Consider the following 57671-nt stretch of genomic DNA (forward strand, 5'->3'; position numbering starts at 1 on the left):
GGCGTTGTTAATCCTGTATCTGGTCGCCGTTTTACAATAGCCTGGGAATACGATGCCATTTATCCGGTGGCAGTGAAGGTGTATCGGGAACTGGAAGCCTTGCTGGGAATACCTGTATTTAAAGAAAGAGATATTTACAACGTACTTCCTTCGGAGCAGCTGAAGCAGGCTTTTATGGAACGAACTGCCGGATTGTCCTATATGGAGGACCCCTCAGAGGAACGGATAGCACGTTATGGACAATGGCTGGACCAGCCATATGGTGCAGCTGTGGTGAAAGGAGGAACGGTGCTACTGAACGGTTTGCTGCCAGCCTGGCGTAATTATCTGAAAGAAAAAAGTAGCCTGCTGGACGAAAGGATAGACCTCTCCAGGATTGTAACTAATACTGACGGCGTCACTTATGGGGATATCTCCGCCCGTTACCTGGTCTTTTGTGAAGGGGCAGCTACTGTTCATAATCCCTGGTTTAACTACATCCCCTTTCTGCTGAACAAGGGAGAGGTGCTGCAGGTGCAAATCCCTGGTTTTTCCACACCTGATATTATAAAAAGAAGTGTCGCCCTGGTACCGCAGGGAGATGATACCTATTGGGTAGGGTCAACCTTTGCGTGGGATTTCCCGGATGAGGCGCCTACTGCAGATAAGCGTGAGTTCCTCGAGAAAGGATTGCAGCAATTAGTTAAGGTGTCGTACACCGTGCTGGACCAGCTGGCAGCAGTGCGTCCTTCGGGTACAGACCGTCGTCCGATCATAGGATTGCACCCGGAATCGCCGGTTTTAGGTATATTTAACGGCCTTGGTACCAAAGGATCGTCTCTGGCACCAGCTATGGCAGCGGAATTTGCAGCACATTTACTGCAAAAGGAGCCGCTACGGCCGGATACAGACATTAAACGGTTTTTTAACAGGTATAAGGGCTAGAAATGCTGATGGCAAACAGTATCTTTGCCGACCGTTTGGGCCTCTCGACCCCCGGAAAACAAAAAGTTGAACTTTATAATATAATTATATGTACAGAACGCACACTTGCGGCGAGCTACGACTGGAGCATCAGGGCACACAGGTATCAATGTCTGGCTGGGTTCAGACTATCAGGAAATTCGGAAGTATCACATTTGTGGACCTGCGCGACCGCTATGGCGTCACGCAGCTGTTGCTGGGAGAATCTTTCAATGCCCAGCTGGACGCGCAGCCTCTTGGCCGTGAGTTCGTTTTACAGGCAAAAGGTACCGTGACGGAGCGTTCTAATAAAAATCCAAATATGCCTACCGGTGATATTGAGATCACCGTAAGTGAGCTGAATATATTAAATGCGGCTAAGACGCCTCCTTTCACCATCCAGGATGATACTGATGGTGGAGACGAGTTGCGTATGAAATACCGTTACCTTGACTTGCGCCGTAACATCGTAAAGCAGAACCTTGAGCTGCGCTACCGTGTGAACAGGGCTGCACGTAACTATCTGGATAGCAGAGGGTTCATGGATATTGAAACTCCTTTCCTGATCAAATCTACGCCGGAAGGTGCACGCGATTTCGTCGTGCCTAGCCGTATGAATGCCAACGAGTTCTACGCATTACCACAATCTCCGCAAACCTTTAAGCAGCTGCTGATGGTGAGTGGTTATGACAGATACTACCAGATCGTAAAGTGTTTCCGCGATGAGGACTTACGTGCTGATCGTCAGCCGGAGTTCACCCAGATCGACTGTGAAATGAGCTTTGTTGATCAGGAAGACATCCTGACCAATTTTGAGGATATGCTGAAACATATCTTCATGGAGATCAAGGGTATCAGCTTCGAAGGACAGTTCCCACGTATGACCTGGGATGACGCTATGGAGTTCTATGGTAATGATAAGCCAGACATCCGCTTTGATATGAAACTGGTGAACTTCAATAGTATCGCTAAAGGCAACAACTTCAAAGTGTTTGACGACGCAGAGCTGGTTGTAGCGATCTGTGCAAAAGGTTGTGCGGAGTACACCCGTAAGCAGCTGGATGAACTGACAGAATGGGTTAAACGCCCTCAGATCGGTATGAGTGGTCTGATTTATGCGAGATATAATGCTGATGGAACAATAAAAAGCTCTGTAGATAAGTTCTTTGACGAAGAGAAGCTGAAGGGCTGGGCGGAAAAATGCCAGGCAGAACCAGGTGACCTGATCCTGGTATTAGCAGGCAAGGAAGAACGTACCCGTAAGGCAATGAGTGAGTTACGTCTGGAAATGGGCGAACGTCTGGGGCTGAGAGACAAAAATGTATTTAAGCCACTGTGGGTGATTGACTTCCCGCTGTTTGAATACGCAGAAGAGGAAAACCGCTGGGTAGCCCGCCACCATCCATTTACATCTCCTAAACCGGAACATATTGAATGGATGAATGATCTGTCAAAATATGCAGACATCAAGGCGAATGCTTACGATATCGTACTGAACGGTACAGAAGTGGGCGGTGGCTCCATCCGTATCTTCCAGCGTGATCTGCAGGAGAAAATGTTTGCAGCATTGGGCATGAGCGCTGAAGAAGCAGACCATAAATTTGGCTTCCTCCTGGGTGCCTTTGAATACGGCGCACCACCGCATGGAGGTATTGCCTTCGGTTTTGACCGCCTGTGTTCGTTGCTGGGTGGAAGTGAAACAATACGAGATTTCATAGCATTCCCTAAGAATAATTCCGGTCGTGATGTCATGCTGGATGCGCCTAGCGCTATTGATCAGGCTCAGTTGAATGAGCTTAAGATCGGCCTGGTTAAATAGGCTGGCACGGAATTTGACTATGTGGGTGGCACAAAGAACTGAATCCCCCTTGATGCTGATAAAACGGTGTTAAGGGGGATTGGTGCTAACTAAAAGAGTACCATAATCGACAGGGGTTTAATTTAGAATAGATTATTAAATTTTAACAAGTTATAGTCATATTGTACAAATATTTCAACTATATTGCCAAAACTAAACACAATTCTACCATGACATCTAAGAAAATGTTCAGCGGGGGATGGTTTTGTGCAATGCTGGGTATACTTTTGCTGATAGGCAACACTGCCTACTCGCAACGTTCCGTAACGAATTATATGACAAAGTATAAGCCGACGGCTATACGTATCATGAATGAGACGGGTATACCAGCAAGTGTGATATTGGGAGTGGCTATGCTGGAATCCGGAATGGGGACAAGTAAGAATGCAAAATACTTACATAATCATTTCGGGATAGTAGGACGAAACACCCTGCACAAAAAGAAAGGAGTGACTTACCGCTCCAGGTATAAAGAGTTCGCCAGCTCGGAAGCATCGTTCGATTACTTTGCCAACATGGTGAAAAAGAAAAAATGGTTCCCGATGTTGAAAGGGAATACCGAATATAAGCTCTGGCTCAAACACATGAATCATGGTGGATATTCTTCTGCCGGTCATGAGTGGGTGAAAAGAGTAACAAGTATGATCAGTCGCTATAAATTGTACAAACTGGATGAGCATATGGCATATACGGGGAGTTAATTTATAGTCTGTAGTTTTATACGACTAAAAACAGATTCAGCAGCTATGTCTGGCAATAACAAATCTGCCTATCCTTTTTACATTACCGCGGGGACTTTAGTGTGTTTAGTGGCTTTGTCACTTATTAAGAACAGCTTCTCTATCAATGATTTTACAACCCGTCCGCTGGACTTGTTGGCCGACATTAGAAAAGATGCCCCTATACCCCCTTCAGTACAAACCGATACCGCTGCCTATGCTGGTGTAACTGCTCCGGAGAATGTGGACACAACCACCGGAACAGTAGATTCGACTGCGCTTGCCGCTGCGGCTATCCCTGATCCTGACCACCTGCATAACTTTACTACCTATACAGGTATCCTCAATTATCATCCACCAGTGGGTACTGATAGTACCGTCACTGCCGGACTGGAACACTTCCTGACCGCATTGGATGAGTTGAAAGCAAAGAAGAGAAAGAAAGTACGTATTGCCTATTTCGGTGATTCCATGATCGAGGGTGACCTCATCACGGAAGACCTGAGAGACAGTTTGCAAAGACTCTTCGGCGGGCAAGGCGTAGGGTTTGTTCCTGTGACCTCTGTTGTAGCCGGCTTCAGGACCACCATCACACATACATTCTCCAAAGACTGGAAAGACTATAGTTATAAACAACTGCCGCCAGCCAGTTTACCACTGGGTATTTCGGGCCATACCTTTATGCCTGGCGAGTCCAGCTGGATCAAATATCAGTCTGTGAAGAAACGCGGACTGAGCAAGTTTGAGCAGGTGAGCCTGTTGTATGGACCGGTCAACTCCGGTAGTATTTCTGTGAACAATAAATCATACACATTATCTGGTCATCAGGCCGTGAATAAGCTGTCGCTACAGATGGATTCTGTTAACTCCAAACAGGTGACCATTAAATGGGCTGGCGGAAGTGCCGCACCTTTGTATGGTGTTTCCTTTGAAGGCGATACGGGTGTATATGTGGACAACTTCTCTTTCCGCGGTATCAGTGGTATAGAGCTGGGTAAACTGTCCGGAAAACTGCTGCAACAGATGCAGGAGGAGCATCCGTATGACCTCATCGTATTACATTATGGCGCCAATGTGTTGTGGAAACCAGAGCTGACCGATTACGACTGGTATGGCGGACCTATGAGAAAAGTGATCGATTCATTACGTAACGATATCCCTAACGCTTCTTTCCTCGTAATAAGTACAGCTGATAAATCATACAAGAAAAGTGGAAATTATGTAACCGCACCGGGCGTAACCGCGTTGCTGAAGGTCCAGCATGATCTGGCCAAGTCGCACGGTACCGCCTACTGGAACCTGTATGCCGCCATGGGCGGTCATAACTCCATGATCCGTTGGGTAGAAGGTGATCCGGTGTTGGCCAATAAGGATTACACGCATTTTAACCGACAGGGGGCGGCCAAGGTAGGGGCGCTGCTGTATAAAGCGATGATGGATGAATATAAGCAGCTGGAGCACCAGTAAAAAAGGAATGATCAGTTTGTTTGCAGGCATGTTGACCACCATCAGCTCTGTGGCTGTTGGACAGGTGAACACAATTTCCCAGGATACGGCGTTATACCGTTTTTTCAGGGCTCTGCATCATGCTGATAGTAATGTAGTTTCTGTGCTGCACCTGGGAGACTCCCATATACAGGCAGGCTTCTTTCCGTTTACGACTGCTTTTTTCCTGCAGCAGGATTTTGGAAGCGCAGGCAGGGGATGGGTATTCCCATATAACCTGGCTAATACAAACGGTCCTTCGGACTACCGCTGGAATAGTACCGGCCGGTGGGATGTGGATAAGATCATTGACAGAAATAAGTCTACTGACCTGTTGGGACCAGGTGCAATGGTGATCACGTCTCGCAATGAGGCACCCGCACTGGCTTACAGTGGCCGGGAGAATGATGAGAAAATGGATAATAACATCCGCCAGGCGGAGTTATTCTATGATGCCGGGTCCGACAATTCACCTGTGAGTATTCCCGGAGCTGGCGTGGATATATCTGCTACACCATTCGAAGGAGGCCCACAGACACTCAGAAAGGCATCTGTTACCTTCCCGGAAGCAGTTCAGTCCTTCCAGGTGAGATGGGATCGTCAGACTACACAGCCCTTCCGCTTTTATGGCGCCTTACTCCAAAACGGGAATAACGGTGTGTTGTATAGTGCTGTAGGGGTGAATGGAGCTACCTTCCAGCAGTACAATGATAATAATACGACCCTCATCGCCGAGATGCAAGTGATGCAGCCGCAACTGGTGATCATTTCCCTGGGTACAAATGAGGCATATGGTAGTCTGAACGCAGCGACGTTCAGATCGCAGCTGGATGATGCCGTCAGCACGATCAGGAAATATCAGCCTAAAGCCTGTATTGTACTGACAACTCCGCCTGAATGTAAGCGGGTGAGCAAAAAGGCTTATCGCAGAAAGGTGGGCAAGAAATATAAGACCTATTATAAAATAGCATATTATCCGAATCCCTATATAGCGGTAGTCACACAACAGATCATGAGCTATTGCCGGGAGAATGGACTGGCCTGCTGGAACTTCAACGCGGTGAATAAAGCAATGGCTGCCGGTTTTTCCGGTGGATGGCAGGGAGACCATATTCACTTTAACAGTCGGGGATATCAGTTACAGGGAAAGCTGCTATACGAGGCATTGCGTAACAGCTATGACAAATATTTAAAAGTAGAAAAGACTCATAAAAATATCGCTGAATGATCGATGTAGATATTCATAAGCTGCTGAATCTCCTCGTGTATAATCCGGAGAAACCTATACTGTTAAACAGCGCTTTTTTTCTTTATTTCTTCACAGCTTTTCTCCTGTTATATCTGGCAGTAGGGAGAAGCAAGGAAGGGAGAGTGGCCGTGTTCACCATATTTTCCCTGTACTTCTTTTACATGGCCTGCGGACTGTATGTAGGTCTCGTGATCATCTCGGCAATCGTTGACTTTAACCTGTCGCGCTGGATCTATTATTCTGAAAATCAGCGCAAACGGAAATTGTTGCTGATACTCAGTATCGTGCTGAACCTCGGCCTGTTATTCTATTTCAAATACACGGACTTCTTCATCGGTATCGTCAATGATGTGACAAATGGAGATATCCCATTCCTGAAACTGCTGTTACCGATCGGTATTTCCTTCTATACATTTGAAAACCTGAGTTACACAGTGGATGTATACAGGAGAGAATTTAAACCGGTAGACAATTTTATGGACTACCTGTTCTTCCTGTCGTTCTTTCCAAAACTGATGATGGGACCGATTGTAAGGGCGCATGACTTCATTCCGCAGATCTCCAAACCCTATGAGCTGAACTCGGAAGATATCGGAAAGGGTATCTATCTGATCATGGCGGGCTTATTCAAGAAGATGGTGATCTCGGATTACATCAATGAGAACTTTGTACAATACATATTTGATGATCCTTCCAAGCATACGGGGCTGGAATGTCTGTTAGGGGTATATGGGTATGCGCTTATCATCTATTGCGACTTTTCCGGATATTCTGATATTGCTATAGGTATCGCCCGCTGGACCGGGTTTAAGATCCCGCCTAACTTCGATTCTCCTTACCAGAGTTCCAATATCACAGAGTTCTGGCGTCGCTGGCATATTTCATTGTCTTCCTGGCTGAGAGACTACCTGTACATTCCATTGGGTGGTAACAGGAAGGGAAAGGTGCGTCAGTACATTAATCTGTCACTCACAATGCTGATCGGCGGTTTCTGGCATGGTGCGAGCTGGAACTTTATTTTCTGGGGAGCGATGCATGGCGCTGCGCTGGCTGTGGATAAAGTGAGACTGGACTGGCTGAAGGCACGTGGAGGCGGTTCAACCGGATGGGTAGGCACCATTATGAAAGTAGGCGGTGTCATTATCACCTTCCATTTTGTATGTTTCTGTTGGGTATTCTTTAAAGCCAGCACCTTCCATGATGCCTGGTCGCTTCTGCATCAGGTAGCTTTTGACTTCCAGCCTGAAGTATGGTTAGAGTTGTATAACGGGTATACCACGGTATTCTGGGTAATGTTACTGGGCTTCATATTGCATTTCCTGCCTAAGCGTGTGGAAACATTTACAGAACTGGCACTGGCAAGGGTACCACTGGTGGGCAATGTGGCTATCATGGTGGTATTTTTCTATGTGCTTAATCAGATCATGTCTCTGGAGACCATGATGCCGATCTATTTGCAGTTTTAAATGATGGCCTTCGGGCTGGAAGATATACAGGGGCTGTTCGTCATATGACGGACAGCCCCTGTAGCTTTTTGTTGTCATTGGCAACTATGTGCCGAATTGCCGCGTTAAGTTTTTGTTATCAACATCTTTTTCCGTTGCTTTGCGCAAAATTTCCTGAATGCGACTAAAACATATGGCAATCATTTGCTTGCCTTTGTTATACTCCGGCATTGCCCGGGGGCAGTTTCTGATGGACATGATCGATACTACGACCAGCGTGGGTAAAGGCATGTTCTCACTGTATCAGAAGTATGATGCCGTGCGTTTTAGCGGCTACATCCAGCCACAGTTTCAATATGCCACAGACAAGGGTATTAACAGCTATGCCGGTGGTAACTTCCCGAATGAGGTAGATAATAGGTTCACACTGCGCCGTGGACGTTTCCGTCTGGACTACACCAGGTATAACGACAAGCAAATGCCCATGGTACAGTTTGCTTTTCAGTTTGACGGTACGGAAAGAGGAGTGTTCATCCGAGACTTCTATGGTCGTATTTTCGAGAATAAATGGAATAATTTCTCATTGACAGCGGGAATGTTCGCCCGTCCGATCAGTTATGAGGTGAACCTTTCTTCCGGCGACCGTGAGACGCCGGAGCGTGGTCGCATGTCACAGATCCTGATGCGGACTGAACGTGATATCGGCGCGATGGTGACATATGAGCCCCGCCGTGCTGATCATCCCCTGAAGTTCCTGAAGATAGATGCTGGTTTCTTCAATGGGCAGGGTTTGACAGCTACCAGTGACTTTGACAGCCATAAAGACTTTATTACCCGCTGGGCGGTGAAACCTATAAAACTAAATAGCAGGAACTGGCGTTTATCAGGCGCTGTTTCCATGTTGTATGGGGGAATGGAACAGTTTACCCGGTATATTTATAAAACGGGTGTGCAGTCCGGAAAACCGGCTTATTATGTCGATTCAACCGCGACTAATATGGGTAAGATCGCTCCGAGACATTACTATGGGGCTGACCTGCAATTGCGGATTCCAAATGGTAAGAATAAAGGGGCCACTGAGTTCAGGCTGGAGTATCTGTGTGGTACGCAAACAGCCACCGCTTCTACCACTGAAACACCGGGTACCATCCCTGTCAGTGGAGGAGTGAATGCTCCGCTATACGTGCGTAGGTTCAATGGCGCTTATCTGTATTTTATGCAGAACCTGGGTAATCCAAGAGACCTTCTGGTGATCAAATACGACTGGTATGACCCCAACAAGAAGGCGGCAGGGCTGGAGATCGGCGCACCCGGCAGCGGAATGAGTGCTGCGGATATCCGTTACAATACCCTGGGTCTGGGATATGTGCATTATTTCAATCCCAATATGAAGGTGATGTTATACTATGATATTGTGAAGAATGAGTCGACTGCCCTGGAGGGGTATACGGAAGACCTGCATGATAATGTGTTCACCTGCAGGTTGCAATACCGCTTTTAATAGCTTATTCTCCCGATTCCAGTGTAAAGCCGAAAGTAGAACCTATTTCTGGTTTACTACGGATGTTGATCGTCTGTCCGTGGGCTTCGATGATATGTTTTACGATCGCAAGTCCGAGACCGGTACCACCTATATCACGGCTGCGCGCTCTGTCTGTGCGGTAGAATCGTTCAAATACACGGGGGAGGTGCTCTTCAGCGATACCGATACCATCATCCGATATTTCGATCAGTACACGTCTATCATCCATCACATAGATGCTGGCGACGGTATGGCCGTCAGTACGGCCGTATTTGATAGAGTTGTCTACGAGGTTGATCAGTACCTGCCTTACCTTTTCCTTGTCTGCCAGTACGTGAATAGGCGCTTCGCAGCCTTTTTTCACATTGAACTTAATACCTTTGGTATTGGCTTTGAGAGAGAGTGTATCAAAGACGTCCTTCAGCAGGTCCTGGATCACAAAGTTCTCACTGTTGATGGTCATTTCACCACTTTCCAGTTTCGATATCTCGTCCAGGTCGTCAATGAGGCGGCAAAGCCGGTCAATATTCTTGGTAGCGTTTTTCAGGAACACTTTATTAACAGCCGGATCTTCCAGTGCCCCATCCAATAGCGTATGGATGTAACCCTGTACAGCGAAGATGGGCGTTTTCAGTTCATGGCTGAGGTTCAGCAGGAACTCTTTACGGAACTCTTCATTGCGGCGGAGATTATCGAGTTCCTCCTTCTTCTGGCTGGCCCATTTTTCCACATCTTCACTGACTTCCTCAATCGTTTTAAGCGGAAGTATATTCTTGTTGAAGAACTCTTCACGTTTAGAAGCTTTGGTCTGGTAGATGAATTTGTAAATGAGTTTTATCTTCCTGTAAATAAAGTTCTGTAACGTATACAGGTACAGGTAATAAGAGACCAGGAAGGTCAGGACAAATGCGATCAGGACCACTTTCCAGGGAGCATTGATAAACAATGTGCCCAGCGTAATGATAGCTGAAAGGATAAGGGCAGTAAAACCTGCCAGTTTTTGCGGAGAAAGATTCTTGGCTTTAAACATACTCCATAATGAGTAATTGCTATAATAGCGGGAAATTAAACCAATTTTTTCACTTGACATAACACACAGGGCTGGATACGCAATACCCGTTTACGTATCCTGGATACGAATAATGGTGGTTAAATGGTAAGTATGTGAGATTGCTTACATTTCGAATTTGTAACCTACGCCCTTCACGGTAGTGATCAGGTCAATACCTATTTTCTGACGTATTTTACGGATATGTACATCGATCGTACGATCGCCTACGATCACTTCTGTACCCCATACCTGATTGAGTATCTCGTTGCGGAGGAATACACGGCCCGGTTTTGAAGCCAGTAACTGCAGCAGCTCAAATTCCTTTTTCGCGAGAATGATTTCCTGACCTTTATAAGTGACAGTGAACTTTTCACGGTCTATGATCAGATCACCCAGCTGTACCTGCTGGTCCTCCGGTTTGTGTAAACGGCGGAACAGGGCATTGATACGGCTTACCAGCAATTTGGGTTTAATTGGCTTTGCGATGTAGTCATCTGCGCCCATATTCAGACCGTCGATCTCTGATTTCTCATCATTCAGTGCGGTAAGGAACAGCACCATCGTATCTTTAAATTCAGGCAGTTTTCTGATCTCGCGGCAGGTATCGATACCATTTTTGTTGGGCATCATGATATCAAGCATGATAAGGTCAGGACGGAATACTTTCGCTTTCTGCACGGCTTCGCTACCATCTTTTGCGGTGATGGTGTCGTATCCGGCAGATTTCAGGTTATAGCTGATAATTTCCAGGATATCTATTTCATCGTCCACTACTAATATTTTGCCTGCAACCGCTTGGTCTATCATATACTTTGACTTTTAAAGACGGCACAAAATTATAGCGCCGGCCTTGCTATTAATGAAAAATTAACATTATCTAATTGTTAATTCGATCACAACGCAGAACAGTACAGGGATATAAGTAATGCAAAAATACGGGATTTTCCCATCCTTAATCCTGTGCTACAATAGTATTATTAAACAGGTTTTTCATTTGTATGTTTATGGTTATTATTATTTCCCGCGATCTTTTTTAATGCCAGGTTCACCTCATTAAGCATTTCCAGCTGCGTTTGCTGGATCTCCATCATGTCCTGCTGCTGATGGAGGATGAGATGGTCTATTTTTTCATGCAGGATCCTTACTTCCAGCTCAGATTTGAGGTTGATCATATAGTCATTTTTTGCTCTTTGCCTGTCTTTCTCCTCCTGCCTGTTCTGGCTCATCATGATCACCGGCGCCTGTAAGGCCGCCAGGCAGGAGAGTATGAGATTCAGCAGGATAAAAGGATAGGGGTCAAAGGCTTTGTTAGCCAGCCAGTAGATGTTCACGGCCATCCATAACAGGATGAATACCAGGAAAGAAATAATGAATGTCCAGCTACCGCCAAAGGTGGCTATTTTGTCAGCCACACGCTGCCCTACGGTAAAAGCACTGGTACTGTCACTGTCCTCCAGTTTGTCGGTCAGGGTCTGATGCTCTTTGAGCTTTTCCAGTACCATCTTTTCCATTTCTGTGAGCTCGCCTATTTCCCTTGCGAACAGGTGTTCCAGGTACTTCTGCCGGTATTCGTTGATTTCGGAAACGGCCAGATGGGATTTGCTGGTAATATGGGGATGATCTTTCTGTAAAAGTTCCATTACATTTTTGCTGATGCTGCGGCAATGGACTTTCTCAGACGATGGGTATGTTTTCCCGCTCAGATCACTGGTAAAGGTCTGCATGTGATACTCACTGTTTTTGGAGGTTCAAAAATAAGGCGAAAAGGCCGGAAATGCGGTGCTGTAGTATTTTGGTCGTAAATTTGCTATACTAGCCTTATAAAGTTAGAGTAAAGCCTATTTACATTAATGAAAAAAATTATAACTGGTATCTTGTTGCTGGCCTTTCTCCAGACCAGCCTGGTGCATGCGCAGAGTCAAAAAATTGATATACCTATCGGAAGAATTGGTTTCCATGATAATATCGATAGAGAACAGGCAGCCGCACTGAAATTTGACGGAAAGGCAGACGACCTCGTTCACATATCTGATGATGAGACGCTGAATCTGCAGGTGACAAACGCCCTGATCAAGCAGGTTGATGACATGCAGATGCAGATCGAGATGGATTCGGCCCTCGACCACCGGCTGAAAATCAAATATTTGTCGGGTCTGTATGTAATGATCCGCGATTACAACAACAAACGTACTTACCGTAAAATAGCACCTGAGGAAGCCTCGTCCATGGTGAACGCTTTTCGTGAGATGATGAAAGCTGATATCAAAGGAGAAAGTATTCTCCCTTATGTCCATCAGCTTTCTTTTGACGCTGGCGAGAGAATGATCGAGCCTTTCAGGGAGAATCCAGGTTATAAGGATGCCCGTGGTGTACTGTTTGCAAAATATGCTTTTAGTAACCTGGAAACAGTCATGTCCCAGATCGGTAATTACCTGGAATACCCGGCAACGGATTCAGTGATAGCCGCTGTGGCCAGAAAATATCCTAATCAGGTGCTGACATATGCCACTTCTTATACGCCGGTAGCTACTGCCATCAAAAAGAATCCTGATCCGATCGTGCAACTGATCGTACAGATAGGTAATTCCGGTAATTCACAGCTGATCCTGCCTTTCATTGATGAACTGATGGCCGGCACTACCACCGTCGATAAGATCTCTGCGGTAGCTGAGAATGAAGATAAATACTTCAGACAGCTGGTGAAGAGCGCCATTACCCTGCAACACAGAAAGAACAATGGCGAAAAAATCATTGGCCTGAAAGCAATGCTGGAGAATATGCAGGCCCGTTCCCTGCGTTACATCCGGGAGATGAACGACCTGCATGAAGAACCTGCTAATGTACGTTTCAGAATAGTAAAGGACTTTACACCGGAGGAACTGTACTACCTCATCATCAATGGTCAGGAGGAACTGTATACTTCCAGTTACACGAACCATGCAAACGCTGGTTTGTATGACCAGATGATGGCGCGTATGAAACCAGCACGTGGAGATAGTTTGCTGATGCTGGTGGAGTTCGACAGGTTTAAGAAGTTCATCGCCATGGCGGCTGGCTTCAATACGCTCGATAACTTCCTGAAATCCATGGCGCCGGAGAACGCGAACTATCTGATGAAGAAGTATGTGAGCAGTCTGGAAAAAACAGAAGACCTGGAAGATGCGGTGGATGTGGCTAACTCATTTGGTAGCATTAGGGACACGAAATTGCTGGCATTCCTGCGTGAGGAAGTACGGAAGAACTATACTTTCGTATCCCGTAAGAAAGACAGAAGAGGTACAGTGATCTATGAATTACTGGGAAGCCTGTTTGATACGGAAAACAATAGTGGCAGTGATTCTTCGAAAGCAAGCCAGATGTCGGCCAAATTACAGTTACCACCGATCAACTTTGTAACATATAACGCATTGCTGAGCGACAGCGGACGTGTATACCAGCAGGTGTTTTTCTATGGAGATAAAGACGGACATGATTCATATATCAGCTTCATGGGTAACTTCCCATCCAGCGAATGGAGAGTCAGCAAAAATAAATACTGGACAACGATACAGTCTATCAAGGGTAAGCCGATCACTATTTATGCAAACCTGCCACTGGAAGAGCCGGAAGACAAAACTGCTATCGAAAAGCTGAGTGAATACCTGGATGAGAACGATATTCATCCCACCGTATTCATCCATCGTGGGCACAGCTATCACGTGAATACGACACTTGATAACCTGCAGAGTTCCGCAAAGATAGTCGTACTCGGCTCCTGTGGTGGTTATCATAATATGGCAATCGTATTGCAGAAATCGCCTGAGGCGCATATCATCTCCTCCAAACAGGTGGGTACGCGTTTCGTGAATGAGCCGATCATACGTACCCTGGACGAAACGATCCGTGCCGGTAAAAATGTAGACTGGGTACAGATGTGGGCCGCTCTGGGTAAACGTTTTGCAGGCGATGCACGTAACAAAGAGCTGTTCAGTGACTATGTGCCTCCGCACAAGAACCTGGGTGCTATTTTTATCAAGGCATACAAGCAGATCATGAAAGAAGACAAGTAAAGTAATTATGAAATAGCAGAAAAAGCCCTCCGGCAACATTGCCGGAGGGCTTTTTCTTTATACTTTTGTACGGTGGAAAATACAGCGGTCAAGAAGGTTTTTGATATTAGCTTATTAAGGAGGATATTCACTTTTGCAGTTCCATACAGGCGCTCGTTCTATCTTTCAATGTTCCTGACGGTGTTACTTGCCGTTATATCGCCCATGCGGCCATACCTGATACAGCTAACGGTTGATAAATATATTGCAGGTCAGCTTATGCAGATGCTGATCACTATTACCATTGTGCAGGTGATACTCCTGCTGCTGGAAACCGTCATGCGTTTCTACTTCTCCTATCTCACTAACTGGCTGGGACAGTCTGTTGTAAAGGACCTCCGGGTAACCGTCTACAGGAAGATCGTCCGGCTTAACCTGGGATTCTTTGACAAGACCCCCATTGGTACACTGACCACCCGTACTATCAATGATATTGAGGCAATCAATGATGTATTCTCGGAAGGGTTGATCTCCATTATTGCCGACATGCTGATGATCATTGCCATACTCGTCGTGATGTTCATAGAAGACTGGCGGCTAACACTGATAAGTCTCTCTCCGTTCCCGGTGCTGATCATTGCCACCTACATTTTCAAGGAGAGTGTGAATAAGTCCTTTTACAGGGTAAGAAATGCCGTATCAGCGTTGAACGCCTTTGTACAGGAACACCTGACAGGGGTAGCGATTGTACAGGCATTTACTGGCGAGAAACGTGAATATGCCCGCTTCCGTCAGATCAACAAGGAGCATCGTACCGCGAATATAGACGCCATTTTTGCGTATTCTGTGTTCTTTCCGGTAGTGGAGATCATATTAGCTATTTCCCTGGGACTGATGGTCTGGTGGGGGGCCAATAAGGTACTGAACTATGAAGTGACGCAGGGGGTAATGATCGCTTTTATCATGTACCTGAACATGTTATTCCGTCCATTACGAATGCTGGCCGACAAGTTCAATACCCTGCAGATGGGCATGGTCGCCAGTGAGCGGGTGTTCCGCATACTGGATAGTGATGACTATATTGATGACAGTGGCACGAAAGACGCGGCGGGTATGAAAGGTGCTATTACTTTTGACCATGTGTACTTTGCCTATAAAGATGCGGAATATGTGCTGAAGGATGTTGATTTCAGTGCCCGTCCTGGAGAGACGATCGCTATTGTAGGGCATACCGGTTCCGGTAAAACGACCATCATCAGTATCCTGAACCGCCTGTATGAAATTCAGAAAGGCCGCATCCTGATAGATGGTACTGATATCAAGGAATTTACCTTGTCTGCGCTGCGTAGTAAGATAGGCGTGGTATTACAGGATGTATTCCTGTTTGCCGGTTCAGTGTATGAGAATGTGACATTACGCAATCCTGCTATCAGCCGAGAGGAAGTAGAGCAGGCTGCGAAACTCATAGGATTACATGACTTTATTCTGCAATTACCAGGTGGTTATGACTACCAGGTAATGGAACGGGGTAGCACCCTGTCCCTGGGGCAGCGTCAGCTGATCTCTTTCGTAAGGGCATTATTGTACGATCCATCCATTCTGATCCTGGACGAGGCTACTTCTTCCGTAGATACGGAGTCTGAAATGCTGATCCAGCGTGCCATAGACAAGCTGATCTCAGACAGGACCTCTATCATTATTGCGCATAGATTGTCTACGATCAGCAAGGCCAATAAGATCATTGTACTGGACAAAGGGGAGATCAGGGAAATGGGTACCCATGAGGAATTACTGAAGCTGGAAGGATTTTATTACAAATTACATAGTATGCAGTTCAAGCAGACGGGTGTTATTTAAGTTAGTTTCATTACTTTAGAGTAGTAAAAAAAATATAATCCCTACTACCTATTGTTTTATGAGCTGCTCTAAAAAGTTTATGCTTGTCAGCATTTTGTTATCGCTATTCTCGTTTGTTGCCTTTGCGGGGGACTATGAAAAAGCCTGGGACGCACTTAACAAGAATGACAAAACTCGCGCGGTCGAGTATTTCAGGAAGGCGCTGAAAAGCGATCCTGCTAAAAAGAATAATGCCATGGCGGCATTGATATTACTGGAATCCTATGAGGGTAACGGTGATACTTTTCTGGAAAGATACCCCAATCCACTTGATGTATTTACAGATGTAAACCCTTATGCTTACGCACTTTGGTTCAATGATGCTGTACTTGGCGGTTATGGAACCAAGAAGGGGAAGCAAATGTTTAACATTAACCGGATCATTTCCGAGCAACGTTTTAATGGTTCTATGAAAGCGGCGGCAACTTACTTCAAGGCGCAGCACTTTCTGTTCGGACAGCGACGTGATAGTGCCGAAGTATATTACCGGCGAATCGGCGCGTTAGGCGACTGGCAGTTTGCCGGTGTATTTGATAATATCAGCGGAAGTGGTTTTAACAAAGATTATGCACCAATAAAAGAGCCGCGTTCCGGTAAAGGATTCACTTCCTACAACAATACCACTGTAGACTGGTTCTCTCCCTTATTCCTGGACGATGAAGGCTGGAAATTCGTAGGGACGTTGTTCCCATCAAAAACAGGTATTGGTTACGCACAAACATTTGTAAATGCGGATACGGAGAAAGACGTTATTCTCTGCCTGGGCGGCAAAGGGTCGCTGAAAGTGTGGGTGAACGATAAGCTGCTGATAGCGGAAGAGGAGGAATTGACGACAGAAATGGACAGGTATAATGTAAGATGTCACCTGAACAAAGGCTACAATCGCATCCTGGTACAGATCGGTTTTACCAATGAAGATATACCGAACTTTATTGTAAGGCTGACGGATGATAAATATGCACCGTTACAGGGTATTACGCTTACCAAAGATGTACAGGATTATCAGATAGATAAGAGTACAGATGCGCCGAAAGTGCTGCCTCATTTTGCGGAAGCGTATTTTAAGGAACAGATGGCGAAGTATCCGCAGGATCCTGTGTTTCCGATATTGCTGGCAAAAGTATATGACCGCTGTAAGGATGCTGACAAAGCGAAGGCGGTGATGGCCGGCCTGTACAGGAAGTTTCCTGATAACCCGGTGATCCTGTACAACTATATTGATGGAATGTCGTATGAATATGACAGAACAGCTATTGCTGAGTTATCAGAAAAGATAAAGCTGATGGATCCTGACAACTATGAAGTAAGGCAGACGGAAGAAGATCAGCTGGAGAAAGAGAAGAAATATACAGAGGCGCTTGAGTTAGTGAAAAAGATGGAAGCAAAGAATGGAGAGAAGCTGTACACCATCATGAAGAAGATGTATCTGAATGCTTATCTGCAGCAGGTTGATAGTATGATCTCATTACTGAAATATGCATATGAGAAGTATCCGGATAATGCTACTATCGTGTCTACGATGTACCAGTATTATACACAAATGATGAAAGATAAAGTGGAAGCGTTGAAGGTACTGGAACAATATAATGCTACCCATTTTAACACTGAGCTGGCCTATGAAATGGCAGATGTATATTTTCAGCAGAATGAAGTGGATAAAGGTGTAGCAGTGCTGAGACACGTTACACATGTGGTACCGTATGATCTTAGTGTGTATAATCCGCTGGTGAAACATTTCTTTGCACGCCAGGAATATGACTCGGCCATACATTATCTGCAGATCCAGCATCAGATGAGCCCATACAGACATACGCCGTTAGGTGACGTAGCCAGCTCCTACCTGCAGAAAGGAGATAAACAGAAAGCGCTTGAGTATTACAAGCGTGCCCTTGGTCTGTATTCCGGTGGTTACGCCTATCGTGAAAAGATACGTGAACTGGAAAGTAAACCAGATGTATTCAGCTATTTCCCACAGATGGATTATTATGCTGAGATCAGTAAAAATCTAAAGGCAAAGAAAGATACTTCAAAGAGCTTCTACTATTTCTTTAATGACAAGAAAGTAGTGCTGTATGGAGAAGGAGCAAGCGAGCAGCTGGTGAACATGGCTATTTACATCAACAATAAAGATGGTCTTGAGCGCTGGAAAGAGATCAGTATTCCATACAACAGTGTATATGAAAACCTGACCATTATCAAATCGGAAGTGGTAAAGGCCAGTGGAGCAAAGATACCGGCAGAAAGTTATGATAATGAGCTGGTGTTTACCAAGCTGGAGCCGGGTGACGTCGTGTATCTGAGTTATAAGGTCAGCAGTTATGGCATTGGCCGTCTCGGACGTGAGTATTGGGATAAGTTCTACTTCTCTTCATTCAACCCTACGTTGCTGGCCAGGTATAGCGTATTGGCTGCTGATGGTGTGCCGGTACATTATGAGATGAGTAATAATAGCAGCGGGTTGAAGCCGGTGGAAAGTAAGCATGAAAATTTCCGTTTGTATACATGGGAAATGCGTAATGCACCTGTGCTGAAAGATGAGAATTATAGTCCGACGGCAAGCGACATTGGTAGTGTGCTGCATATTTCTACAGTCAAATCCTGGGACGTGATCGCCGAGTGGTATAGTGATATCACACGTATCCAGTCAAGAGAAGACTTTGACATAAACGAAGCGTTTAAAGAGATCTTCCCGAAAGGAGTGGCTGGTATAAGTGATCAGGAGAAGGCACACCGTATTTACGATTACATTGAGAAGAATATCAGTTATAGTTCTGTGTCGTTCAGACAGGGGGCTTATATACCACAGCGTGCTTCCAAGACCCTGAATACACGTCTCGGTGACTGTAAGGATCTCTCAGCATTGTTCGTATCGTTTGCGCGTAAGGCAGGAATGGATGCCAATCTTGTGCTGGTAAGTACGCGCGGGAATGGCGAGCAGAGTATGAAACTGCCTTCTATGGAATTCAACCATTGCGTGGTGAGGTATAAGGACGGCGCGGCATATCAAACCCTGGAACTGACAGACAACCGCCTGCCATTCAATGCGATGCCTCAGAGTCTGGTACGCGCACAGATATTGAATATCCCATTTGAGTATAAGAGCGGGGAGAGCATCCAGTTATATCAGCCAAAGGGTCACTTCGCTGTGTCGAAGAATCGTCATAGCCGGATAGTGGTAGAAAATACCGATCTGCATATTACAAGTGTACTGGCAGCCAACGGAGAGGTCGCCTCTGCTATCCGCAGTAACTATGGAGACAAGGCACAGGATGAGCTGAAGCAGGATCTGCAGGAGTCGGTGGCAGGTCAGCATCGTAATCCGGTGACACTGGAGAAGTTCGCCTTCACTAATCTGGACAACCTAGCGGATACAGTAACGGTCGAAGAGGTATATGTTGTTAAGAACGATGTGATCAGTGTAGGTGACATGAATATGCTGAAACCGCCATTCCTTGATATAGTAGCGACCGCTGATATTTTTAACGATGAGCCCCGCCAGTATCCTTTTGAGTACTGGAAGTATGAAAACGTAGACAGTTATAATACGGAAGTGGAGATCGAATTACCGGCAGGAAAGGTCTTTGATCAGATACCTTCGAATGTACAGGCCAGCTTTGGAGATATGAAATACGAACTGACCTATGTGAAGCAGGCGCCTAACAAGTTGTTAGTCAGGAGGGTGTTCAATACAAACATCCGTGACAACATCAAACCGGAAGCGTTCCCGAAGATGAAAGACTTCTTCGGTATCATCGTAGCGGCTGAACAGAAATATGTTTCATTTAAGTAAATAATTCAATATGTTACGTAGAAGAGGGGCCGCCAAAAGCGGTCCCTCTTTAGTTGTATATATTTTTTGGAATCGCTTACCTTTTTGATAATAAAACTGCTATCTTTGCGCAAAATTTCAGAAAGCGGTGATTTCCTACACTCTGTCCAAATATAGACTGGTAGCCCTTATTCTTGCATTTTGCATAAGTGGTTTTAATACGTTTGCGAATACTTCGGAAGCTCATGAAGAGCCTAAGAAGGGTTTTGATGCCAAAGAGGTGCTTCTTGGCCACGTAAAGGATGCCCATGACTGGCACCTTTTCAGCCTGGGAGAGTCACACGTGACTATTCCTCTGCCGGTGATCATGTACAGCAAAGAAAAAGGTATTAGCACCTTTTCCTCTTCAGCATTTCATCATGGTCATGAATCTCACGAAGGTTACCGTTTGGTAAACAAGCACTACCGTGAGGAGCATGGTCTGGAAGAGGCAAAATATCCTGACGAGAAGATCATCGCAGTAGATGCGAATGATAATCCGACAGGTGCTGAGATCTACGATCTGTCTATGACGAAGAATATCACGTCTATGATCCTGGCAGCCATCCTGCTGATCTGGTTGATGACTTCCGTAGCAAAAGCCTATACAACAAGAGGTTCCAAGAAAGCTCCTAAGGGCTTACAGAGCCTGGTAGAGCCGGTTATTATCTTCATCCGTGATGAGGTAGTTAAGCCGAACATCCCAGGTGGTAATGCGGAGCGTTATACTCCATTCATTCTGACTTTCTTCTTCTTTATATTAATTAATAACCTGCTGGGTCTGTTACCAGGTTCCGCTAACGTAACCGGTAACATCGCTGTGACTTTTGCGCTGGCACTGATCAGCTTCATAGCGACTATGGTAAGTGCTAACAAGCATTTCTGGTCTCACCTGCTGAACCCACCAGTTCCAGGATGGGTTAAACCGATCCTGGTGCCTGTAGAGATCATCGGTATCTTCACCAAGCCGGTATCTCTGATGATCCGACTGTTCGCCAACATCCTGGCTGGTCACATCATCATCCTGAGCATCATCTCCCTGGTATTCATCTTTGGATCTATCAACAAAGCTGCTGGTTACGGCTTCTTACCGATCACCATCCTGTTCAACATCGTAATGATGATGCTGGAGCTGCTGGTTGCATTTATCCAGGCGTTCATCTTCGCTAACCTGACAGCTGTATTCATCGGTCAGGGTATGGAAGTGGCACACCACGATGATCATCACGAAGGAGACGCAAAACACCATTAATATTCTTAGGACAAATTAGTAATCAATTATAAATACACATTCATTATGGCAATTTTAACTGTTTTATTGCAGGCTGCTCCTGAAGCTGCTGCAGCTGCTGCGGCTTCCGCAGGTCTGGCTAAGGCTGGTGGTGCTATTGGTGCTGGTATCGCGGCTATCGCTGCTGGTATCGGTGTAGGTAACATCGGTAAGAGCGCGCTGGAATCCATCGCTCGTCAGCCAGAAGCTGCGAACGACATCCGTGCAAACATGATCCTGGCTGCGGCGCTGGTAGAGGGTGTTGCCCTGTTCGGCGTTATCGCAGGTCTGCTGGCAGTAGTGCTGTAAGGCTAACTTATTACTGCATCCCGCGCACAGGGCAAAGGATGCAGTAATCTTTTACTTTAAGGATGTGTATCCGGATTGCTTATCAAACAACTTGCGAACAAATTAAATATTCATAATCATGGATCTGTTACAGCCCGCGTTAGGCTTGTTTTTCATTTCATTAATCATATTCATTATTGTATTCCTTATCCTGAAGAAATTCGCGTGGAAACCAATCCTCTCTACGCTGAAAGAAAGGGAAACATCTATTGCTGATGCTATCGCATCTGCAGAGAGAGTGAAGGACGAAATGGCTCAGATGAAAGCTGAACATGAGCATGTACTGGCAGAGGCGAAAGCTGAGAGAAGCAAGATTCTGAAGGAAGCAAAAGATGCTAAAGATCAGATCCTCAGCGAAGCTAAAGCTCAGGCTCAGGCAGAAGCTAAAAAGATTATCAGCGAAGCATACACTGCTATCGACAACCAGAAAATGGCTGCTCTGACAGACGTTAAAAATCAGGTTGGTAAACTGGTAATTGAAGTTGCTGAGAAGGTGTTACGCAAAGAACTGGCTGACAAGACAGCTCAGGAAAGCTACATCAAAGAACTGGCAGGAGAAATAAAATTAAACTAAAGAGATAGGCTGATCCAGCCGGAAGCTACAGGAGAGAATGACTTGTTGTCCTTTTTCCTGTAGCTTTCAACTTGAAAGGCCAAAAGATATAACAATATGCAGAATCCCCGTTTAGCATCCCGCTATGCAAAATCTCTGGTAGATCTGTCCTCCGAAAAAGGACAGCTGGAAGCTGTGAACGCTGATATGCAATTCCTGCAGCAGCTTTCCAAAACCAATCCGGATGTGGTAGCCCTGCTGAAAAGTCCGATCATTAAGCCTGACAAGAAGCAACAGATCCTGTCTGCGATCTTTGAAGGTAAAGTGAACGCTGTTACGGCTGCTTTCGTTAAGCTGCTGGTAGTGAAAGGAAGAGAAGGCAACCTGCCTGAAATCGCACAGGAGTTCAGCAAACAGTATGATGTACTGAAAAACATCAGTAAAGTAAAGATCACCACTGCTGTTCCGCTGGATCCAGCCGTACTGAACGTTATCAAAACCAAAGTACAGGCAGGTACAGATAAGACAGTAGCTATGGAAACAGCGGTAAACCCTGAGCTGATCGGTGGTTTCGTACTGGAATCTAACAATAACCTGTTCGATGCTTCCATACTGCGTGATCTGAACGATATCAAAAAGCAATTTGCTGAGAACATATACGTTCATAATATTAGATAAAACAATTAACAGCAGCCGCTGCGTACACGCAAAGCTGTTGTCGTTATATTCATTCTTTTAACGACTTTTTAATAAAAGCATACATTATGGTGGAGATAAAACCTGATGAAATTTCGGCGATATTACGCCAGCAACTAAGCAACTTCAATGCTGCTGCTGACCTGGAAGAGGTTGGTACAGTACTGCAGGTTGGAGATGGTATCGCTCGCATTTATGGATTAAACAACGTTGGTTACGGAGAACTGGTTGAGTTTGAGAATGGCGTAAAAGCTATTGCACTGAACCTGGAAGAAGACAACGTAGGTGTGGTTTTGATGGGTGACTCCGGAGAGATTAAAGAAGGTTTTAAAGTACGCCGTACTGGCCAGATCGCATCTATCAAAGTAGGTGAAGGTATGGTCGGTCGTGTTGTAAATACCCTGGGTGTTGCTATCGATGGTAAAGGCCCAATCACTGGCGAACTGTACGAAATGCCACTGGAACGTAAAGCTCCGGGTGTTCTGTTCCGTGAACCAGTAAAAGAACCACTGCAGACAGGTATCAAGGCGATCGACGCCATGATCCCGGTTGGTCGTGGTCAGCGTGAGCTGGTGATCGGCGACCGTCAGACCGGTAAAACCGCGATCTGTATCGACACCATCATCAACCAGAAAGAGTTCTTTGACGCTGGTAAACCAGTATATTGTATCTACGTAGCAGTAGGTCAGAAAGCATCCACTATCGCAGGTGTTATGAAAACCCTGCAGGAAGCTGGTGCAATGGCTTACACTACTATCGTTGCTGCATCTGCTGCTGATCCAGCTCCACTGCAGTTCTACGCTCCATTCGCTGGTGCTGCCATCGGTGAGTTCTTCCGTGATACCGGTCGTCCTGCGCTGATCGTTTATGATGATCTGTCTAAACAGGCCGTAGCTTACCGTGAGGTGTCCCTGCTGCTGCGTCGTCCTCCTGGTCGTGAAGCTTACCCAGGTGACGTATTCTACCTTCACTCCCGTCTGCTCGAACGTGCTGCGAAAGTGATCGGTAAGGATGACATCGCAAAACAGATGAACGACCTGCCGGAATCTATCAAACACCTGGTGAAAGGTGGTGGTTCCCTGACAGCATTGCCTATCATCGAAACACAGGCTGGTGACGTATCTGCTTACATCCCAACAAACGTAATCTCCATCACTGACGGTCAGATCTTCCTGGAATCCAACCTGTTCAACGCAGGTATCCGCCCGGCAATCAACGTAGGTATCTCCGTAAGCCGTGTAGGTGGTAACGCTCAGATCAAATCCATGAAGAAAGTATCTGGTACCCTGAAACTGGACCAGGCACAATATCGTGAGATGGAAGCGTTCTCTAAATTCGGTGGTGACCTCGATGCTGCAACTAAAGCCGTACTGGACAAAGGTGCTCGTAACGTGGAAATCCTGAAACAGGCTCAGTTCACTCCATACGCTGTGGAAAAACAGGTAGCAATGATCTACCTGGGTACTCAGGGTCTGCTGCGTGATGTTCCTGTTAAGAACGTAAAAGCATTCGAAGAAGCATTCCTGAACGAACTGGAAGTACGTCTGCCTGAAGTGCTGACCGAATTCAAGAAGGGTAACCTGCCTGATGACGGTATCAAACGCATGGTAACACTGGCAAACGAACTGAAACCAAGATTCGCTTAATCAGCATACCTCTTTTTATCAAGCTCACCGGTTTTACCGGTGAGCTTTTTTTATTCCCTATCTTTATGCGCTATTCCTACCGACAAATCCCCTGTTTTCACCGAGATTAATCCCTGTCTTTGCCTTTTATGGATTGAAAAGGGACTGTAGCGCAAGTAGTTTTGTTAAAAATTCACCTCCCCCATGAAACACTTTAACCTGATTCTGTTAACATTGCTTTTACCGGTCTGCATGATGGGACAGCAGCGAATTTCCGGTAAGATCACTGATAGCAAAAAGCGCCCGTTGCAAGGGGTCAATATTGCCATAAAAGACACCTATGATGGTGCCACCAGCGGCGCCGACGGATCGTACTCATTTACCACTGACAGCAAAGGATCTCAATATATCACCGCTACCTTACTCGGTTATACCAGTCAGGAACAAAAAATATTCATTACCGGGCCTCAGGAGGTAAATATTATCATGAGAAATAATATCAATGACCTGAAAGTAGTGACGATCAGCGCAGGTAGTTTTGAAGCCAGTGACGAAGGTAAAACGACTGTCCTGAAACCGCTGGATATCGTGACAACTGCCGGTGCCGGTGCTGATATTGTCAACGCACTGAAGACATTACCTGGTACACAGCAAACCAATGACCGGGAAGGGTTGTTCGTACGTGGCGGTACCGGTTACGAAACACAGACCTTCATTGATGGTATGATGGTACGTAACCCCTTCTTTTCAGGACTGCCTGATCAGCCGGGACGTGGCCGTTTTTCACCTTTCCTGTTTAAAGGAACTACCTTTAGCAGTGGTGGATATTCCGCTCAGTATGGCCAGGGACTTTCTTCTGCACTGATACTGGAATCTACCGACCTGCCACAGCGTTCTTCCTATACCCTCGGCGCTTCCGTGATCGGCATAAACGGCGGACTGGAAGAGCTGATGAAGGATAAAAAAGGATCATTTGGCGTAGAAGCAGACTATACCAACCTCGGACCTTACCTGGGTGTGGTAAAGCCAAAATATGCCTTTAGTAAAGATCCGGAGATCATTGGTACATCTGCCAACTTCCGTAGAAAAACGTCTTCTACCGGCATGATCAAATTCTACGGATATTACAACCGTACCAATATGGGAACCATCCGCCCGAGTCTTGAATATCCTGGCTTTGATGAGCTGTTTGAACTTAAAAATCAGAATGTATATACCAACCTGACATATAAAGAAAGCCTGGGACATGACTGGAAACTGAACGCAGGTTTTTCCTTTAGTGCCAATACAGATGATATTAATCTGGATACACTACAGAAGTCTTCACCTTTACAGGGTAAAAATCAGTCACAGCTTACACAGGCACGCGTCGTACTGACAAAAGGCTTTGGCCAGTACTCTGTATTGCGGTTCGGCGGTGAATATCAGTATGGTGTTGAAAAGTCAAATTTTGGTGGCTGGAGAGCCAACTATGTAGATAATTACACAGCCGGGTTCATTGAAAGCGATATATACATCACGCCAAGACTTGTAGGCCGTGTAGGTGGAAGGGCAGAGTACACCTCTATCATTTCCAAAGCTAATATCGCACCACGTGCATCGCTGGCATACAGATTAACGGCTAATAGTCAGGTATCATTCGCCTATGGTGAATTCTATCAGAAGCCGGAACAACAGTATCTCCGTTTTAAACATGATCTCGGATTCACCAGGGCAACACACTACATCGCCAGTTATCAACTTGTGTCAAAAAACTATACATTCCGTGTGGAGGGCTTTTATAAAAAGTATCATGACCTGGTTAAAACCGGTATTGATACCAGTACATCAGGTACTGGTTACGCAAAAGGTATAGAAGTGTTCTGGCGCGATAAAAAGACGCTTAAGAATACCGACTACTGGATCTCCTATTCTTACCTGGATACCAAACGTAACTACCTGAACTATCCGTTCGAAGTACAGCCTGACTTTGCTGCAAAACATACGCTGAGTGTTGTATACAAATATTATATACCGGCGATCACGACGAACCTGGGCGTTACATACAGCTTCTCAACCGGCAGACCGTATTACAATCCGAACCTGCCAGAGAACAAATTCATGTCAGAGAAAACAATGACGTATAATTCAGTCGGTGTAAGTGCAAGTTACCTGACCTCTATCCGTAAGGCGTTCACCATCTTTGTACTGTCAGTATCCAATGCTCCTAACATCAAACAGGTATACGGCTACCGCTACTCAACCGATAAACTGCGCAGGCAGGAGATCGTTCCGAATATGCCACGATTCATTTATCTCGGTATGTTCATGAACTTCGGTGTTGACAGAAGACAAGATGTGATCAACAACCTATAGTCCATTCTAAAACCATTATATAAACACTTAACACTTTTAAACCACTTACAATGAAGCGCATTTTATTTTCCATTTGTCTGTTAGTTGGCCTTGCCTCTTTTTCGATGGCGCAGAGCGCACAATATGAAGGCGCCATGACTAAACAGGTTGCTTTGCTGGATGATTCAACCAATTTTAACCCGGATAAATTGCTTGAAATTGCTAATACATTTGAACGTATCGGTGCAGCGGAAAAAACGCAGTGGCTGCCTTTCTACTACGCCAGCTACTGCTATGTAATGAGCTCCCTGATGCAGAAGAACAATGATAAGGTAGATGACCTGTCTGACAAGGCAGCCGTGAATATTGAACAGGCGGAAGCTATCAGTCCTAAGAATGATGAGATCAGCTGTGTGAAATCACTGATCGCAACTTCCCGTATACGTGTAGACCCGATGAGCAGAGGCATGAAATACGGTATGGAATCAGCGAGTCTGCTGGTACAGGCGAATCAGATCAACCAGGAAAATCCAAGAGTATACATGCTGCAGGGACAGTCACTGTTCTTCACACCGGAGCAGTTTGGTGGTAGCAAAACAGAAGCAAAGAAGAAGTTCGAAGTAGCTTTACAGAAGTTCAGCACATTTAAACCAGCAAGTAGCATTGCTCCACATTGGGGAGAGGCGTATACCAAAGGTTTGCTGGCTCAGATCAAATAATGAGTACATAAGTATTTTTGCCTTTTATGGTCCGGACGGTGCCCACTGTCCGGGCCTTTTTTATTGTTCCTGCAAGGCTACATCAGTCCCAGGCATTAACTTTAAATAGCACGTTAACAAATTAACCCTGTCAACTGTTAACCTTGAAAATGTAAATTCCATGAAAACTGGTGTGAACAAGCTGAGTGTGGCTTCCACTTCAGCATTGGTATTGACCTATGTCAAAAGTTTGTATGAAGAGGGGTGGGGAAGATCTTACTTGTCCCACATCGATTTTAGCCAGGTGAAGAGTTTGGCTGATGAATTAACCAGGATCACCCCTTTATTCCGTGAGGCATTATTACTTAGGAAAAGAATGGTCAGACAGCTCATTCGTGAACTGATGGCGAATCAGTCAAGGACGCAGGTATGTATACTGGCCGCAGGACTTGATCCGCTGGCATTACAGATCACTGATTATTTCCCCGATCGTGACCTGACGATCTATGAGGTGGATAGTGCTAATATGCGGGAGAAACAGGATATATATGCGGCTATCCATTTCAATGACGAGAGACTGCACACATTACAGGCTGATATTAATAATACACATCAGTTGATGAATACCTTGCTTGATGCCGGATATGATCCGCAGCAGCCGGCGCTGATCATATTCGAGGGTATTATGCACTACATCTCAGAAGAACAGTTTCTGAGCATTATGCGGAATTTCACTGGCAGAACGAAGCAGAATGCCGTGATCATGGACTACATGGTATATGCCGAAGGATTGCCGGTAGGTTCTGTGTCTAAGGCCACAGAAATGCTGGACACTATGGAAAGCTATATAGGCAGCCGTTTACAGCAATTCAGCCGTAAGAAGATATTAAACCTGTTATCATTACTGGAGGCCGACCGGATAGAAGTATATGATATGCAATCAGCCGAAATGGCGCTGAACGGGCATAACCGGGTTTATAAGGGAGAGCGTAAAGGAATGCTGGAACTTATATCATTTCATATATAAATATTATAATAAATAGAAAGGGAGTACAGTGTGATGCACCGTACTCCCCTTCTATTTATATGTATGGTTCACTATTCGGAAGCCAGCTCTATTTTCTTCAGTGGATTACGGGTATTCTCAGCGTAAGTCTCTCTCTTTTCCAGGATGTCCAGACAGGTAAATATCGCCTGACGGAAAGAGTTAGGATCAGCCAGGTTTTTACCAGCGATGTCAAATGCTGTTCCATGATCAGGAGAGGTGCGTACAATAGGCAGACCAGCAGTGTAGTTGATGCCATCTCCCGCAGCCAGTGATTTGAAAGGGATCAGCCCCTGATCGTGGTACATGGCCAGCACCCCGTCAAACTGCTCGTGCATATTGCGGGCGAAGAACGCATCAGCGCTATATGGACCGAAGCAAAGTAACCCATTGCTCTTTGCCTGATTGATGGCGGGGATGATCTCCTTGATTTCCTCCTGGCCGATCAGTCCATCATCACCTGCATGAGGATTCAGACCCAATACAGCAATGCGTGGACTGTCTATACCGAAATCTTTTATCAGGCTCTCTTCCATCATCTGCAGCTTTGCCAGGATATTGTCTTTTTTGACATATCTGGAGATCTCTGCTACAGGAACGTGTTCCGTCAGCAACCCGACTCTCATGTTCTCGGCGGTCATGAACATCAGAACGTCTTTGGCCTCAAATGCGTCACGCAGATAAGGCGTATGGCCAGTGTAGTTAAACTGCTGGCTCTGAATATTCTTTTTATGGATAGGTGCTGTGATCAGTCCTTCGATGTGTCCCTCCTTCAGGCATTCAATTGCTACGGCCAGTGAGCGGGCTGCATATTTGCCACCCACTTCATTCAGTATGCCAGGAGTGATCTGTACTTCTTCATCCCAGCAGTTGAATACGTTTACCTGTTTGTGGTTCAGACGGGCAAATTCCTTGATGCTCTGGTAATTGAAGTTGTTTTCATTCATCAGCTTCCTGTAGAAGTTGATGGTTTTATTGGAAGCAAATATTACCGGTGTGCAGAATTCCAGCATTCTCACGTCAGCAAAGGTTTTGATGATAAGCTCTGTCCCGATGCTGTTGATGTCGCCAACTGTAATACCGATGACCGGTTTATTTGTATGCGTGTTGCTACTCATGTTTATTGGAGAATAATGGGCAAATATAAGGATAATAGCCGGGACGCGGTATAGGCAAACCAGTGGTATCGTGCAGCTTTCCTGCTAAGTTTTCCTTAATTTTGCTGGCTAATCATGTATACACTCAAAAAATCTCTGGGGCAGCATTTCCTGAAGGATGAAAATATCTGCAGGAAGATAGTAGAATCATTACCTGTAGTGCCTGGGCAGCAAATAGTGGAAGTGGGGCCCGGAGCGGGTGCCATCACCAAATACCTGTTACAGATACCAGATGTTCACTTCAAGGCTGTGGAGCTGGATACTGAAAAAGTTCAGTATCTCGAGAAAACTTACCCTGAAATACGGGGCAAGATTGTCAATGAAAGCATTCTTGACACCCCTGTACCTTACCAGGGCGAGTTCAATGTGATCGGTAATTTCCCTTATAACATTTCTTCACAGATCATGTTCCGGATACTGGAATGGCGCCAGCAGGTGCCTACAGTGGTAGGTATGTTCCAGAAGGAAGTGGCATTGCGTATTGCTGCCACCAAAGGGAAAGAATATGGCATTCTGAGTGTACTGATCCAGGCATTTTACCGGGTGGAGTACCTGTTTGAGGTGCATGAGAACTGTTTTAATCCACCGCCGAAGGTGAAATCTGCTGTTATCAGGTTACACAGGCTGGAGCAGGAGTATGACATTGCCAGTGAACGTAAGTTTTTTGTGTTGGTAAAGACGGCCTTCGGACAGCGACGTAAGCAGTTACGCAATCCGTTAAAAGGACTATTTGATAAAGAAACACTGCAGGACAGCATTTTCAATAAGAGAGCTGAAGAGCTGAGTATTGCTGATTTTGCAGCATTATCGCATAAGATGATATGAGCAGGAAAGTATTGATCACCGCCAAGGTGCATAATTATCTGATCCACAAGCTGGAGGAGAAAGGTTTTGAAGTTAGTTATCAGCCATCCATCACACATGATGAAGTGGTGGCTGCCATTCCGGCGTTCACTGGTATGATCGTAACTACCAGGATCAAAGTAGATAAAGGCATGCTGGACCGCGCGGGACAGTTAGCGTGGATAGGCCGTTTGGGTAGTGGTATGGAACTGATAGATGTGGCCTATGCGGAGAGTAAAGGTATTAAGTGTGTAAGCAGTCCGGAAGGAAACAGGGATACAGTAGGAGAGCAGGCCGTTGGTATGTTGCTGGTGCTGATGAACAATATCCTGAAAAGTAACCTGGAGTTACGGCAGGGTATCTGGGAGCGTGATGGTAACAGGGCTGATGAACTGGGCGGCAGGACAGTGGGTATTATCGGATATGGTAATACCGGTGGGGCTTTTGCCCGCAAGCTGAGAGGATTTGATGTAGAGATACTGGCCTATGATAAGTACAAAACCGGCTTCAGTGATGCATACGTAAGGGAAGCCACGATGGAAGAGCTCTATGAAAAGGCAGATGTGATCAGTGTGCACCTGCCGCTGACAGAAGAGACGCATCATCTGGCAAACGAGGCTTTCTTCAGATCCTTCAAAAAGCCCATCCGTTTTATTAACGCGGCAAGGGGTAAAATTGTGAATACTCCTGATATCATTGCAGCACTGGAAGAAGGTATTATTGCCGGCGCGTGCCTGGATGTACTGGAAAATGAGAAGCTCTCTACCTATAGTGCAGTGGAGAAAGAGCAGTTTGAAAAGCTGTTGAAAATGTCCAATGTAGTGATGACCCCGCATATCGGAGGATATTCCCATGAGGCCAGTATCAAGATGGCCAGAATAGTGCTGGAAAAACTGCATATCATCTAGGACCGCCAGGTTCAGCTGTTTTATTACAAATAATGTAGATGTGACAATATTTGTAGATGAAAGCGGCGGGGTGATGTAAAAAATATTATATTTGCGATATACCAATCTTGCAACGCTTCTGTTCAAACGGAGGCGTTGATTTTTTTTCTTTATTTCTAAAACATAACGTTATGTCTGGTATAAACTACGTTACCAAAGAAACCCTGGACCAGATGCGTGAGGAACTCAGCTTCCTGAAGACCAAGGGTCGCGCAGAAATAGCCAGGGCGATTGCGGAAGCGCGGGAAAAGGGTGACCTTAAGGAAAATGCGGAGTATGATGCTGCCAAAGAAGCTCAGGGTATGCATGAAGCCAAGGTGGCAGTACTGGAGAACGCTATTGCGACAGCAAGAGTGGTCGAAGCTGATTCCATTGATACCTCTAAAGTATCCATATTGTGTAAGGTAACTATTACAAATATGGCTAATAAGAAGACATTTACCTATCAACTGGTATCAGAGAAGGAAGCTGATCTGAAACAGAACAAGATCTCTGTGACATCTCCTATCGGAAAGGGTTTGTTGGGGAAAGCAGTAGGAGAGGTCGCTGATGTGCAGGCGCCTAACGGTAGTATGAAGTTCAAAATAGAGAACATCACTATTTAATAGTACACAAAACTAATTTGCATAAAAGCCCGCCCTTGTTTCCAGCAAGGGCGGGCTTTTTTTTATAACTTTATGCGTATTAAAATGAAACCCACATGTCAGTGTTCACAAAGATCATCAAAGGAGAGATACCAAGTTATAAGATAGCGGAGAACGATCACTTCTATGCGTTTCTGGACATATTCCCGTTAATGAAAGGGCATACGCTGATAGTACCCAAAGTAGAGATAGATAAGTTTTTTGACGTAACAGATGACCTGCTGGGTGAGTGGTTACTGTTTGCAAAGCCTATTGCTCAGTCTATAGAGCGTAGTTTTCCCTGCAATCGTGTAGGTATGAGTGTTATCGGTCTTGAGGTGCCTCATGCGCATATGCATTTGATACCCATCAATACTGCTGATGATATGAATTTTGCTCGTCCTAAGCTGAAATTAACGGAAGAAGAATTTAAGGCTGTACAGCAACAGATTATAGCTGGCCTGGAACGTTAAACCGAAATCCTACTCCATGTAGGGTTTCCAGTTTAATAGTGGGATCTGACTTAAAATGTTTTCTCAGTTTTGTAATAAATACATCCATGCTACGGCCCAGGAAATAGTCATCCTTGCCCCATACATGGAATAATATTTCTTCCCTTTTGAGTGTCTTGTTGGCGTTATCGCAAAGATACTTCAACAGGTCAGCTTCTTTTTGTGTAAGTGTACTTGATACCTCTCCGTTCTTTTCACGGAGGATCAGATCGTTGTAGTCAAAGGTAAGTTTACCAATATTGTATTGGGTGCGTTTTTCTGATGCGATGTGAGCGGCTTTACTCCTCTTCAGGAATACTTCGATGCGCAGCAGCAGTTCCTGCATGCTGAATGGTTTGGTTATGTAATCATCTGCGCCGGTTTTAAAGCCTTTGATCTTATCCTCATCCAGCGCTTTCGAAGTCAGAAAGAGTATGGGAATGAAGTCATTTTTTCTCCGGATCTGTTCTGCCAGTGTAAAGCCGTCTTTTTTAGGCATAACAACATCCAGTAAACATATGTCAAAGGTTCTCGACTGGAATTGTTCCCAGGCCATCTGTCCGTCTGTGCTATGTACTACGTCGTAGCCTGCTTCTTCCAGTCGTTTCTTAGTCACCGCACCAACATTCTGATCATCTTCCACCAATAGGATTCTTGCTTTCATAGCTTGTGATGCTGATTATATAAATACCATATTAATGGTGAAAAGCCCCAGTACCTTATGGGAGCGTTTATGAAGATTTTAATTCAAAGTAAATACAAATTATTAACTTCTGGAAAAACGTCAGCGTTAAACCTGGAATTATCTGTCACACAAAATATTATCTTACAATTCTGTCGGGGTGCTGTTGAAGGAACTTATCCCATCCTTTGGCTTTACTTGTATCCGGTAACACGCTTGACTCCTGAAAGAAATGACACACCGCTACTGCGAGCGCATCTGAAGCATCCAGGAAATCCGGGCGTTCATTAAAATGTAGTATTCTTTGTAACATCTGCCAAATCTGCTCTTTGTCGGCATTGCCATTGCCGGTAATAGACTGTTTGACTTTTTTGGGAGAATATTCCGTTACAGGTACTCCCGCCTGCATGGCGGTTGCAATTGCGACGCCCTGTGCACGGCCCAGTTTCAACATACTCTGCACATTCTTACCAAAGAAAGGAGCTTCAATTGCGCAGGAAACCGGTTTGTGCTCGCGTATCAGTTCATTTACTCGGGCGTGTATCAGTTGTAGCCTTTCGTAGTGGTCTTTATGACGGGACAGTTTGAGTACATTCATTTCCAGTAAACTGGCTTTGGAGCCTTCCACAAGTATCAGTCCGTAACCCATCACAAGTGTACCGGGGTCAATGCCCAGAATTATTTTTGACTTGTTTGCCAACCACAGTTTATTTTTGCCAAAATCTTGATGTCTGAACAAAAATACCAAAATAATTCTCAATTATCTGCTGGGAGCAGTGCTTTTTACGTGGTTAGCCTATTCTATCTATACACAATTGCTGCATCAGCCTAATCTGAAGGCTTCTTTATGGCAGATGATGGGAACCCTTAGAACCAGAGGTGGTTATGCGGTAGTGCTGGTTCTTATTGGCATGTTCCTGAACTGGGGCCTGGAAGCCCGTAAGTGGCAACTGTTAGTCAAGCCTTTACAACATATCTCCTTCCTGAGAGCGTTCAGTGCCGTACTTTCCGGTGTCTCCTTTTCTATCAACACCCCTAACCGTATCGGTGAGTATGGTGGCAGGGTATTGTACCTCAGAAATAACCGCAGTAAGCTGAAAGGTATCGCTGCCACCATGGTAGGAAGCTTCAGCCAGCTGATCGTCACTATTATTTTTGGGTTAACTGGCCTGTGCTACTATATCAACAAATTCCCGCTGGTAAAGGGAAATGGTTATTTCGCCCCCCATTTCTGGGAGAAAATCCTGTTAGGGTTGCTAATAGTTATTTGCGCCTTGGTCATATTGTTATATTTTCGATTGCAGATCATCCTGGCCATATTTGAAAAGATCCCATTGCTGAGAAAAGCCAGGATATTTGTGCAGATCATTGTTCGTTACTCATCCGGTGACCTTGAGCATTTACTCCTGCTCTCAGCCGTCAGATACGTGGTCTTCTCGGCACAGTATTTGATTTTGCTTGACGCATTGGGCGTTGAGATGCTCTGGTGGCAAGGATTTTTGATGAACGCTGTTGTTTACCTTGTAATGGCCCTCGTACCTACTATCGCTATAGCGGAACTTGGACTCAGAGGGAAAGTAAGCCTGTACTTTATGGGATTACTGAGTGCCAATAGTCCGGGAATCATCGCTGCCACTGTATGCATCTGGCTAATTAACCTGGTTCTGCCAGCTATCTTAGGAAGTGTGCTGTTGCTGGGAATAAAGATTTTTAAGGAAAAATAGCTTTCATCAATGAGGTTTCTTCTACTATTAATCATTAGTCTGGCCACTATCCGCCCTGTATCCGCGCAGAACGAATTCTGCGGACTTACCAATACCAGTTTCAAGGCCGGCGAAAGTATTACGTTCAAGGTGTATTACAACCTCGGTAAACTCTTCGTAGGTGCCGGTGAAGCCGTATTTACCTGTAACCTGGAAAAACTGAACGGAAGAGACGTATATCACATTGCTGGTGATGGTAAAACATTCCGCACCTATGACTGGTTCTTTAAAGTACGCGACAGGTACGAAAGTTATGTCGATACCGCCAGCCTCCAGCCTATGCGCTTTATCAGAAACGTAAATGAAGGTGGCTATAAGATCAACCAGAACGTGACCTTCAATCCGGTGCAGAATACAGCTGTCAGTAATACCGCTACCGTCAAGATCCCCAACTGTACACAGGATGTGATCAGCGCTATTTACTACGCCCGTAACATCAATTTTGACAAGTATAAACCTGGGGATAAGATCTTCTTTAACATGTTCCTGGATGATAAGATTTACAATATCTATATCCGTTATATCGGTAAAGAGACCGTGGAGACCAAGTTCGGTAAGTTCCGTGCTATCAAGTTTGCCCCGCTCCTGATACAGGGTACCATGTTCGAAGGCGGAGAAAAAATGACCGTATGGGTAAGTGATGATGCTAATAAAGTACCACTGCGTGTAGACAGCCCCATTTCCGTAGGTAGTATTAAAGTGGATATGGTCGAGTATAAAAACCTCCGTTACAACTTTACCTCCCTGCTGAAGAAATAACCCCTCCCCAGGTAACTGTCACCTTCTTTTCACCTAACTTTAACTTTCTGTATGCAATGGCCTGTCATTTGCGGACTATAATAATACCTATATTTGTTTGCACATTAATACTTTATTGAATATGGAAGAACGTAAACCAAAGATATTGCTGGCCGAAGATGATACCAACCTGGGTATGGTACTGAAGAATTACCTCGAGCTGAATGACTATGATGTAGAGTTGTGCCGGGATGGTATACTTGCATTGGCAGCCTTCAGACGCGAGAAATTTGACATTTGCCTGCTGGATATCATGATGCCCAATATGGATGGTTTCAAGCTGGCAGAAGAAATCCGTGACGTTGATCCGGACATTCCGTTGTTCTTCCTGTCTGCCAAGACAATGAAAGAAGATGTGATCCATGGATACAAACTGGGTGCAGACGACTATATCTCCAAACCATTTGACAGTGAACTGTTACTGCTCAAAATTAAGGCGATCCTCAAACGCAACCAGGAGCTGAACAGCAAGGAAGAAGAACAGCACGAATTCCGTATCGGCCGTTATGCATTTAACGCCCGCCTGCGTACCCTTACCAGAGATGGCGATTCTCACACCCTGTCTCCAAAGGAAAATGAACTGCTGCGTATGCTGTGTGAACATAAGAACGACCTGCTGCCAAGAGAGCTGGCACTGAAAAAAATATGGGGTAGCGATACCTACTTTAACGGCCGTAGTATGGACGTTTATATCGCTAAACTACGTAAGTACCTGAAGGAAGATCCGGATATTGAAATCGTTAATATCCATGGAAATGGCTTCCGCCTGGTAGTAAAGGACTAATCATATTACGAGAGTATAATGGGAAAGCTCCTGGCGAAAGAGGTCTAAAGGACTTCCGCCAGGAGCTTTTTGTTTGTAGCAAAGCATATCAGAGATGTAATGAAACTTTTACTAATTGAAGATGAACCATCGGTAGTATCATTCATACGCCGCTATCTTAATGAAGCAGGCTATGACGTCAGCGTTGCCCTGGATGGCCATTCAGGCTTACAGATGGCTACAGAATACAGCTTCCAGCTCATCATTCTGGACGTAATGCTGCCCGGTATGAACGGGATAGCCGTTTGTAAGGCTTTGCGCAAACAACACATGACCACACCTATTCTTATGCTTACTGCGCTGGGCTCTACCGAGAATGTAGTCGCCGGACTGGATAGTGGGGCTGATGATTACCTGGTCAAGCCTTTTAAACAGGCTGAACTCCTGGCCCGTATCCGCTCACTTTTACGCCGGAACAACGATACCAGTAACACAGTGACGCCCGCTGCTACCCAGCACAATACCAGCGTCCTCAAAGTCGCTGACCTTGAACTGGATCTGAATACCAAAAGTGCCAGCCGTTATGGAGAAACTATTGTGCTGACCGCCACGGAATACCGGCTGCTTGAATATATGATGCGCAATCCCCGCCGCGTACTGTCCAGAATGGAAATACTGGAAAATGTCTGGGGCGTTGACTTTAATATGAATACAAAAGTCGTTGACGTATACGTAAACTATCTCCGTAAAAAAGTAAACCGCAAAGACCAGCCAGCCCTGATACAAACAGTGGTGGGCATGGGTTATATGCTCAAAGAAGAAGAATGACCATACGTAATAAGATATTAAGCCTGTTTACCGGACTGACAGTTTCTATCATTCTCATGATGGTGGCATTTGCTTATTTTCTTATTAACCGGCAGTCATTTGATGACTTCTACAAACGCCTTGAGATCAGGGCCTATATAGCTGCCCGGGCCCGGCTTACCCGGGATGTAGGTAACAGTGCCGCATACGCCGAGATCAGGAATGAACACCTGGAGCGACTCCCGCATGAAAAGGAATACTTTATCCGCATCGATACTACAGGTAAGCCACCCCATTACGAAGGACTCGCCCCCTTACGCTCAGGTTTCTATGACAAGGTAAAAGCTTTCGGTAAAGCCACTTACCGGTATAGAGAGACGTTCTATCAGGGCGTATTGTTTGAAAATGAGTCAGGTAGTTACATTGTGATCGTCTCCGCCAGCAATGTATACGGACAGGAATTCATGACGGAACTGAGGAGAACATTGCTGATCTGTCTGACCATTGCGGCAGTCGTGATCGTTACAGCAGGTCTGTTCTTTTCACGCTACATCCTGCAACCTGTACGACAGATCACCTCCCGTGTAAAAGATATCAGGGCGCATAACCTCCATCTCCGGCTCGATACGCCCGACAGTGATGATGAGGTAAGTGAGCTGGCGCTCACCTTTAATAATATGCTGGATCGCCTCGAGACGGCCTTCGAGACCCAGAATAACTTCGTTAGTAATGCCTCTCATGAATTAGGGACGCCGTTAACCGCTATCATTGGGGAGGCTGAACTCGCACTGAACAAGCAACGCTCAGATGAACAATACCGGCAATCCCTTTCTGTCATCCTCAAGGAGGCAGAGCGGCTGGAACATATTACAAAAAGCCTGCTGAGCCTTGCCCAGACTGGTTTCACCGATAAGAAACAGCGACTGGAAAAGATCCGTACGGATGAGCTGATCTTTGCCGTAAAAGAAACAATTGACCGTATTAATCCTGATAACCGCGTGGAGATAGACTATTCCATGCTGCCTGAAGAAGAGGATAAACTGTTTATTGTAGGCGATCCGCAGCTGCTACAGCTGGCCCTCAGCAATATTGTCCAGAACGCCTGTAAATACTCTGATAACCGCCCGGCCTCTGTCGCATTAGCTGCGACCGACAAGGATAATGTCATTATTATAAAGGATAATGGTATCGGTATACCCGTACAGGACCTGCCATTTATCTATGATCCGTTCTTCCGTGCTTCTAATACCAGTGGTTATAAAGGATACGGTATCGGGCTCCCTCTTGCCCGTAATATCGTACGGCTACACGGGGGGAATATCATCGTAAACAGCCGCCAGGACCAGGGTACAGAGATCCGCATCACCCTGCCCACCTATACCGAATCACGCTAGCTTCTTACCGGTTTCTTACCGCTTTATGATGCATTTCTTACCTCAGGGGCGTTTTCTTACAGCATTTTTACCCTTTTTTTAAACGCCTTTTATCTCTTACTTACCTGTTGCTAATCTCGTGCTGGTAGCTTTGTATCAAATAAATTACCAATGAAGCACGTATTGATTCCTACAGATTTTTCTATCCGGTCTCTTCGCGTAGTGCACGGTGTTGTTGAACGCTTTGGAGGTGAACCGCTTAATATTATTCTGATGCATGCTATAGAAATGCCTACATCCATCATGGACCTGATGATGCTCTCCAGAAGATCATCTCACCAGGACCTGATCACGGCAGACTATAAAGACGCGTGTGAGATCATAAAAAATAAATATGCTTCTGTTATTCACTCCATGAAAACAGAATTTTTAATCGGCAACGGAAAGGGAATCTTCAGAAACTTCCTGCTGTACCATAATATTGATGTAATAGCATGTGCAGCAAAGGATGAATACCGCAAGGCTGGTCCAAACAGTTATAATCCTGCGGAACTGATCAGAAAGAGCAAGTATCCTGTGCATCAGATACCACTGGCACCAAGAAAGGAAAAGTACCTGGTATCCGCGATGTCGGATTTGTTTGAGTCGTAGACCAATAAAACCATTCCCCATGTTACTGAAAAAAAATATCCCGTTAAAGTACATTTTCGGGAAAATAAAATATGAGATCGCGCTCGTAGCAATATATACGCTAGTGATCGTAATACTGCATGACAGATTTAACCTGAAGCACATGGCCATTCCATTGTCAGTGCCAATGATCATGGGAACTGTACTGTCCCTGTTACTGGCTTTCCGTTCCAATCAGGCATATGACCGCTGGTGGGAAGCAAGAACGATCTGGGGGGCCATTGTCAATGATTCCAGGTCTTTCTCCAGGCAGGTGTTATCCTTTATAGATGATGCTGCCTATGACTCGGAGGAGATCAATCATTTCAGAGAACGGATGGTACGCCGGCAGATCGCCTGGTGTTATGCGCTGGGGCAGTCTTTAAGAGGACTGGATGGTAAAGATGGGCTGGATAGACTGATCTCTAAAAGGGAGGTAGCACATGCCGCAAAATATGCAAACGTACCAATGGCGCTGCTTGAACTCCATGCAAGAGACCTGAAATATGCGCTGAAACAGGGCTGGCTGAACGAATTCCAGCAGGTAACGCTGGACCAGACATTAAGTCGTCTTTGTGATGCAATGGGTAAATGTGAGCGTATCAAGAATACAGTGTTTCCGGCCACATACAGCTTGTATATTCATTTTGCCATGAACTTTTTCATACTGCTGTTGCCGTTTGCATTGATAGAATATTTCGGCCTGATAGAAGTGCCTCTGGTAGTAGCGATCGCAGCAGCGTTCCTGCTGATAGAAAAGATGGCAATACATCTTCAGGACCCATTTGATAATAAACCGACGGATACGCCGATGACCACTATTTCAAGGAACATCGAACGTGATCTCAAGCAAATGCTGAACGATCATCATCTGCCGGAAACAGTAGCGAACACAGATCATCAGTTTTATGTGATGTAAAAGATAATAGCTGTACAACAACCTACACTTACTCTGTTGGAGGAGGGATAGCGTCCGGGCGTATATGAACATCAGGCTAATCAATGATTCAGGAACGGAGAATTATTGCGCCTGGCGCGGTCCTAACATGGATATAGAGTGTTATATGGAGGAAACAAGTAAGGGAGCTTTCGCTCCCTTTAGTTTTTTATACCAGTCTTGTATAGCTTATCAGAATAACATACCGGGGCCTCCACCTCTGGGAGACTTGCCCAGATGCACATAGGCTTTTTCAGTAACTTCCCTTCCTCTTGGCGTACGCTTAATAAAACCTTCCTGTATCAGGAATGGCTCATACACTTCTTCCAATGTACCAGACTCTTCTCCGACAGCCGTCGCAATGGTCGTGATTCCAACTGGTCCGCCTTTAAAGTTTTCAATGATCACCTGCAGAATGCGGTTGTCCATTTCATCCAGTCCGTACTCGTCTACATTGAGGGCTTTCAGACTAAATTGTGCGATCTCCAGGTCTATCGTACCATTGCCCATTACCTGTGCAAAGTCGCGTACCCTTCTGAGCAGTCCGTTCGCAATACGCGGTGTCCCACGCGATCGGCGTGCGATTTCCATTGCCGCGTCCGAAGTGATCTTTGTATGTAAGATCTCAGATGCCCTCCAGATGATCTTCTGTAACGTAGCTGCGCTGTAATATTCCAGTCTTGATTTAATACCAAAACGCGATAATAACGGCGCCGTCAGTAAACCGGAACGCGTCGTGGCGCCGATCAGTGTGAAGGGATGCAGCGTGATCTGTATGGAACGGGCACTGGGGCCGGTATCTATCATGATATCGATACGGTAGTCTTCCATGGCGGAATAGAGGTATTCTTCCACCACAGTACTGAGCCGGTGTATTTCATCGATGAACAGGACGTCCTTGTCTTCCAGGTTAGTGAGCAAACCAGCCAGATCCCCGGGCTTCTCGATCACCGGACCAGAAGTTTCCTTGATATGAACCCCCATTTCATTGGCTACGATACGCGACAGGGTTGTTTTACCCAGTCCGGGAGGGCCGTGGAACAGTATATGATCCAGTGCTTCCTCTCTTAATTTAGCAGCCTTGATAAATATTTTCAGGTTCTCAATAATCTGGTCCTGCCCGGAGAAATCCAGGATTTCCCGGGGCCGGATACTATTCTCAAACTCCTTTTCTGCCGCGCTTGGGCGGTGTTCATCTGGTCTTAGCGGATTAGACATATCAGGGCGAAAGTTACCAAAAATATAGCTGTCTCAATATCCGTATACCGCTTTGTTTGCTATATTGTATATATTCAATCCAAAATATCCGTAACCCGGAAAGGTTCACAACATGAGAAAATATTATTTCGCATTACCTGCGCTATGCCTGATCTCCCTGATCGCACAGGGACAGCAGATCAAGAAAACAGAGGTCAAACGTATATTATCCACGCTCGCCGCTGATGATATGGAAGGCCGCGCCACCTTCCAGCCCGGCGCAGAAAAAGCTGCCGTATTCCTGGAAAAGGAATTTGCTAACGTTGGACTGCAACCACTGAAAGGTGACAATGATTTCAGACAATCATTTTCCCGCTACGATACTAAACCAGTGCGCCAGGACCTGATTGTAAATGGTCAGCCGGTATCCAGTGACAGAGCATTTATCACCGGTATAGAACCCTCCATTAACTGGACGCAGGACACTAAATTAGAAACCGCCACTATCGGTGCTACAGACAATTTCGATGTGAAGGTAAGAGAGCTGAAACGCAGCGAGACACCTACCATCGTATGGGTAGATAGTGAGCATAGTGAGAAGTTCGGACAATATGTAAAAGCACTGAAGCAGCACGGCGCAGAGAAACAGGATAGTACCGCAACAGTGGCGTTTGTATTAAGAGCTACTGCGGATAGGGAAATTGATAACTGGTCGCTCGAAGCAAAGCAGCAGGTCACTCCATTTTCACTCTTCAATATTGCTGGTATGATCACAGGTACTGGTAAACCAGATGAGTATGTGATATTCTCTGGCCACTACGATCATATTGGTATCCTGAAACCGGTAGAGCAGGACAGCATCGCCAATGGCGCTGACGATGATGCCAGTGGCGTGACGGCTGTGGTATTACTGGCTAAGTACTTTAAAGAGCATCCGCCGGTACGCAGCATTCTGTTTGTTGCATTCACAGGTGAGGAGATCGGAGGATTCGGTTCCCGTTATTTCTCCCGTCAGCTGGACCCTGAGAAGATAGTCGCGATGTTCAATATCGAAATGATCGGTAAAGAGTCTAAGTTCGGCAAGAACAGTGCCTTCATCACCGGATATGAGCGTTCCAATTTCGGTGAGATCCTGGGTAAAAACCTGGCTTCCTCCAAATTCCGTTTCCATCCTGACCCATATCCGGAACAGCAGTTGTTCTATCGTTCAGACAATGCGACGCTTGCCAGGCTGGGTGTGCCTGCACATACGATCTCTACTACACAGATCGATAAAGACACGCTGTACCATAGCGTGAAAGATGAGATCAGCAGCATGGATTTTGACAATATCACCAGCATCATCCAGGCAATAGCTACCAGCGCCACTTCTATCGTGAATGGAAAAGATACGCCTTCCCGTATAGACAAGGCTACTGTTGGTGGTCGTTTATAGCATTAAGGCATCAGCTGTAATATGAGGTCGGGGTCCGGACAGTTGCGCAGGTATTTTTCTCTTTCACTGTAGCGGCACACACCAGGATAGTCACCTTTGTTGTTTTCCATGTCAGTGATGATCTGGAAATGCAGGTGAGGAGGCCAGTGGCCGTTTTCATGAAGATCTCCGAAATGTGCGATCAGCTGTCCGGCAGCGACCCTCATTCCTTCATGCAGGCCTTCCAGATCTTTTACCGAAAGGTGCCCATATAGGGTATGAAAGGTATGCCCCTCCAGCTGATGCTGCAGGATAATGGTCGCTCCGTAATCGCCATGGACATCATTGAAGCGGTAGCTATGAACGATACCGTCCATAGGGGCAAAAACATAGGTGCCTACCGGGCCCCAGATGTCAATACCCAGGTGCAGGCGGCGGGGCTCTTCCCCGGTAGAGAAGTGATGGCTGCGGGCATAGATGGTCCGGTGTTCTCCATAGCCACCAATGCCAAAAGTGCAGTCATGGTCTGTCAGTACCTGCTGGATGTATTTTGTAAATAGTTGATTATCATCGAGTATTTCCGCAGTAATCCCAATATTTTTCTTTGTAAAGTCCATCAGCAATAAGCTGTCAACTTCTGGATCAAGTAATACTACAGGCTGAAAAGGCTGATAACGCGCTAAGATCGTCTCTAACATGCGGAAAGGTTAAGGCGGACAAAGTACGTATTTTCTACTTGTAAATCCTGCCGCCGTCAGCTTTCCTTCATTTTACGCTGCGTCTGGACATACCAGCATTTTATACAATACAGGTAAATGGCTCGCCCCGGCGGGCTATTTTGCTTTATGATACTCCCATATCCATCTGGGAAATGATGGACCGGGAGCGCTTTAAATAGCCTTTCAGACATTATTTGCCCACCATCTGAGCCCCGCCTGATCTTCATACTTGATGATTACTTATATGTCACCATAAGGGCACTTCAAGGGCACTTCAATATCCCCGGGATATTGAAGTGCCCTTGAAGTGCCCTTATGGTGACCTTGAGGTGATATATTGGTAAGCCGATCAGGCACTGTTTAGAAGGGGGCTGTAAGCTGATCGGTACCTGATGAAGACCAGGGTGAATTAAATGACAACTATAGGTATAAAAAAAGAGGCCTTCGCATCTGCGAAGGCCTCTTTTAAATCATATATTATTCAGGATCAAACAACAAGGTTGATCATCCTGCCTTTTACGATCACGATCTTCTTTACTGGTTTACCATCGATCCATTTCTGTACAGCTTCGTTTGCCAGTACTTCTTTTTCGATAGCCGCGTTATCTGCATCCAGCGGGAAGCTCAGTTCGGTGCGTGTTTTACCATTTACCGCTATCGGGTAGGTGAACGCACTTTCTTTGGTATACTGCTCGTCAAATACCGGGTAAGGCGCATCCAGTACGCTGGAGGTATTGCCCAGCAGGTGCCACAGTTCTTCAGCGATATGCGGTGCATACGGCGTCAGTAATATCAGCAGTGGTTCCAGTATGCTGCGTTTGTTACATTTCAGGCTGCTAAGCTCATTGACACAGATCATGAACTGGCTGACAGCTGTATTGTAAGAGAAGTTTTCGGTATCAGCATCGATCTTCTGGATCGTCTTGTGCAGTATTTTCAGTTCTTCCGGTGTGGCAGCATCGTCTTTTACAATGAGGCCCTTCTGTTCGTCAGCGAAGAGGCGCCACAGCTTTTTCAGGAAGCGGTGTACGCCTTCGATACCCTTGGTATCCCATGGTTTGGACTGTTCTACCGGTCCAAGGAACATTTCGTACATACGGAAGGTATCTGCACCGAACTTCTCTACCACGTCATCCGGGTTGACTGTGTTGTACTTTCCCTTACTCATTTTTTCCAGGACAACACCGCAGATATATTTACCATCTTCGAGGATAAATTCGGCGTCTTTATTGGCAGGGCGCCAGTTCTTAAACGCTTCAATATCCAGTTCCAGACCGTCTACGATGTTCACATCCGTATGCAGTTCGTCGGTTTCGTACTTGTCTTTCAGGCCATGGGAAACGTATGTATTGGTGCCACGCAGGCGATATACCATGCGGGAGCTACCCCCGATCATACCCTGGTTGATCAGTTTCTTGTAAGGTTCCTGGAAGCCAATATATCCAAGGTCGTACAGGGCTTTGGTCCACATACGGGAATACAGCAGGTGTCCTACTGCGTGTTCTGTACCACCTACATATACATCTACCTGATTCCAGTAGTCAGTAGCCTGGCGGCCGGCAAATGTTTCCGTGTTTTTAGGGTCGGCATAGCGGAGGAAGTACCAGCTGCTACCTGCATAACCAGGCATGGTGTTGGTTTCCCTTCTGGTGTCCGCATCTATCTGTACCCAGTCAGTGATGTTAGCCAGAGGACCTTCCCCTTCTTCACCCGGTTTGTAATTCTCTACGTGTGGGAGTGTGAGTGGTAATTCTTTTTCGTCCAGTGCATAAGGCACGCCGTCCTTATAGACGATCGGGAACGGCTCCCCCCAGTAACGCTGGCGGCTGAAACCGGAATCCCTCATCTTGTAGTTGATCTGGCGCTTACCGATACCCATTGCTTCTACTTTATCGATCACAACATCCATGGCGTCACGCATGTTCATGCCATTCAGGAAGTCGCTGTTTTGCAGTACCGCATCTTTGGTCGCATTAGCTTCTTCACCATTGAATGCATCACCGATGATATTGGTGATATGTATATCGAAATGTTTTGCAAAAGAGTAATCACGCTGATCACCGCAAGGTACCGCCATGATCGCGCCGGTACCATAACCAGCGAGCACGTATTCGGAGATCCATACAGGGATACGCTGGCCGTTGAACGGATTCAGTACATAAGCGCCTGTGAAACAGCCGGTTATTTGTTTTACTTCCGCCAGGCGCTCTCTTTCGGAGCGGCTCTGTACGTAGTCAAGGTATTTCTCTACGTCTTCTTTTTTATCAGCCGTAGTGATGAGCGATACCAGGTCATGCTCAGGCGCAATAACCATGAAGTCCACCCCGAAGATGGTGTCAGGACGGGTAGTATAAACAGTAATACCGGTATTTTCGAAACCATCGATCTGGAAAGTGATCTCAGCCCCCTGGCTCTTACCGATCCAGTTACGCTGCATTTCTTTCATCGCATCGCTGAAGGCAACAGTTTCCAGGCCATCCAGCAGGCGGTTCGCATATTCGGTGATACGGAGGAACCACTGTCTCATTTTCTTTTTGATAACGGGGAATCCGCCACGTTCACTGACACCGTTCACTACTTCATCATTCGCCAGTACAGTACCCAGTGCGGGGCACCAGTTCACTTCCGCAAATGCCAGGTAGGCCAGCCGGTAGTGCATGAGTATCTCACGCTGACGTATTTCGGAGAACTGTTTCCATTCTTCGCCGGTGAATTTGATGTAGCGGTCGCCAGGACATTCGTGGGCCGCGTTACCGGCCTGTTCGAATATACTGATCAGGGTATCGATCTTCTCTGCTTTCTGGGTAGTGCGGTTGAACCAGCTGTCGAACAGCTGGAGGAAGATCCACTGCGTCCATTTATAATAACCAGGATCGCTGGTGTTCACTTCACGTTCCCAGTCAAAGGAGAAGCCTATGTTGTCCAGCTGCCTGCGGAAGGCAGCCAGGTTATTGGTAGTGGTAACAGCAGGGTGCTGACCGGTTTCCAGTGCATATTGCTCTGCCGGCAAACCAAAGGCGTCCCAACCCATAGGGTGGAGTACGTTAAAGCCTTTTAGTCGTTTATAACGGGCATAAATATCAGATGAAATGTAACCAAGTGGATGTCCCACATGGAGTCCCGCTCCCGATGGGTAGGGGAACATGTCCAGTACGTAACATTTGGGTTTGGGGCTATTGTTGCTGACCTGGTAAGCCTTCGTTTCCACCCAGCGTGCCTGCCACTTTTTCTCAATCGCCCTGAAATTGTATTCCATATATTAATTAATAATCTTTCTAATCTGTGTATGAGTCTGATTCAGCTGCTCATGTATCAGCTTAAAATAACGTTAAAGGATGACAAAAGTAAACATAACTCCTAATTTTTATTATTTTCGCCAATAAACGGTAGATTAATGGCGCAGCAACCCGGCAGATCATCATCAAAAAAATCTAAACCTTCCTATTTGTACTCTATTATTGGGGTAGCTCTTGTCCTTTTCCTGCTGGGAACGTTGGGACTAATAGTTATCCATGCCAATAAACTGAGTGAATTCTTTAAGGAAAGCATTGAAATACAGGTGATTCTGAGGGATAACGTGAAAGAGGAACAAGCGATTGCCCTCCGTGATTCTATCGCCACCCGTCCTTATGTGAAATCTATCGAATACGTATCTAAGGATATGGCCGGTGAACGTTTCAAGAAGGAATTTGGTGAGGATTTCATCACACTCTTACAATATAACCCATTATACGCGAGTATCAATATTAAGGGGAATGCCCGCTATGTGAACCCGGACAGCCTGAAAATAATTGAGGAGAACCTGGCACAGCAGAGCATCGTAAGAGAGATCTCTTATCAGCGCGGACTGGTAAGTAAGCTGAATGAGAACGTGCGTAAGATCGGACTGGTGATACTGGGCATCTGTGCGCTGCTGGCGCTGGTTGTGATCGTACTGATCGACAATACCATCCGCCTGGCCATGTTCAGCAACCGCTTCCTGATCAAGACGATGCAGATGGTAGGTGCTACAAGATGGTTCATTGCCAAGCCGTTCGACCTCAGAAGCATTATAAATGGAGCGATCAGCGCACTGCTGGCTATAGCAGGACTGATCGGCATCATCTACTTTGCAGACCAGCTGCTGCCGGAACTGGCAGGCATGAGGGACTATTTCATGACAGCCGTATTATTCATAGGCATGATCATTATCGGTATCTGTATCTCCCTGGTGAGTACGCACCGCTCAGTAATGAAGTACCTGCGTTTAAAACTGGACGACCTTTATTAATCTGATAATTACACCATACTATAAATATGAGTAAAGCAACTAAGCATATCAATGTTGACAAAGCAGATGCAGACATCCGCGCTGTATTTCCGAAGGAGAATTACAAGATCATGATTGCGGGTCTTGCAATCGTGGTAGTAGGCTTCCTGTTAATGATGGGAGGCGCCAGTGACGATCCTAACAGCTTCAAGCCGGAAGAAGTATATAGCTTCCGTCGTATCACCCTGGCTCCCATTGTTATTTTACTGGGACTGGTGGTGGAGATCTACGCTATTATGCGCAGGCCTAAATAAGCCAGCTAAGAAAATATGAACTTTCATATGGCGATGAGCATTCATCGCCTTTTTTTTGATAACAAACAACCTCAGCGTTTTTAAACCCATTTAAATTGTCATGGAACTTTGGCAGGCGATTATTATTGCAATTGTAGAAGGATTAACTGAATTTTTACCTGTATCATCTACAGGGCACATGGTGATCACCAGTGCATTGTTAAATCTCAACAAAGACGAATTTACCAAGCTGTTTGAAGTGTGTATCCAGTTGGGTGCTATTCTGGCGGTAGTGGTATTGTATTGGAAGAAATTCCTGGTATTTGATAAGAACCGGGTTAACTTCTACATTAAACTGGTAGTAGCAGTACTGCCTGCATTGATAGTAGGATACCTGTTTGCAGATAAGATCGACGACCTGCTGGAAAGTCCGCTGGTAGTAGGTATTACTTTGCTGGCCGGAGGTGTGGTACTGTTGTTTGTAGATAACTGGTTTAAGCAGCCCACCATCGAAAAGGATGAAGATATGAGCCTGTTTAAAGCGCTGCGTATCGGATTCTGGCAGTGTGTGGCGATGATACCAGGGGTAAGCCGTAGTGCGGCTACTATTATCGGTGGCATGCAGCAGAAGCTGACCCGTAACGTAGCGGCCGAATTTTCCTTCTTCCTGGCTGTACCAACTATGGCAGCGGCAACAGGCTACAAACTGCTGAAAGGCCGTGAGTTGCTGATGTCTAATACCGAAAACCTGAAACTCCTGTTGATAGGTAACGTGGTAGCATTCATCGTAGCAATGATCGCTATTAAGTTTTTCATCAATGCCCTGAAAAAGTATGGTTTCAGAGTATGGGGATATTACCGTATTGCGGTAGGTATCGCTATCCTGGCCGCTATCGGCATGGGATATAAGTTAAGTGTTTAATCCTGACGTTTCTTTTTTATAACGGGCCCCGCGCGTAAATGGCGGGGCTTCTTTTTACTGCGTTATTCCCGCTAACCTTTTACGGCGAGCAGCAGCTCCAGATCTGTATACTTTAATTTGAATTTCTCACTGAGGTGGTAGTTGGTCAGTGCGCCTTTGTACAGGTAGATACCGTTACGAACACCGCGCTTGATCCATACAAGGTTCTCAAAGCCGCCATCGTCAGCAGCCTCCAGCAACAGCGGCATCAGTACATTACTAATTGCTTCTGATGCTGTACGGGCGAATCCTGATGGGATATTAGGTACGCAGTAGTGTACAACATCATATTTTTTAAACACCGGGTTTTCATGACTGGTGATCTCTGAGGTTTCGAAGCAACCACCACGGTCTATACTGACGTCAACGATTACAGAGCCGGCCTTCATATTGCTGACCATTGATTCTGTCACCACGATAGGGGTACGGCCATTCTGAGAAGAGAGTGCTCCGACAGCGACATCCGCATTACGTAGCTGCTCGGCCAGCACTTTGGGCTGCATCACAGAGGTGAATATACGTACACCAATGTTGTTCTGCAGACGTTTCAGTTTATAGATGTTATTGTCAAATACTTTTACAGATGCACCCAGTGCCATGGCAGTTCTGGCTGCAAATTCCCCCACTATGCCGGCACCAATGATCACTACTTTGGTAGGAGGAATACCCGTTACACCACCTAACAGAATACCTTTTCCTTTATTACCATTACTGAGGTACTGACCGGCGAGCAGCATGACTGCGCCTCCGGCAATTTCACTCATAGCCCTGACGATCGGATAAGTGCCTGCATCATCTTTCAGGTTTTCGAAAGAGAGCAGGGTGATCCTTTTCTCCATCATTTTCTGTACCTGCTCAATCTTGAGCGCAGCAAGATGAATAGGGGAGATGACGATCTGGTGAGGATGCAGCAATTCAATTTCTTCATCATTGAGCGGAGCTGATTTTACAATGATCTCTGCTTTGAAGACCTCTTTCTTGTCATAAATAATTTCGGCGCCGGCCTCTGAGTAGTCGGTATCATAAAAGTGGGAGCCGTCTCCGGCCTTATGTTCAACCACTATGTGATGCCCGTTGCTGGCTAAGATACTTACCGCATCAGGTGTTAATGCAATACGGTTTTCCTGGAAGGAGGTTTCTTTAGGTATGCCTATAAATAAACGGGAATTTTTTTGAGGAATATCCAGCGTTTCTTCCAGTGGTGAATATGTAAAGCCAGCACTCACAACAGGTTTTTGCCTTTGCTCCATATGATTATCAAGATTGGTCCGGGTGATTTTTTCCGAGTATTCAAAGATACGTCATTTGTTGAAAAGCATTATCCGACGCGTAAAAGCCTTTTTTTATCTGGTAACACTGATAATTGCAGCCGTACTGTTTCAGGCGGTAGCAGGTCACTGATGATGTCAGGCCATTCTACGAAACTGATCGCATGCTCGCGGTATAATGTGTCTTCCACGCCGGCGGCTATAGCTTCTTCCTCATCTTTTAAACGGTAAAGGTCAAGGTGGTAGATGCTGTACTGCTGACCGTTTTCACTAAAAGCATACTCGTTGATAATGGAAAACGTCGGACTGGCAGTAGCATCTTCTACGCCTCTGGCAGCGCAGAGCGCTTTGACAAATGTGGTCTTACCTGCACCCATCGGCCCTTCCAGGGTAAATATATGTTGCCCCTTGTAATGTTGCCAGAAACTGGCTGCTGTGGCAGACAGCTCTTCCTGCGAAAATGTCCATTCCATGGAGTAAATTTAGCTAAATACTATATCATTGGTTGCTACAGTGTTGCATTAAAAGTGCCAGGTGCCGGAATGGATTGATAATCTGTATGATAAGCGGATGCGTCGATACTCAGTTGCATTAATATTTTATTCGCGTAAAATAGTCGTAGGTACCTTTGTAGAGGTATTTTGATATTAATAATATTCAGTAGAATCATGGAAACGATCAGTTGTAAAGTAAGAGGCATGCATTGCACCAATTGCGCGCAATCGGTGTCAAGATACCTGGAAAATAAAGGCATGCAGGATGTGAACGTAAGTTTCGCTACCGAAGAACTGCGTTTTACCCTGCCGGAAGGCATTACTTCTGCTAATGACGTACTGAAAGGCATCAACCAGATGGGATACCAGATAGTACTCCCTGACGAACCGCAGTCACCTGCTGCATTTCTGAACACCCTTACTTTCAAATTCTTTTTCTGTGCCATATTTACCGCCCCCCTGTTACTGCATATGTGGGTACACTGGGCATGGTTGCACAACCCGTATATACAGCTGGCGTTGTCTACTCCCGTTTACCTGATGGGGCTATGGCATTTCGGACGTAGCGCCTGGAGGTCACTGGTGAACAAACTGGCCAATATGGATGTACTTATTACCCTCGGTGCGACGGCCGCCTATGGCTATAGCCTGACGGGCACATTGCTCAATCTGGGCAGCGACTATATGTTCTATGAAACAGCTGCCGCCATTATCACCCTGGTATTCCTGGGCAATCTGCTGGAAGAACGTTCTGTAAAACAAACCACAACGGCTATCGCGGATCTGGCGAGAATGCAGGTAACCACCGCACGGCTCATTACAGACCACGACAATCATGAACATATCAATATTGTGGATAACCAGACACTGAAACCAGGGGATAAAGTGCTGGTCAACTCAGGCGACAAAATTCCGATGGACGGTACTATTTACTGGGGTGGCGGGCATATTAACGAGTCCATGATAACGGGGGAGAGTGCGCCGGTCGCCAAAAAAGAAAAGGATAAAGCCATTGGTGGTACCATCATGGAAGATGGTAGTATCAAGATGTTCATTACTGCTACTGGTAAGGATACCGTGTTGTCCTATATCATAGAACTGGTCAAACAGGCACAGGGCAGCAAGCCGAACATGCAAAAGCTCGCCGACAGGATCAGTGCCATCTTTGTACCGACAGTACTGGGCATTGCGGTTGTTACATTCCTGGGATGGCTGCTTTTCGGTCATGTCACGACAGGAGAAGCGATCATGAAAAGCATCGCTGTACTGGTCATCGCCTGCCCATGTGCTATGGGGCTGGCTACTCCTGCCGCGGTCATGGTAGGACTGGGTCGTGCAGCTAACAATGGTATACTCATAAAAGGGGCTAATACACTGGAAGCCTTCAAGGATATTAAATATGTTGTGCTGGACAAAACAGGTACCCTCACAACAGGCAAACTTCAGCTAGGGAATTACCATTTTGAAGGCATGACAGAGCAGGAGTTCAAGGCCACGGTATATAGTCTGGAGAAATATTCTTCACATCCGATAGCCCGCTCATTGTCAGGTTTGTGGAAAGGGCAGGGAGAAGCGGGCCTGTTGCAGGTCAGGGAGATCAAAGGCCGGGGTATGCAGGCGAAGGACGGTCAGGGTAATGAGTGGCAGTTAGGTTCCTATGCGATGGCGGAGCAGGCTACACAAGATGACAGTCATAACATTTATTTGCTGAAGAACGGGCAACTTGTTGGCTGGATAGATCTTACAGATGAGATCAGACCAGATGCCGTACAAATGGTACAACAGCTGCAAAGCCGTGGTATCAGTACCGTGTTACTGAGTGGCGATACTGAGCGGAAATGCCGGGAACTGGCAGCACAGGTAGGTATTACGGAAGTGTTTGCCGGACAGTCGCCGGAGCAGAAGCTGCAAAAGATAGATGCACTCATGAAAGAGGCTGCTGTAGCCATGGTAGGAGATGGCATCAATGATGCACCAGCCCTGGCAAGAGCGAGCATTGGCATCTCTCTGAGCGATGCTACGCATGTGGCTATGCAGAGTGCGAATGTGATACTACTGAACAACCGCCTTTCCTCGCTGCCACTGGCCCTGGGGTTGGGACGCCATACCTATCTGACTATAAAACAGAATCTCTTCTGGGCATTCATCTATAACATCATTGCGATCCCATTCGCAGCATTAGGGGTATTAAGCCCGATTTCCGGCGCAGGAGTAATGGCCTTGTCAGATATCGTACTTGCAGTAAACTCTGTCAGATTACGTTATAAAAAGGTCATCTGATAACCCTTTCGTGCAGATGTAGACAATTCTTTAAATTTACGCCTGCACCAATATGGCTCATCCATCTGACATACTTAAAAAATACTGGGGATACGATCAGTTCCGTCCTTTACAGGAAGACATCATCCAGGCTATCATCAATGGGAAAGATACCCTTGCACTGCTGCCCACCGGTGGTGGCAAGTCTATCTGTTTCCAGGTACCGGCACTGATGAAACCTGGTATATGCCTGGTAGTGACACCGCTTATTGCGTTGATGAAAGACCAGGTAGCCAATCTGAAGAAACGGAATATTCCTGCGGTAGCGATTTATGCAGGCATGTTTTATCAGGATGTGGAGCGCTTGCTGGAAGAAGCCAGAAGGGGAAAGTATAAGTTCCTGTATGTCTCTCCTGAGCGCCTGCAAAGTAACCGGTTCCTCGAATACTGTGATGGTATGCCGGTGAACCTGCTGGCTATTGATGAAGCGCATTGTATATCCCAGTGGGGATATGATTTCAGACCTGCATACCTGGAGATAGCCACCATCAGGAATCATTTCCCGGGGGTACCTGTGTTGGCACTGACGGCATCTGCGACACCGGAAGTACAGCGGGATATCTGTGACAAGCTGCTCATGCGGCATCCCTCCATCTTTACCAAGAGCTTTACACGCGCCAATCTTTCCTATAGTGTTATTGAAGAAGATAATAAGCCAGAAAAGCTGGTGCACATCCTGCAGCGTGTGCAGGGTAGCGCTATTGTATATTGCCGTAACCGGAAGCGTACCCGCGAGATCGCCGATATGCTGGAGCAGGAAGGTATAGCAGCTACTTATTATCATGCGGGACTGACGGGGGAAGAACGTACGGTTCGTCAGGAGTTGTGGATCAGTAACCGTATCAGGGTAATGGCCTGTACCAATGCCTTTGGTATGGGTATCGATAAGCCGGATGTGCGCGTTGTTATACACTATGAAGCAACAGATGGGCTGGAGGCATATTATCAGGAGGCTGGCCGTGCGGGCAGAGATGAGAAGAAGGCGTATGCAGTGATGTTGTATCAGCAACAAGAGCTCAGCGAGATGCAGAAAGCCCTGCGCCTGCAATTCCCGGAGATACCGGAAATACGCGACGTGTATCAGGCACTGGTGAATTATCTGCAGGTGCCCGTAGGTAGTGCAGAAGGCATTTATTATGATTTTGACATCAACGATTTTGTACGAAAGTTTAATCTGAATATAACCATTGCTTATAGTTCTTTGCGGATACTGGAACAAGAAGGTATCCTTCAATTGAGTGAGAGCGTCTTCATGCCGTCCCGTGTGGAATTTGTGATCAGTAAAAGAACCTTGTATGACTTTACGGATATGCAGCCTGCATTTGAGCCGGTGACACAAACATTGTTGCGCACGTATGAAGGGATTTTTGATACGCCTGTACCGGTGTATGAAAAGCAACTGGCACGCCTGTTAAGACAGTCGGAAACGCAGGTGGTACATTGGTTGCAGCAATTGCATCAGCGGGGTATTATCAAATACAATCAACGAAAGGAAGAACCGCAGTTGTGCTTTTCGCAGGAAAGGGTTTCTGCACAACATTTGCGGATAGATGCAGACAGGATAAGGGAACGTATGCAGGCATATAAAATTCGCCTGGATGCTATGATAGATTACGTCAGGAACAGGGATATCTGTCGTACACAGATGCTGGTGCGTTATTTCGGTGAAAAGAATGCAGCACCGTGTGGAACCTGTGACATATGTATTGAAAAGAGAAAACGGCCACTGGACGGCAAAACAGGTGGCACGGTGGCCGAGCAGCTGGTCGCGCAACTGGATAAGCAACCTGCGGACTGGCTTGCCGTTCGTAATAGCTTACCTGACATAGAAGAAGACGTTTTGCTGGAAGTGATGCAGTTCCTGATATTGGAGGAAAAAGCGGGCAGGGATGCAGATGGAAAGGTATACCTGAAGTAATATTAACTGCTATAAGAAAGAGGCATTCTGTTCACAGAATGCCTCTTTCTTATAGCAGCTAACTGTTTACAGTTTAATGATCTTACCTGCTTTGCTACTTTCAAAAGCAGCTTCAATAATACGGATGACATTCACAGCATCAGATGGTTCAACCGGCACCGGTGCGCCTTTTGTTAATGCGGCATGCATACCATCAAAATACTCCAGGTAATTGCCTTTCGGAGAAGGCAGGTATTTTCTGATCACTTCTCCATCTTTCGCGGTATGTAACAGTCCCCACTCATGGATACCTTCTTCACCCCATCCCGGTGCACCAGGCATTAGTCCCTGTTGCAGCATGGTTTCCTGCGTATCTGCTTTTGTTTTGATAAAGGAACCCAGACGGCCATGGAACTGGTAGGAGGGAATAGGTTCCCTGGTGATGTAACTGCATTTCAGTCGTACACGCAGTTTATCATAGAAGAACACCAGTTCAAAATAGTCATCTACCAGAGATTCTTTGCGGATGATACGGATATCGGCCCATACAGCATCCGGCATACCGAACAGCTGCAGCCCCTGATCTACCAGGTGTGATCCAAGGTCATAGAGACCACCGGTTCCCGGTAAAGCGGCTTCTTTATGTTTCTTATAACTCAGCTCTTCACGGTAACGGTCATAATGGATCTCTGCTTCGAGGATGTCTCCGAGATCACCACTGGCGATCACCTGTCGTACAATTTTGAAGTCACTATCAAAACGTCTGTTATGATATACGCTTATTAACAGTCCTTTGCTCTTAGCCAGTTCTACGAGTTCCTGACCTTCTGCGGAAGCGACTGTAAAAGGTTTTTCCACGATGACATGTTTGCCTGCATTCAGTGCAGCTTTTGCATACTCATAGTGTGTATAGTTAGGTGTATTTACAATGATCAGTTCCAGGCTATCATCCTGGAGCATTTCTTCCACGCTCTTATACACTTTCACATCAGGATATCTTTCCTGTGCCATGTGTTTACTTCTTTCCACTACAGCCGTGAATGAAAATCCTGGATGTACATGAATAAAAGGTGCGTGAAAAACGTGGCCTGACATACCATACGCGCATATGCCGGTTTTGATGATTTTTTCCATGTAATCTTTAGTTTGATCTGTTGAGGCAATAAGATAGTGAATATTGAGAAATGATATCAATAAAATGTATGACAGGTAGTGACTAAAATAACAATGCCTGGCAAAACGGCCGTATTCCGGACGCTGCCAGGCGTTGAAGCGAAGTGCTGATGTTTAGTTCTGTACGGTTCCGGTAAGGTGTAGCTCTTTTTCCTGCTCCACCCCTTTGATCTTCACCCAGATCGTTTTATGCTGCTGGCCAACAGAATTGGCTGAATAGGTAGTAGTCACAGTGCCTGTCTTACCTGGCAGTACGGGTGCTTTTGTCCAGGTGGGAGCCGTGCAGCCACAGCTGGTACGTACATTCTCTATCAGTACAGGTTGTTTCTCCACATTGGTAAATTCAAAGTTGATGGTCACGGGTTTGTTGAATGGTGTAGTACCGAAGTCAACATTCTCTTTTTTGAATTTTATCTTAGCATCTGCAGGGTGTTCCGCAGCTGTTGTGGCAGTAGGGGCTGATGCTGGTGGTGGTGTGTTTGTCTGTGCCTGAGTAGATAGGAAAGCGAAGCTTACAAAAAGGGTTACAACTAATGTCTTCATAAAATGCTTTTGAGGGTTATAGATAAAGTAAATTTAAAGAAAATGTGCAGTTGTTTTTTTGGGGAGATGGTAAAATGTAGTTAAATTGGTAAGACGATATAACGAGAGGAATAAAGATAAACTGAACTAACGTGTAAGACCCTTAAAACCAAGACCGAACCCTGCAAAAATAATTACCTACATCAGATATGTTTCCCCTTAATACCTCACGGAGACCGGGTCCTGCGACAGATTTCATAGATGATCTCAAGCTGCAGGACAAACTGGCAGCGCTCGCGCAAACAATAAAACTACGGGTATATGAAGAGGATGAAGACATTATATCTCTACTGGAGATTGATGATGACCGTATCTTTTTAGAGCCACTGTTGTTTGCCTATTTTAATAATGTTACGGCTTCCCATCGCCCTTCCCTGCAGCAACTGTTATTTGGATATATGTCTGAAGAACTGCGCCCGAATACATTTCCGGTGGTGTTTGATCCACATGGTATCGCTTATCTGCCGAATATGGGTAGTATCTGTCTGAGAGGGGAGGTGCCTGTTGAAAAGGCGAAGGTCCGTTACAGAGGTGGTGCTATCTTTGAAGTAAGGGCAGGGGATAAACTATTACCACACACTTTTGTGCCTTTACAGAAGGCAGGTGATTTCGAGTTGTTGCCATTTAATCATCCGTTGTTCTACCAATATTTTAAGCCATTCCAGGAGCACCAGGTAGTC

The 57671-nt window shown here is 45.9% G+C and carries 49 protein-coding genes (2 of these 49 only partly in view); 36 read left to right on the forward strand and 13 right to left on the reverse strand.

Annotation, left to right across the window (positions count from 1 at the left end; translation table 11 throughout):
* The 7 genes from GWR21_RS21655 to GWR21_RS21685 all read left to right on the forward strand — a co-directional run.
* A protein-coding gene (locus tag GWR21_RS21655; protein ID WP_162333766.1) for an NAD(P)/FAD-dependent oxidoreductase crosses the window boundary here: on the forward strand, positions 1 to 924 show its 3' portion. 132 nt of this gene lie to the left of the window's left edge; 924 of the gene's 1056 nt are visible here — the last part of the coding sequence; the start codon falls outside the window, past its left edge; its stop codon occupies positions 922 to 924.
* 88 nt (positions 925 to 1012) lie between these two features.
* A complete protein-coding gene (aspS, locus tag GWR21_RS21660; RefSeq protein WP_162333767.1) occupies positions 1013 to 2761 on the forward strand; it encodes an aspartate--tRNA ligase in 1749 nt (582 codons plus the stop codon).
* Between the two features lie 209 nt (positions 2762 to 2970).
* Positions 2971 to 3501: a glucosaminidase domain-containing protein gene (locus GWR21_RS21665; protein WP_162333768.1), complete on the forward strand. Its 531-nt coding sequence runs from the start codon at positions 2971 to 2973 to the stop codon at positions 3499 to 3501.
* A gap of 45 nt (positions 3502 to 3546) precedes the next feature.
* On the forward strand, positions 3547 to 4986 hold the full coding sequence (locus GWR21_RS21670; RefSeq protein ID WP_162333769.1) for an SGNH/GDSL hydrolase family protein: 1440 nt from the start codon (positions 3547 to 3549) through the stop codon (positions 4984 to 4986).
* Positions 4958 to 6232: a GDSL-type esterase/lipase family protein gene (locus tag GWR21_RS21675; RefSeq protein ID WP_162333770.1), complete on the forward strand. Its 1275-nt coding sequence runs from the start codon at positions 4958 to 4960 to the stop codon at positions 6230 to 6232. Before GWR21_RS21670 ends, GWR21_RS21675 begins: the two co-directional genes overlap by 29 nt.
* A complete protein-coding gene (locus GWR21_RS21680) occupies positions 6229 to 7719 on the forward strand; it encodes an MBOAT family O-acyltransferase (RefSeq protein WP_162333771.1) in 1491 nt (496 codons plus the stop codon). The genes GWR21_RS21675 and GWR21_RS21680 overlap by 4 nt, the downstream gene beginning before the upstream one ends.
* 172 nt (positions 7720 to 7891) lie before the next feature.
* Entirely contained in the window at positions 7892 to 9199 is a 1308-nt protein-coding gene (locus GWR21_RS21685) for a porin family protein (RefSeq protein WP_202928975.1), read from the forward strand.
* 4 nt (positions 9200 to 9203) lie between these two features.
* Here the strand turns inward: GWR21_RS21685 and GWR21_RS21690 are convergent, their stop codons facing one another.
* From GWR21_RS21690 to GWR21_RS21700, 3 genes are all read right to left on the reverse strand, one after another.
* The gene (locus GWR21_RS21690) at positions 9204 to 10250 is read right to left on the reverse strand and encodes a sensor histidine kinase (protein ID WP_238429939.1); all 1047 of its coding nucleotides are present in this window, start codon (positions 10248 to 10250) and stop codon (positions 9204 to 9206) included.
* 144 nt (positions 10251 to 10394) lie between these two features.
* Positions 10395 to 11078 carry a response regulator transcription factor gene (locus GWR21_RS21695; RefSeq protein ID WP_162333773.1) on the reverse strand — a complete coding sequence of 228 codons (684 nt, stop codon included), beginning with the start codon at positions 11076 to 11078 and terminating at the stop codon, positions 10395 to 10397.
* Between the two features lie 170 nt (positions 11079 to 11248).
* Entirely contained in the window at positions 11249 to 11995 is a 747-nt protein-coding gene (locus tag GWR21_RS21700; protein WP_162333774.1) for a DUF1003 domain-containing protein, read from the reverse strand.
* 126 nt (positions 11996 to 12121) lie between these two features.
* On the opposite strand from GWR21_RS21700, the gene GWR21_RS21705 reads away from it, so the two are divergent.
* From GWR21_RS21705 to GWR21_RS21755, 11 genes are all read left to right on the forward strand, one after another.
* A complete protein-coding gene (locus GWR21_RS21705; protein ID WP_162333775.1) occupies positions 12122 to 14320 on the forward strand; it encodes a hypothetical protein in 2199 nt (732 codons plus the stop codon).
* Positions 14321 to 14392: 72 nt separating this feature from the next.
* Positions 14393 to 16156: an ABC transporter ATP-binding protein gene (locus GWR21_RS21710; protein ID WP_162333776.1), complete on the forward strand. Its 1764-nt coding sequence runs from the start codon at positions 14393 to 14395 to the stop codon at positions 16154 to 16156.
* Between the two features lie 58 nt (positions 16157 to 16214).
* Positions 16215 to 19985, forward strand: a complete 3771-nt coding sequence (locus tag GWR21_RS21715; protein ID WP_162333777.1) for a DUF3857 domain-containing protein — start codon at positions 16215 to 16217, stop codon at positions 19983 to 19985.
* A gap of 127 nt (positions 19986 to 20112) precedes the next feature.
* Positions 20113 to 21255, forward strand: coding sequence for a F0F1 ATP synthase subunit A (atpB, locus tag GWR21_RS21720; RefSeq protein WP_162333778.1), 1143 nt, complete (start codon positions 20113 to 20115; stop codon positions 21253 to 21255).
* Between the two features lie 45 nt (positions 21256 to 21300).
* A complete protein-coding gene (gene atpE, locus GWR21_RS21725) occupies positions 21301 to 21582 on the forward strand; it encodes an ATP synthase F0 subunit C (RefSeq protein WP_012788904.1) in 282 nt (93 codons plus the stop codon).
* 118 nt (positions 21583 to 21700) lie between these two features.
* Positions 21701 to 22195, forward strand: coding sequence for a F0F1 ATP synthase subunit B (atpF, locus tag GWR21_RS21730; RefSeq protein WP_162333779.1), 495 nt, complete (start codon positions 21701 to 21703; stop codon positions 22193 to 22195).
* Between the two features lie 96 nt (positions 22196 to 22291).
* Positions 22292 to 22852: an ATP synthase F1 subunit delta gene (atpH, locus tag GWR21_RS21735; protein WP_162333780.1), complete on the forward strand. Its 561-nt coding sequence runs from the start codon at positions 22292 to 22294 to the stop codon at positions 22850 to 22852.
* An 86-nt stretch (positions 22853 to 22938) separates the two neighbouring features.
* A complete protein-coding gene (gene atpA / locus GWR21_RS21740) occupies positions 22939 to 24516 on the forward strand; it encodes a F0F1 ATP synthase subunit alpha (RefSeq protein ID WP_162333781.1) in 1578 nt (525 codons plus the stop codon).
* A 183-nt stretch (positions 24517 to 24699) separates the two neighbouring features.
* Entirely contained in the window at positions 24700 to 26850 is a 2151-nt protein-coding gene (locus tag GWR21_RS21745) for a TonB-dependent receptor (protein ID WP_162333782.1), read from the forward strand.
* A 50-nt stretch (positions 26851 to 26900) separates the two neighbouring features.
* Positions 26901 to 27548: a hypothetical protein gene (locus GWR21_RS21750; RefSeq protein WP_162333783.1), complete on the forward strand. Its 648-nt coding sequence runs from the start codon at positions 26901 to 26903 to the stop codon at positions 27546 to 27548.
* A gap of 160 nt (positions 27549 to 27708) precedes the next feature.
* The gene (locus GWR21_RS21755; RefSeq protein WP_162333784.1) at positions 27709 to 28554 is read left to right on the forward strand and encodes a class I SAM-dependent methyltransferase; all 846 of its coding nucleotides are present in this window, start codon (positions 27709 to 27711) and stop codon (positions 28552 to 28554) included.
* 71 nt (positions 28555 to 28625) lie between these two features.
* Here the strand turns inward: GWR21_RS21755 and pdxA are convergent, their stop codons facing one another.
* Complete coding sequence (pdxA, locus tag GWR21_RS21760; RefSeq protein WP_162333785.1) at positions 28626 to 29690, reverse strand: 4-hydroxythreonine-4-phosphate dehydrogenase PdxA; 1065 nt, start codon at positions 29688 to 29690, stop codon at positions 28626 to 28628.
* 114 nt (positions 29691 to 29804) lie between these two features.
* On the opposite strand from pdxA, the gene rsmA reads away from it, so the two are divergent.
* The 4 genes from rsmA to GWR21_RS21780 all read left to right on the forward strand — a co-directional run bounded on the left by rsmA (position 29805) and on the right by GWR21_RS21780 (position 32615).
* Positions 29805 to 30554, forward strand: coding sequence for a 16S rRNA (adenine(1518)-N(6)/adenine(1519)-N(6))-dimethyltransferase RsmA (gene rsmA / locus GWR21_RS21765; protein WP_162333786.1), 750 nt, complete (start codon positions 29805 to 29807; stop codon positions 30552 to 30554).
* Entirely contained in the window at positions 30551 to 31480 is a 930-nt protein-coding gene (locus GWR21_RS21770) for an NAD(P)-dependent oxidoreductase (protein ID WP_162333787.1), read from the forward strand. Before rsmA ends, GWR21_RS21770 begins: the two co-directional genes overlap by 4 nt.
* A gap of 170 nt (positions 31481 to 31650) precedes the next feature.
* Positions 31651 to 32124: a transcription elongation factor GreA gene (gene greA / locus GWR21_RS21775; RefSeq protein ID WP_162333788.1), complete on the forward strand. Its 474-nt coding sequence runs from the start codon at positions 31651 to 31653 to the stop codon at positions 32122 to 32124.
* A 95-nt stretch (positions 32125 to 32219) separates the two neighbouring features.
* Positions 32220 to 32615, forward strand: a complete 396-nt coding sequence (locus tag GWR21_RS21780) for an HIT family protein (protein ID WP_162333789.1) — start codon at positions 32220 to 32222, stop codon at positions 32613 to 32615.
* Here the strand turns inward: GWR21_RS21780 and GWR21_RS21785 are convergent.
* Positions 32593 to 33297 (reverse strand): response regulator transcription factor, encoded by a 705-nt coding sequence (locus GWR21_RS21785; RefSeq protein WP_162333790.1) that lies wholly within the window; start codon positions 33295 to 33297, stop codon positions 32593 to 32595. The genes GWR21_RS21780 and GWR21_RS21785 overlap by 23 nt on opposite strands.
* 157 nt (positions 33298 to 33454) lie before the next feature.
* Positions 33455 to 34015, reverse strand: a complete 561-nt coding sequence (ruvC, locus tag GWR21_RS21790) for a crossover junction endodeoxyribonuclease RuvC (protein ID WP_238429943.1) — start codon at positions 34013 to 34015, stop codon at positions 33455 to 33457.
* Between the two features lie 76 nt (positions 34016 to 34091).
* Between ruvC and GWR21_RS21795 the strand changes: the two genes are divergently transcribed.
* From GWR21_RS21795 to GWR21_RS21825, 7 genes are all read left to right on the forward strand, one after another.
* On the forward strand, positions 34092 to 35039 hold the full coding sequence (locus GWR21_RS21795) for a lysylphosphatidylglycerol synthase domain-containing protein (RefSeq protein WP_162333792.1): 948 nt from the start codon (positions 34092 to 34094) through the stop codon (positions 35037 to 35039).
* Positions 35040 to 35048: 9 nt separating this feature from the next.
* Entirely contained in the window at positions 35049 to 35837 is a 789-nt protein-coding gene (locus tag GWR21_RS21800) for a DUF3108 domain-containing protein (protein WP_162333793.1), read from the forward strand.
* A gap of 121 nt (positions 35838 to 35958) precedes the next feature.
* Complete coding sequence (locus tag GWR21_RS21805; protein WP_162333794.1) at positions 35959 to 36660, forward strand: response regulator transcription factor; 702 nt, start codon at positions 35959 to 35961, stop codon at positions 36658 to 36660.
* A gap of 99 nt (positions 36661 to 36759) precedes the next feature.
* On the forward strand, positions 36760 to 37467 hold the full coding sequence (locus tag GWR21_RS21810) for a response regulator transcription factor (RefSeq protein WP_162333795.1): 708 nt from the start codon (positions 36760 to 36762) through the stop codon (positions 37465 to 37467).
* Complete coding sequence (locus GWR21_RS21815; protein WP_162333796.1) at positions 37464 to 38840, forward strand: HAMP domain-containing sensor histidine kinase; 1377 nt, start codon at positions 37464 to 37466, stop codon at positions 38838 to 38840. The genes GWR21_RS21810 and GWR21_RS21815 overlap by 4 nt, the downstream gene beginning before the upstream one ends.
* A 150-nt stretch (positions 38841 to 38990) precedes the next feature.
* On the forward strand, positions 38991 to 39470 hold the full coding sequence (locus GWR21_RS21820; RefSeq protein ID WP_162333797.1) for a hypothetical protein: 480 nt from the start codon (positions 38991 to 38993) through the stop codon (positions 39468 to 39470).
* 19 nt (positions 39471 to 39489) lie between these two features.
* Positions 39490 to 40407: a bestrophin family protein gene (locus GWR21_RS21825; RefSeq protein WP_162333798.1), complete on the forward strand. Its 918-nt coding sequence runs from the start codon at positions 39490 to 39492 to the stop codon at positions 40405 to 40407.
* A gap of 210 nt (positions 40408 to 40617) precedes the next feature.
* On the opposite strand, the gene ruvB is transcribed toward GWR21_RS21825, so the two are convergent.
* Entirely contained in the window at positions 40618 to 41643 is a 1026-nt protein-coding gene (gene ruvB / locus GWR21_RS21830; RefSeq protein ID WP_162333799.1) for a Holliday junction branch migration DNA helicase RuvB, read from the reverse strand.
* Between the two features lie 112 nt (positions 41644 to 41755).
* Between ruvB and GWR21_RS21835 the strand changes: the two genes are divergently transcribed.
* On the forward strand, positions 41756 to 43057 hold the full coding sequence (locus tag GWR21_RS21835; protein ID WP_162333800.1) for a M28 family metallopeptidase: 1302 nt from the start codon (positions 41756 to 41758) through the stop codon (positions 43055 to 43057).
* A gap of 2 nt (positions 43058 to 43059) precedes the next feature.
* Here GWR21_RS21835 and GWR21_RS21840 read toward each other — a convergent pair whose 3' ends face one another.
* Both GWR21_RS21840 and leuS read right to left on the reverse strand, forming a co-directional pair.
* On the reverse strand, positions 43060 to 43734 hold the full coding sequence (locus tag GWR21_RS21840; RefSeq protein ID WP_162333801.1) for a peptidoglycan DD-metalloendopeptidase family protein: 675 nt from the start codon (positions 43732 to 43734) through the stop codon (positions 43060 to 43062).
* A 508-nt stretch (positions 43735 to 44242) separates the two neighbouring features.
* Positions 44243 to 47011 (reverse strand): leucine--tRNA ligase, encoded by a 2769-nt coding sequence (leuS, locus tag GWR21_RS21845; RefSeq protein ID WP_162333802.1) that lies wholly within the window; start codon positions 47009 to 47011, stop codon positions 44243 to 44245.
* Between the two features lie 189 nt (positions 47012 to 47200).
* On the opposite strand from leuS, the gene GWR21_RS21850 reads away from it, so the two are divergent.
* The 3 genes from GWR21_RS21850 (at position 47201) to GWR21_RS21860 (ending at position 49219) form a co-directional block, all read left to right on the forward strand.
* Positions 47201 to 48025 (forward strand): cell division protein FtsX, encoded by an 825-nt coding sequence (locus tag GWR21_RS21850; protein ID WP_162333803.1) that lies wholly within the window; start codon positions 47201 to 47203, stop codon positions 48023 to 48025.
* Between the two features lie 26 nt (positions 48026 to 48051).
* Complete coding sequence (locus GWR21_RS21855; RefSeq protein ID WP_162333804.1) at positions 48052 to 48318, forward strand: DUF3098 domain-containing protein; 267 nt, start codon at positions 48052 to 48054, stop codon at positions 48316 to 48318.
* A gap of 100 nt (positions 48319 to 48418) precedes the next feature.
* Positions 48419 to 49219, forward strand: coding sequence for an undecaprenyl-diphosphate phosphatase (locus GWR21_RS21860; RefSeq protein ID WP_162333805.1), 801 nt, complete (start codon positions 48419 to 48421; stop codon positions 49217 to 49219).
* Between the two features lie 71 nt (positions 49220 to 49290).
* Here the strand turns inward: GWR21_RS21860 and GWR21_RS21865 are convergent, their stop codons facing one another.
* Together GWR21_RS21865 and tsaE are read right to left on the reverse strand one after the other, a co-directional pair.
* Positions 49291 to 50508, reverse strand: coding sequence for an alanine dehydrogenase (locus tag GWR21_RS21865; protein ID WP_162333806.1), 1218 nt, complete (start codon positions 50506 to 50508; stop codon positions 49291 to 49293).
* Positions 50509 to 50576: 68 nt separating this feature from the next.
* Complete coding sequence (tsaE, locus tag GWR21_RS21870) at positions 50577 to 50999, reverse strand: tRNA (adenosine(37)-N6)-threonylcarbamoyltransferase complex ATPase subunit type 1 TsaE (protein ID WP_162333807.1); 423 nt, start codon at positions 50997 to 50999, stop codon at positions 50577 to 50579.
* Positions 51000 to 51194: 195 nt separating this feature from the next.
* Here tsaE and GWR21_RS21875 point away from each other — a divergent pair, with 195 nt between their 5' ends.
* Positions 51195 to 53300: a heavy metal translocating P-type ATPase gene (locus tag GWR21_RS21875; RefSeq protein ID WP_162333808.1), complete on the forward strand. Its 2106-nt coding sequence runs from the start codon at positions 51195 to 51197 to the stop codon at positions 53298 to 53300.
* A gap of 52 nt (positions 53301 to 53352) precedes the next feature.
* Positions 53353 to 55257 (forward strand): RecQ family ATP-dependent DNA helicase, encoded by a 1905-nt coding sequence (locus tag GWR21_RS21880; RefSeq protein WP_162333809.1) that lies wholly within the window; start codon positions 53353 to 53355, stop codon positions 55255 to 55257.
* A gap of 66 nt (positions 55258 to 55323) precedes the next feature.
* On the opposite strand, the gene GWR21_RS21885 is transcribed toward GWR21_RS21880, so the two are convergent.
* Both GWR21_RS21885 and GWR21_RS21890 read right to left on the reverse strand, forming a co-directional pair.
* Positions 55324 to 56370 (reverse strand): Gfo/Idh/MocA family oxidoreductase, encoded by a 1047-nt coding sequence (locus tag GWR21_RS21885; RefSeq protein ID WP_162333810.1) that lies wholly within the window; start codon positions 56368 to 56370, stop codon positions 55324 to 55326.
* Positions 56371 to 56523: 153 nt separating this feature from the next.
* Positions 56524 to 56952 carry a DUF1573 domain-containing protein gene (locus GWR21_RS21890; protein WP_162333811.1) on the reverse strand — a complete coding sequence of 143 codons (429 nt, stop codon included), beginning with the start codon at positions 56950 to 56952 and terminating at the stop codon, positions 56524 to 56526.
* A 188-nt stretch (positions 56953 to 57140) separates the two neighbouring features.
* Here GWR21_RS21890 and GWR21_RS21895 point away from each other — a divergent pair, with 188 nt between their 5' ends.
* Positions 57141 to 57671: the start of a hypothetical protein gene (locus tag GWR21_RS21895; protein WP_162333812.1), read on the forward strand. The gene runs 708 nt beyond the window's last position; only the first 531 of its 1239 coding nucleotides appear in the window; the start codon lies at positions 57141 to 57143; the stop codon falls past the right edge of the window.

Origin of the sequence: Chitinophaga agri (assembly GCF_010093065.1) — a bacterium.
Lineage (GTDB): Bacteria > Bacteroidota > Bacteroidia > Chitinophagales > Chitinophagaceae > Chitinophaga > Chitinophaga agri.

Excerpts from the sequence above, each read along its gene's own strand:
- aspS (WP_162333767.1), top strand. The coding sequence starts at position 1,013 with ATGTACAGAACGCACACTTGCGGCGAGCTACGACTGGAGCATCAGGGC.
- GWR21_RS21665 (WP_162333768.1), top strand. The coding sequence starts at position 2,971 with ATGACATCTAAGAAAATGTTCAGCGGGGGATGGTTTTGTGCAATGCTG.
- GWR21_RS21670 (WP_162333769.1), top strand. The coding sequence starts at position 3,547 with ATGTCTGGCAATAACAAATCTGCCTATCCTTTTTACATTACCGCGGGG.
- GWR21_RS21675 (WP_162333770.1), top strand. The coding sequence starts at position 4,958 with ATGAATATAAGCAGCTGGAGCACCAGTAAAAAAGGAATGATCAGTTTG.
- GWR21_RS21680 (WP_162333771.1), top strand. The coding sequence starts at position 6,229 with ATGATCGATGTAGATATTCATAAGCTGCTGAATCTCCTCGTGTATAAT.
- GWR21_RS21685 (WP_202928975.1), top strand. The coding sequence starts at position 7,892 with ATGGCAATCATTTGCTTGCCTTTGTTATACTCCGGCATTGCCCGGGGG.
- GWR21_RS21690 (WP_238429939.1), bottom strand. The coding sequence starts at position 10,250 with ATGTTTAAAGCCAAGAATCTTTCTCCGCAAAAACTGGCAGGTTTTACT.
- GWR21_RS21695 (WP_162333773.1), bottom strand. The coding sequence starts at position 11,078 with ATGATAGACCAAGCGGTTGCAGGCAAAATATTAGTAGTGGACGATGAA.
- GWR21_RS21700 (WP_162333774.1), bottom strand. The coding sequence starts at position 11,995 with ATGCAGACCTTTACCAGTGATCTGAGCGGGAAAACATACCCATCGTCT.
- GWR21_RS21705 (WP_162333775.1), top strand. The coding sequence starts at position 12,122 with ATGAAAAAAATTATAACTGGTATCTTGTTGCTGGCCTTTCTCCAGACC.
- GWR21_RS21715 (WP_162333777.1), top strand. The coding sequence starts at position 16,215 with ATGAGCTGCTCTAAAAAGTTTATGCTTGTCAGCATTTTGTTATCGCTA.
- atpE (WP_012788904.1), top strand. The coding sequence starts at position 21,301 with ATGGCAATTTTAACTGTTTTATTGCAGGCTGCTCCTGAAGCTGCTGCA.
- atpF (WP_162333779.1), top strand. The coding sequence starts at position 21,701 with ATGGATCTGTTACAGCCCGCGTTAGGCTTGTTTTTCATTTCATTAATC.
- atpH (WP_162333780.1), top strand. The coding sequence starts at position 22,292 with ATGCAGAATCCCCGTTTAGCATCCCGCTATGCAAAATCTCTGGTAGAT.
- atpA (WP_162333781.1), top strand. The coding sequence starts at position 22,939 with ATGGTGGAGATAAAACCTGATGAAATTTCGGCGATATTACGCCAGCAA.
- GWR21_RS21745 (WP_162333782.1), top strand. The coding sequence starts at position 24,700 with ATGAAACACTTTAACCTGATTCTGTTAACATTGCTTTTACCGGTCTGC.
- GWR21_RS21750 (WP_162333783.1), top strand. The coding sequence starts at position 26,901 with ATGAAGCGCATTTTATTTTCCATTTGTCTGTTAGTTGGCCTTGCCTCT.
- GWR21_RS21755 (WP_162333784.1), top strand. The coding sequence starts at position 27,709 with ATGAAAACTGGTGTGAACAAGCTGAGTGTGGCTTCCACTTCAGCATTG.
- pdxA (WP_162333785.1), bottom strand. The coding sequence starts at position 29,690 with ATGAGTAGCAACACGCATACAAATAAACCGGTCATCGGTATTACAGTT.
- rsmA (WP_162333786.1), top strand. The coding sequence starts at position 29,805 with ATGTATACACTCAAAAAATCTCTGGGGCAGCATTTCCTGAAGGATGAA.
- GWR21_RS21770 (WP_162333787.1), top strand. The coding sequence starts at position 30,551 with ATGAGCAGGAAAGTATTGATCACCGCCAAGGTGCATAATTATCTGATC.
- greA (WP_162333788.1), top strand. The coding sequence starts at position 31,651 with ATGTCTGGTATAAACTACGTTACCAAAGAAACCCTGGACCAGATGCGT.
- GWR21_RS21780 (WP_162333789.1), top strand. The coding sequence starts at position 32,220 with ATGTCAGTGTTCACAAAGATCATCAAAGGAGAGATACCAAGTTATAAG.
- GWR21_RS21785 (WP_162333790.1), bottom strand. The coding sequence starts at position 33,297 with ATGAAAGCAAGAATCCTATTGGTGGAAGATGATCAGAATGTTGGTGCG.
- GWR21_RS21800 (WP_162333793.1), top strand. The coding sequence starts at position 35,049 with ATGAGGTTTCTTCTACTATTAATCATTAGTCTGGCCACTATCCGCCCT.
- GWR21_RS21805 (WP_162333794.1), top strand. The coding sequence starts at position 35,959 with ATGGAAGAACGTAAACCAAAGATATTGCTGGCCGAAGATGATACCAAC.
- GWR21_RS21810 (WP_162333795.1), top strand. The coding sequence starts at position 36,760 with ATGAAACTTTTACTAATTGAAGATGAACCATCGGTAGTATCATTCATA.
- GWR21_RS21815 (WP_162333796.1), top strand. The coding sequence starts at position 37,464 with ATGACCATACGTAATAAGATATTAAGCCTGTTTACCGGACTGACAGTT.
- GWR21_RS21820 (WP_162333797.1), top strand. The coding sequence starts at position 38,991 with ATGAAGCACGTATTGATTCCTACAGATTTTTCTATCCGGTCTCTTCGC.
- GWR21_RS21825 (WP_162333798.1), top strand. The coding sequence starts at position 39,490 with ATGTTACTGAAAAAAAATATCCCGTTAAAGTACATTTTCGGGAAAATA.
- ruvB (WP_162333799.1), bottom strand. The coding sequence starts at position 41,643 with ATGTCTAATCCGCTAAGACCAGATGAACACCGCCCAAGCGCGGCAGAA.
- GWR21_RS21835 (WP_162333800.1), top strand. The coding sequence starts at position 41,756 with ATGAGAAAATATTATTTCGCATTACCTGCGCTATGCCTGATCTCCCTG.
- GWR21_RS21840 (WP_162333801.1), bottom strand. The coding sequence starts at position 43,734 with ATGTTAGAGACGATCTTAGCGCGTTATCAGCCTTTTCAGCCTGTAGTA.
- leuS (WP_162333802.1), bottom strand. The coding sequence starts at position 47,011 with ATGGAATACAATTTCAGGGCGATTGAGAAAAAGTGGCAGGCACGCTGG.
- GWR21_RS21855 (WP_162333804.1), top strand. The coding sequence starts at position 48,052 with ATGAGTAAAGCAACTAAGCATATCAATGTTGACAAAGCAGATGCAGAC.
- GWR21_RS21860 (WP_162333805.1), top strand. The coding sequence starts at position 48,419 with ATGGAACTTTGGCAGGCGATTATTATTGCAATTGTAGAAGGATTAACT.
- GWR21_RS21865 (WP_162333806.1), bottom strand. The coding sequence starts at position 50,508 with ATGGAGCAAAGGCAAAAACCTGTTGTGAGTGCTGGCTTTACATATTCA.
- tsaE (WP_162333807.1), bottom strand. The coding sequence starts at position 50,999 with ATGGAATGGACATTTTCGCAGGAAGAGCTGTCTGCCACAGCAGCCAGT.
- GWR21_RS21875 (WP_162333808.1), top strand. The coding sequence starts at position 51,195 with ATGGAAACGATCAGTTGTAAAGTAAGAGGCATGCATTGCACCAATTGC.
- GWR21_RS21880 (WP_162333809.1), top strand. The coding sequence starts at position 53,353 with ATGGCTCATCCATCTGACATACTTAAAAAATACTGGGGATACGATCAG.
- GWR21_RS21885 (WP_162333810.1), bottom strand. The coding sequence starts at position 56,370 with ATGGAAAAAATCATCAAAACCGGCATATGCGCGTATGGTATGTCAGGC.
- GWR21_RS21890 (WP_162333811.1), bottom strand. The coding sequence starts at position 56,952 with ATGAAGACATTAGTTGTAACCCTTTTTGTAAGCTTCGCTTTCCTATCT.